This is a genomic window from Emticicia fontis (assembly GCF_054779675.1).
The window spans coordinates 69,637-127,307 of sequence record NZ_BAAGXU010000017.1 but is presented as its reverse complement, the minus strand read 5'-3'; the positions used below and the strand labels follow the sequence as shown (position 1 = coordinate 127,307).

The window sequence follows — 57,671 nt, the reverse complement described above, 5'->3', positions numbered from 1 at the left end:
CCGGTGCATAACGCATTCCACCTGTATGCGGATTATCGTCCTGTAAAGTCGTCATCGACCTCACAATAGCCCCCACTGCTCCATATTTAGCAGCTTCAGAAGCACCATTGCCACGCTGCCCTACTGCACCGCCGTAAGCCTCAAAAGTATCTATTTTTTTGGGGTCCATCGGGCGATTAAATAATACTATCTTTCCCTTTACATTTGCCTCTCCCAATGCTTTAAGTTCTTCAAATGTTTTTACCTCTATTATTTCGGCTTTTATACCAGTTACAGGTGTTGCCACTGAACCACCTAAAGCTACAATTGGTACTTTAGTTTTTACTTTCCCGTTTTCAATATACGCTTCTTCTTTAGCGCCACGTACCCAATGAGGTACCATTACATCTTGAAGAAACACTTTCTGAAACCCATAATCTTCCATCACTTTTTTTGTATACTGCACAGCTTTTGCTGCTCCTGCCGAACCACTCAGACGTGGGCCAATAGTTTTACAGAGATATGTCAACGTTTTATAACATTCTCCGTTAGCCAGAATTTCGTCATAGATTTTTCTGATTTGAAGAGAGTCACTGTTTTGCGCAAAACCAGAAGATGCACAAAAAAGCAGGAAAAACAGAATTTTCTTCATAGTGTTTGTTTAGAAGTGTTTAGATATGTCGTTTTTTTCAAAAATACATTTTTTGAGCAAAAAATCCAACGGAATACTTCTAACAAAACAGATAGAATTCAGAAATTAAGATTAAAAGTTAGGAGAGTGTTTAAAACTCCCACACAGTAGGGTTTTTATGGCGGCGCAGATGCTTACGTACTTCCATCCAGAAAGCTAGTACTAAATACAGGATAATCGGAGAGCCAAAGGTAAAGAAGGAAGCATAGATAAAATAAAGCCTAACACTACTTGCCGAGAAGTTAAGCTTCTCTCCCAAGCTAGCGCACACGCCAAAAAGTTGGTTTTCTACGAGGTATCTCAGGCGATTCATTTTGTTTTTATCTAAAGATATAATCTTACAAAGATATAGCGAATCTACTAATATTCTTTTAATTAGCAATAAAACAACAAAAAAATAATACAGTCATCTGCTTTTTTGTACAAATAAATATAAGTTTTGTCCAAATATATTTCCTACAAAACTTGTTTTATCATTTAAATTATGTACATTGCAATTCAATTCTTCATTATTCTCTTAATTTTTTTTATTTCAATGCAAACAGGTGTAGTTAAATTCTTCAACGAGACTAAAGGCTTTGGTTTTATCGTTGATGATGCTTCAGGGCAAGAAATCTTCGTTCACGTGACAGGTCTCGGCGGCAGAAAGATTCGTGAAAACGATCATGTTGAATACGAAGTTGTCGAAGGTCGCAAGGGTTTGAATGCAGTCAACGTGAAAAAAATATAATTTTTTTTCTGAGTACGATTGTTTCAGTTCCACAACCTCACTATTCTACCCGATAGTGAGGTTTTTTATTTTAAGGAAACGTAGTTTCCCTCAATTCGACAGGGGTTTTTACGCATTTTACTGGGCGGTCTATACGTTATATAAATACTTAATGATATATTTCGGATGTATTTTGAACTGTTGACAAAATATCTTCTATCGATCATTACTTAATCTAAAAACACCTCACGAACATGGCACTACAATGGCCTTTCCTACGCGAAAGAGTAAGCAAAATCGGAGATCTTTTCTCATTAAAAGATGTAAAAGATTTTACTGGTAAATTTAAAAATGAAATTGGTTTAGCTAAAGGACAAGATGCACTTGCTTCAAAATTCTTAGTCAATGGAGAAGTAAGAACAGGCGAGTTTTTTGGCATCGACAAAATCAATCAACTAATCAGTCTGGCCCAACAACAAAGTAAAACCGTATCCGGTATCAGAGTCTATCACGGTATGGCTCATGAGACTTTTGACGAAAAAACCGGAGAGTCAAGAATTGCAACCAGCCCGTTTGATGACAAAAATGAGTCTCCACTAAGACCAAGATTATTTCTGGTTGCGGTAGATGAAAACGGTAAAGATATAGAAATTGACCTGACTGGCCTTAAAGATGTACCGGATGGGAATGGTTTGGGGAATGGTTCGCCACAACCACCTTTCGGAAACGGATAAATAAAAACAAGGAACTGGAAAACGAATGAATGGATTAATGCTTTTTTCCACGGTTTCAGAAGTAAGTATTCTTATTCCTTTGACGATAATTTTTCTCAGAAAAAAATATTTAAGCACAGAACTAAGAATACTTACTGCCTACGTGGTTTTAACACTCATCAGAAACTTTTTTGGCGTAACCTCTGATATCCTTTATTTTACAGGGGGTAACAATTTTCACACGCTGTTTTATTATAACTGGCATTCAATTATAGGATTTTATATTATCGCATTTTTGTATTTTCGTCTGACGCATCATACATACTGGCGCGTATTCATTATTATAGCTTGTTGTGTTTTTACCTTCTTTTCTATTTTAGAAATCCCTTCAGGCTCCATTACTCAAATTAACACCTCTTTTTTCAACAACTATACCTATACCGCTTCAAGTCTGATAGTTCTTATCATTGTATTGGCCTATTTTTATCAGCTTTTGCAAGATTTGAAAGTTGAAAATATTACGAAATTTCCCTACTTTTGGGTGAGCGTAGGTCTACTGTTCTTTTTGGGTGGGAATTTATTTGTAAACTTGTTTCTTATAAAAGCGGCCAAAAGCACTACTCAAGTATCTTGGGGTATTATTAACTCTGCGCTTAGTATTTTATTCCATTTTACCATCTCTCTGGCATTCTGGTATAGTAACTCTTTGAATAATACTCAGCAAGATGAGTGACCTACAATTAATCTTCTTAGGTTCATCCGGTCTTTTGGTACTAATTATCTTTAGTATTCTCTTCGTAGTGTATTATAAACAAAAACAAGCTGAGCAAAAAGTGGCTATACAGGAACTAAAGGCTGAAATGCAACGACAGTTACTGGAATCATCACTAGAAGTGCAGGAAGTAGAGCGGCGTAGAATAGCCAAAGACCTGCACGACGAAGTGGGTGCCATGCTGTCGATGACCAAAATGAGTTATAATCAGTTATTGAAAAAACTCAATACTTCGGCTGAGCTGACAGAACAGGGAAAAACTACCAAAGAATTTCTCGAAGAATCAATCAATCAGGTAAGAAGAATTTCAAGAGAACTGGTGCCTAGTACCTTAGAAGATTTCGGGCTTATTTCTGCCATTGATGAATTTATCCAGAAGATTCATATAGCTTCCGGCGTTTTGTTCATTTTTAATCATGAGGGAATTGAAGAAAGCCAACGTTTCGACAAAAAAATTGAACTGACTATCTATAGAATAGCACAGGAATTAGTCAATAATGCCTTAAAACATGCTGAAGCACAGGAAATCACCTTGAAACTTTTGGTACAGCCCAGCAAAATTGTCTTTATTTTTACGGATAATGGAAAAGGATTTGACTTGATAGCAGTAAAGAAAGATCCAAAATCAGGCTTGGGCTTAAGGAATATCGAAAGTCGCCTGAGTGTGGTGAATGGTACGTTTAACATTAAAGCGAGTATAGGACAAGGGACGAATACAAAAATAGAAATCCCATTGCTCAAAAATTACCAATGATATGTCAAATATAAGAATTGCAGTCGTAGACGATCATAGCTTGTTTAGAAAAGGTATGATTTCAATTCTGGAACAGATTTCGGATTTTGAAGTAGTAATGGAAGCTACGAATGGCTTAGAGTTTTTGCATAAATTACCTGGCGTTCCGGTTGATGTAGTATTGATGGATTTGCAGATGCCTCAATTAGATGGCACTAAAACTACTGAAAGAATACGACAGGATTTTCCGAATGTGAAAGTGATTATTTTATCGATGCATGATGAAGATAAATACATTTTGCATCTGATGGAAATTGGCGCTAATGGGTATTTATTGAAAGATAATGACCCCGAAGAGGTAGAAAAAGCCATAAGAAAAGTAATAGAAACTGATATTTATTTCAGTGATTTTGTGAGTAAAGTAATGCTCAGAAAAATGACCCGTAAAGATCAGCAAGACAATAAAATATTTAACTATAAGACTGATATATCAGACCGCGAGAAAGAGGTGCTGAAACATATATGCGAAGGATTGACCACGGCAGAAATTGGCGATAAGCTATCACTAAGCCCTCGCACAGTTGAAGGCCATCGATTGAGAATGATAGAGAAATTAGGCTTGAAAAATACCGCAGGGCTGGTGGCCTTTGCTATTAAAAATAACCTGGTCTGATTATTTATCTTCTAATACCGCTGTAAATTCGATTTCAACCAGATAGTCCTTTTCAATAAGGGCGCTTACTTCAACCATTGTAGCACATGGTTTAATCGTGCGAAAACACTCACCGTGTGCTCTGCCTATGGCTTCCCACTGTGAAATATCAGTAGTGAAAATACGTGTACGAATGACATCTTTCAGACCTGCTCCTAGCTGCTCTAATACCTTTTCTGCTTTCAGGATAATGAACTTAGTCTGGATATAGATGTCATTCTTGCCAACTAATTCTCCACTATTATCGGTAGCCACAGTACCGGTTACTTCAATTAAATTTCCGATTTTTACGGCTCTCGAATACCCAACAATATCCTCCCATTTGGCTCCTGTAGAAATATTTATACGACTCATAGATTAAAAAGGCTTTTTTTGAAACAAAGTTAAAATAAAAAAGGCCTTTTCCAATATTATGTATTAGTTATCAATTACAAGGATTAACAGATACCTTCGCATGAAAGGAAGCGCCATTTTCTACTTTAAAACCAGGTTTCAAGAGGATGAATTTTCCTGTCTCATAAGTAATCGAAGATTCAGAAATCGTATTATTAGCCTCAATCAATAGCTTTGATTTTTTGGTTGTCGTTTCATCCAAATCATCGTTGACACTACTTAATACAATTGAATGCGCGCAAGGATTAGCGTGTTTATCATAGGCAAACTGACGAATCTCGTCGATTGTACCTGCCAGAAAACTGAAATTTAATGTAGTAGAATTATCTGGATTGGTACAAAGTTCGCCACAAGGAAAACTATAGGTACTAAACGAAAATGTGCCAAATGAGTATTTTTCTTCATCAAGGCAATTTGCTCGTTCGAAAGGGCATTCATTTTTAAACTGTTTCTCGCCATACAAAAAACTAAAACGAGGGTCGTCGGTATAAATGCCCATCCCAAAATTAAACTGGTTTGTCATAGCCACCCAGTTTTCTGTACTCTTAGCCCAGAAATTTTCAAGATTAGGTTCACCAGGAGGTAAATTTGTTCTATAAAATACAGGCTGATTAGTGTAAGGTTGCGTTTCGTTATAGGTTTGCCATCTTTCAGCAAAGGGGAAATTGAGATTGATGAACACATTCAAAGAAATACCAGTATTAGAGTTACTTACAAAATAGGGTATATTTCTGGTTTGTTTTACTGAAAAATGTACTGAAATCCCTTCCATACTTACCCAATACTCATTATAAGCCCCTGTATCTATTTTCTTGTAAATGCCAGAACTATCCTTTACAAAACCCCACTCCCACAATTTTGCTTTCAAGTACAAAACGCCTGTACTTTCATCGAACTTTATCTCTTCGGGCAAACCTCCCAGATTGTCAGTATTGGTAATATAATCGTTATAAAAACTCCCCTGAACCAAGCCGTTCCATTCTCGTGTGGCTCCACCTGCATAAGGGAATAATTCCGTAAGATATTTAGCATTACTGTATGGCTTCCAGGTAGAGGGCTGGTCTGGATATATACGGGTTTCGAAGCCAGCTTGTCTACCCGCATCGTGGTTATTAATCATGTTTACACCATTGGGTAATCGGGCAAAATAGCTGATTGCTCCACCCATTCGCTTATCAAAGCCAATCTTTATGATTTGATTATCTAAAAAGTAGCGTAGACTATCTTCTGAAAAAGTGGTTTGTGCGAATACCTTGCCGAATATTAAAGACAAAAAAATCAACGGAAAACATTTTTTAAACATTTTCTTTGGGGTTTTAAATCTAAAAAGGGTTATTATTAGGCCAAACAGCGTAGGTCGAAGTCCCTAAAAAGTGCTAGTTATGCGGTTGGTAATTCAGAGTTACTATTAAATTATGCGTTTACTCAATAGAATTGTTTATAAATTAATCTTACTGAATAATTTTCTGCGTCTGCGTGATACTGAAAACCGAACACCGTTTTTCAGCAAGATACTCATCTCGTTATAACCTGAGTTAAACCATTCGATTGCTGAAAAATTAATAATATGACTTCTACTAACGCGATAAAAATTATAGTCTTTCAGCTTTTGTTCAAATATCTGCAAGGTTCTCGAACTCAACGTTTTTCTATTATTACTTAGATAAAGCATCGTATAATTTCCTTGTGATTCGAGATAAAGAATATCATTTGGACTTATGTCCTTTTTACTGATTCTGATTGTTTCCATGATCTACATTATTTTGTATATGAAAAAATTACTCCCCTCAAGGCCATATCTGTTCCTTGCCAATTAGATACTGTTTCTAGTTTCAAGTAATAGTAATACTTGCTATTATCAATAATTATGTCTTTATCGAAGTTTATACTGGTTTCCTGAATAGACCCGGCACCCACTGCACTGCTTATAATTGCTTGCACTGTTCCTACGGCATCTGTTTGTTTTTCGACACTATAAAAAGTCAGCTTCATCGTTCCACCTGAATTCTGTTTATAATTCATCAGCATTTTTACCATTTTGACCCCATCAGGTAACTCTACCGGAGCAAAGGCATGGGCATCGCCACTTTTAGTACCATTAGCAAATGAAATTAAAGCTCTCTCTACATTTCTAAAGAAAGCAGTAGAAGGAGTAGTACTTGATAAAACAGGGTGAAACCCTAAAGCGGATACATTATAATAAAGAGTCTTGATTTCACTTGCTGCACATTCTATCAGATTACCGCTTGCATCAGTACATACATGGCGGTCGCCAGCGCCTGCAAGACCAGTAGACCTTAAATTTGAAGCTTGCACTGTTCCGGTGGCAGACATACTGCCACCTAATTTTAATCTAAAAGCTGTAGAGATAGTAGGTGTTACATTAATATTGATTACCCCATTTTTCTGAATCACCATTGCATTGCTTTGGTTTACGGCACTTTGACCATTACCAACATATAACAAAGGATCTGTACTTACCCAGCTTGTTGCACTGGCACTTGTAATAGGCGAATTATAATACCCTAAAGCAACAGAATAATAAGCATTGGCTAATGTACCCGTGCCAATTGCCGTACTATTATTACCAGAGGCCCGGGTGTTTTCTCCAATAGCAATTGCCCGAACAGACCCGTCGGCAAAAGCACCAACCCCAAAGGCCATACCTCCGCTCCCGGAAGCATGAGCGTTTTCTCCGATAGCAATCGTGTTTGAAGTTCCATCTGCAATCGCTCCTATGCCAAAAGCCATATTTCTGGCTCCAGTAGCATAAGCACCTTCTCCGATAGCAATTGTATTAGAAGTACCGTCTGAAATGGCACCTGTACCAATAGCGACGTTTCCGGTTCCGGTGGCAGAAGAGTTATAACCTGTTGCAAAAGAATGAAGCCCTATATTATTGGCATCCCAGGCATTGCCATCAACCGAACCACACCGAAAGGCACTTCTTGAGGGAATCCACATCATCCTTGTACCTCCACCAGATACCGGTGCGGTAGCAGGATTAGTTATATCTGTAGCTCCTATAGGTACCAGACTACTATAGCTTGACCAGAATCCTCCTGTATTAGTATTTCTTATCTCATTCCCTCCTGCCCCTGCTATTGTCCATAAACTCACCGGCGTCTGCCAGGTTGCTCTGCCTAAAGCATCTGAAGTGAGTACTTTACCAAAGCCCTCGCCCAAGTTCATCAATCTGATTGGTACTTTGGTTTGAAAGCTATCTGTTCTTGCTTCAACAAACTGTGCTTTTGCCTGAAAAGCCGCCACTACGAAAAGAAGTAAAAGTATTTTTTTCATGGTCTCATCTGTTATTTGATCGCTACAAAGCTAAACCATAAAAAAGCACAATGCACCTACTAAAGTTAGTAGGTGCATTGCTCGTAAATCTTCTTATTTTTTATAATACAATTGCTTTTTACCAGTTTTTAAATCAGTTAATAGCAGAGCTCCTTTTTCTATATAATACTTCGAATTTGCTACATCTGTCATTTTTCCATTCACCGTGAGACGCCAGTAAAAAATATTTCCTTTTGTATACCATCTTGCGCCCATTGCCTTGGCTTCGGCAATCATTTTGTTACCTCCACCAGTTGACTTGCCTGAGCTATTTGGTCCGCTTACATACGAGCTCGAGCCTCCATCGTCTATCGTGCCATCAGCGTTAAGTATGATTGCACTACTTGTGCCTCCATAAAAGCCTCCATTACTTGAATAGTTTTCCTGCATTTCCCATTTACCTACCAGATTAGGGTCACGATAAAGATTATCTGAATTTGGTGTAGTTACTACACCTGTATTCGTATTTTGTTTGATGAATGTTCCATTTAAAATTACTTGTCCATTATAACTTACCTCTTGTCTGATTTGGGCATTCGTTATTTGCATAGAAAAATTAAATATAGTTCCATCCTTATAAGTCAATGTACCACTTGCATTTGTGGCATTGATATTCCCTTTTAATAGGTAACTATCTTTATTTCCATTAGACAAAACGATTAATTGTCCTTCAATGCTATTATTGGCGGATACTTTTAAGTGCATTTCAGCGGGAAGACTTCCGTTGACATTTTGTATATTGCCATACCAGTCTCCAATGAATGATTGAGCCATAGTGAATTGACTTACATATAGTAAGATAAAAATTAGTTTTTTCATGGGTATAATGCGGAAAATACTTTAAGAAATTATACAATCTGTCGTTTCACAGCTTTTGAAATGGCTTCAGTTGCAGAATTGACATGAAGCTTTCTGTAGATATTTTTGAGATGAAAATTAACAGTTGAAATGCTTATTTTGCATTCGTCGGCAATAAGTTTATAACTCATACCTTTTACCAGGCAGTCTAATACTTTTTGTTCATTCACAGATAATTCTTTATACTCCTCCTTCACAAAAGTCTGGTTTTGTTGTTGAAACATCGTCCATACTTTTCGTGCTATTACAGGTGGCATGGGTGAACCTCCCTGCGATACTTCAATAATGGCTTCTATATAACGTTCAGGGCTTGAATCTTTTAGGATATATCCACTTGCTCCGGCACAAATAGACGCAAAAATCCGGGCATTGTCTTCAAAGACCGTTTGCATCAGAATCTGTACATCCGGGAATTCTGCTTTGATTTGTTGCACGGCTTCAATGCCCGTAATGCCGGGCATCTGAATATCCATCAATATGACATCCGGTTTATCCCTGCGAATGATTTTAACAGCCTCGTTCGCATTTGGATAAGCACCCGTCAAAATTAATTCTTCCGCTACTCTGATGGTCTCAGCCAATAATTCCCTGATTTCTTTAATATCTTCAAAAATAGTTACACGTATCATAAGTAGTCGAAAGAGTTTCCGTAAAATTCATGATAATCCTTGTGCTGAACAACTACTAAAATTAGTAGGATACATGCTGCATAAAGCTTATTGAAAGATAAAAGTTAATTCAATTTTCGTACCTTTTCCAATTTCTGAGCTAATCTCTACCTTTCCGCCGAGCGTTTCTGCTCTTTTCTGAAAGTTTATCAATCCATTTCCCTGATGGAATTCATTGAGATCAAAACCTTTCCCGTTATCACCAATAATCAGCTTACCTTGTTTTTCAAAAGTTGATGAAACCAAATCAATGCTAATTTTCACTTCGGTTGCTTCGGAGTGCTTGGCTATATTATTAATAGCTTCTTTGAAGAAAAGGTATAAATTCCGTCTATGCTGAGTTGATAAAGATTGCTTAGGTATATTTTCGTCAATAGCCAGATTTAGTTCTATTTGCTTGGCTGAAAGCATTTCCCTCGCAAATTGCACCATACGGTCAAGCCATTCGGCAGAATCATCATTTTGCGGATTTATGTCATATACGGCTTCTCGTACCTGTCTCATCATTTCTCTGGAACGTGTACTTATTTTACTAAAAATCTCTGAGGTTTCCGGCCTTGATTTCTGAAACTTCATACGATTCAATTCTGAAAACATCGTAAGACTACTTAATGAGGCCGCCAGGTCGTCGTGTAGATTAGTAGATATCTCATTTCTGAGCATTTGTTGCCTTTGTTGTTCTTTCTGGCTGCGGCGCAGTTTATCTCCAAAGGCTACTGAAAACAAAACGATTTCAAGCATGGAACCTACCATAAGGTAATACTCCTGATTCATAGCAGGGATAACATTCAGGTTTTTTAAAGCTACAATAATAGCTGCTATTGAAATACTTACCATGGCCAGCGCATAAAGCCAGATGATGCGGATATTAAGGGAAACATAATTATACACTATATAAGCCTGAATAAGCAATAAAATAAAAGTTAGCCCTATACTGATGAAATTAGAATACCATTCATAATGAAAAAGCAGAGTAAAACTAAATAACAAAATGGCGTAAGAAAACCACTGTATGGGTTTAGTTAAACGTGGAAGATTGGCTCTTAAATTTAAGAATTCAATGGTGAAATAAATCATAAAGAAAGAAGATATATTCAGAAATATCAAATGCCCCCTATCATTTAACCATGAATTTGACCAGATATATTGATAAAAAAAGCCATAGAGCACCGCTTGTAAACCTCCAAAACATAATACATAGAAGATATAATAGACCAGTGATTGATCTCGGATAACGAGCCATAAAAAGAAATTATATAATACTATCAGAAAGATAAAACCAAAGTAAATACCCCAGACTATCTTACGATTTGACATTGCCTGGAAAAGGTCTGACTCCTGCCAGAAATAGATAGGAAACTTTAAATCTTCTGTACTTTTGCATTTCAAGAAAATAACATATTCCTGATTTTCAATCATATCGATTTTAAAGATAGGATTGGCATCCTTAATGGTATTCAAATGGTATGGAAAATGGTCACCTAATTTTATAGAATTAATGATGCGGTTATTTTCTACCACAAATAAATCTATTTCATTAATCCGGCTATTGGCTATTTCCATCAACCATTGTCTATCTGCCAGATTCATGACACGCATCATCAACCATACAGTTTTATTTGAATAACCGAAGTTGGGGATATCATTTACGGTGAGTTTAAACCGACTCATAAATGTATTATCTTCTAATACAGGTCTTGTATAGCGATTATCTTCATCGACATATGCCATGCAACGATTGCCCACAAAAAGCTGATTTTCTTCTTTGTTTAAGGTAAAGTTGGGTGTGAGTATACTTTTGGTAATATTGTCAGGATAAAATCGATTAACTCCATTGACTCCCCCAAAAAACATTTCCCCGTCTGATGCCTGAAAAGAACTATATCCATTAAATTCATAAGCCTGCAAGCCATCATTCAGATTAAAGGCGGTAAATCGTTGCTGATAAATATCAAAACGGGCAATTCCTCTATTGGTACTTAACCAGAGGTTCTTGTTCTTATCTATTTCAATTGCATAAATAAAATTATTTGGCAGGCCATCTTCTGTTGTAAACGTTTCTGTTTTTCTGTCTTTTACCGAGTACCTTATTAAGCCTTTACTTGTACCAATCCACCAACTTGATTGGTCTTTTGATAATTGCGCACAAATCGGGATACCATCCTGAATAATTTTAGAAGTAGTATAACTGCTGAAATCATCTTTTGTTTCCAATTCCCAGAGCCCCTCGTTATATACTCCAATAAAGTACCTACCCACTCCTACCTTCTTAATCAAAGAAATTCGTTTAGCAGGCAAAAGTACTTTTTTCAGAAATTGCTGATTCTGTTTACTGATGAAATAAATCCCTCCCTCTGTGCCTAAAATCATGTTCTCCTTATCTTCTTCTATACACCTGATAAAGTTTGACAACACCACATCCTTTCCATTAGGATTATTCAATTTCTGAATTTTAGAACCTTTCTTCAACGCTAAGCCCTGTGAAGTACCAATCCATAATCTGTCTGAAGAATCTTTTTTAAGGTATCTGATTGTATTTGAAGGCAATGGATTTTGCGTATTACTATTATAAAAACTCTTGATTACACTTAAATCCTTATCATTCAATATCCAAAGCCCACTTTGTTGTGTACCCATAATTAATTGCTGCTTTGCTTCATCTTTTATAATGAACCTGACAGAATAGTTGAGCAATTGCTTAGGAAAATCTTTAGGAAAGGGTATCCGGAAACTACTTAGATTATTGGGAAGAATCTGTATCCGGTCAATACCATAAGGATCGGTATTGGCCCAGATAATGCCATCGTAATCTACATATACCTGACTTATCTCATTGATATATAAATTATTCTTATCTAAAAAACCTTCATTCTTTATTTGAGAAAAACTCTGATTTGCTATTGAATATCTCAATAATCCATTCTTTTCGGTACCCAGCCATAAATTCCCTTTACCATCAGTATCTAAATCAAACACTACATTAATTGGTCTTTCTTTCTCAAACTCCTGAATTTGTTTTATATCATTATGTGTATAATCAAACCGAACTAATCCTTCGGCAGTAGCAATCCAAAGAATATTATTCACAGGAAGAATCTTGATGATTTCAAGGGGTTTACCTGCTTTGTTGTTGGGGTGATTAGAGAAGTAATATTCAATCTTATCCTTTTTATCAGCATTGGTGTCTAATCTGATAATGGCATCAGAACTATGAATCCATAGTTTACCTTGTGTATCAAACTGAGTAGAATTAACTGTTCGGAAATAGCTGGTTTTGAATGATTGATTTGGCAATACAAGCTGTTTATGGCCGGTTTTAACATTCAGCTTGACTAATCCCTCTAAAGCAGACCAATACCAAACCATACCATTCATGGCTTTAATCGGGAAGACTTCACTTTTAGCTATCCTGCCTTGTTGGTCTCTAATTACATACTTACTGAAATTACTAGAAGTATAACTATAGCGATTCAGTGCACTTTCGGTACCTATCCATAAATCACCATTTTCATCCTCAATAATTTTCTTGATTTCAATGCCATCAATACTATTTTTTTTCTTTTCTGATGGTCTGAAAACCGTAAAAGATTCCCCATCCCATTTATTCAACCCATCTTGTGTACCAAACCACATAGTGCCTCTTGAATCCTTCAGCATAGCAAACACAGAGCCTTGCGAGAGACCTCTCTCAGTACCATAATGATCGATTTTATAGTTCAGCTTCTGCGCATAAACGTGATTAAGCAGAAAAATTCCTGATAAAAAAAAACACTTGAGCAATAAAGTTTTTTGGGTTGGCATAAAAGGTGGCTAATTTTCGGGATTCTGATTCATTAGCAAAAAAGATACTTGAAATTACATAAAACCATCTTCTATACCAAATAAAAAAGAACCCCCTGCCCCTAAAGGGGTGCTAAAACCAGAAAAACAAAAAGGCCAATACTCGCATGTATTAGCCTTTTTGTCTTAGCACCCCTTTAGGAGCGGGGGCTATTTAGCACCGTTTTCATTGGCCATTTTCTGTACCTGCTGGCGCTCGTAGAAATTAATATAATCTTCTAATTTATCAACCGGAATACGTCGGGCTATAATCTTCTTATCTTTATCGAGAATATAATTGGTAGGTGTAGAATATACGTCAAAATTATTTCTGAAATAGTACCTGCCCTTAGCATCCCATAGATTCAGCAATTCTCCGGTTTTATAAGTATTCACAAAATTGCTTATTTTCTTTTTATCATATACGATACTTACATTGTAGATAGTCACCTTACCTTTATTGGCATGATAAAACTCCATTAGTTTAGGGGCTGACTCTTTGCAATGTCCACATTCAGGATCATAAAAATGCACGATGGTATATTTGGTTTTGCTTTGCATCGGGGAATATTCTTTGCCTAGCGAGTCAGTAACAATTAACTCAGGAAATACAAGACCTGTCTGCAAAGGTTTCAAAATGTCTACTCTTTCTTTGAATTTAGCTCTTTGGGTAGAATCTAACCAAGGCGCATTTTTGAGATAATAGTTTTCGGCTAAATGTACAAATACGCCATCTAAACCAACAATCTCATTATTCTCATACTTATTCGTGATTTGCCACAATACAAATCGGTAAACCTCCTGATTAGGTTTTGCCAATTTCAATACTTTATCAGCATCTCTATTGATAGAGTCGGTTACCTGATATACCAGGTCTTTGAAATAACGCTCTACACGGCTATGCAAGAAAGGTGAACGCAACAGGCGGTCGTCAGTGAAATCAATATTATCAAAGAAATGCCCTTTATAATAATTAAACAAGTAAGTAGAATCTGGACGGCCATTAGCTTTTTTAGGTAATACTTTTGGCAATTCAGGCTCCATATTACCTTTGATAACTTTCGATGCAAATGTCCCTTCGTTGGTCTTCGTGAATTCTTTCATGTAAGTCTCCACATCTGCCTGAATTTTCTCCATTTGCTTACGGGTTGCTTCTTGCGAAGCAGGATCAGTTTTACCTTTAGAAGCATTAGAAATACCTTCAGCCTCTTTGCTTTTATCTTGTAAAAACTTACGATAAGCAAAAAGCAAATCGTTTTCTTTTGAACCTTTAAACTTTACGTGTCCTACAAAATCTGTTGTATCACTCTCTATCTCCATGAATTGTTCTTTGCCATCAACGGCAAAATCATAATACTTTGATGGTGATAACACAATCAGATAGATACCTCCTTTGAGAGGGTCTTTACCCTGAAAATTCAATAAGCCATTTTCTACTTTAGCCGAATCAACTTTGATATATTGGTTATAACCAAAAAAATGGGCTAAATGGCAAGTTTTCCCTTCTTGTATACCTTTCATACGAACCTTGATTGAGTGTCCGGGTTGTTGGGCAAAAGCTCCACTGATTGCCAGGAAAAGTGACAGTACGAGTAAGGGTATTCGGTAATGTTTCAAAAGCATATTTTTATTTTTTAGTCTATGTCTATCTGATTAACAAAGATAAGTGCTTAATTTATGAGTTTTTGTTAAAAACTTGTTAATATCTGAAATATAACTCCATTTCTAACGAAAAGCCATGTATCATATTGCTTCAAAGTTACTGACTTTCTTTATTATGCCAGTAGGTATTATTTGTATTTTATTGATTTATGCTATCTACACAAAAAATCGTACCAAATCTAGAAAAACTATCGTTGCCGCGCTGATTTTTTTCTATCTCACCTCAGCACCTTTTGTTATTAATGAAATCTGCCTGTTTTGGGAGGTCCCTCCTACTGCCATATCAACCGTCAAGCCACATGATATTGGCATTGTTCTGACTGGTAGCATCATCAATACTACCCTAAAACCTGCCGAAAATATATTTCTGAGTGGATCAAGCGATAGAATCGGACAAGCAATTCAGCTTTATAAATTTGGCAAAATAAAGAAAATAATCATCAGCGGTGGCGAGGTACCCGTTTTGTATAAAACTACCACACGAGAGATAGACCAGATTGCCAGATATTTAATTATCAGCGGTGTACCAAAAGATGATATTTATCTGGAAGATTCCTCTACCAATACACATGAAAATGCGGTGAATACAGCCCGACTCTTAAAAAAACAATTCCCGAATCAAAGTTATATACTTATCACTTCCGGCTTTCATCTGAAAAGAGCATTAGCGTGTTTTGAAAAAGTTGGAGTTAAGGTTACTCCCTTTGGTTCTAATTATTTATCATTTGAACGCCAATGGACGATTTTTTATTTCTTGCCAGGCGGTGGTGCAATAGGAGCGCTACAATTGGTACTTAAAGAGATAGTCGGTTATATGAGTTACCTGATATTTGGCTGGATATAAAAATAGAGGCATTGTTCGTGCCTCTATTTTTATACTATTTGTTATGACTAGTTAAATCAATTGCGATTGTATTTAGTAAAAATTGCTTCATAACGTTTAGCTGCTTCAGTTTGTCCGTTGCGGTTACAAACATTGGCTAAAATCTGCAAATTACGCATACTTACTTCAATAAACTGCTGCACATTATCAGGCATCCATTCTGCACTTACTCTTTGTGATTTCTCTGTAAAGTATTTCAGGTTCTCGTCTGCACGTTTAGCCATGATATCTGCTATCTGCATCGCCTTTTTGCTATCACCTACTTCAAAATAATACATTACATAGTTCGTACACAATTGATCGTAAGGAATAGTGTTATCAGGTAAAACCTTATTCGCATAGTCTAATACCTCTTTCGCTTTTGCTTTTTTATCTTCCCTAACCAATTGATCAGTCAAACGCAAGAAAGCTAAACGAGCCGTTACAACAGGAACTTTCAGATAAGTTTCAGAGTCATAATATACATTCGGATTGTTCATTTCACGCCATGACATTTTCTTCAACATATTGTCATACATCACGTCGGTATTCACAAAACCATCATCTCCGGCAGCTATTCTGAAAGGCATCAGGCGATACGCATATCCTTCTAACTGCATATAATCTCTCAGATTCAGATAATTATCGTTAGCCAAAGTTCCGGCAAAATAGATTGGTCGCTTCCAGTTGTTTTGGGCAATCATTTCCAATTGCATCAAATCGTTTTTCAATAAATCACGTTTACCGATATTCCAAACCATCTGGCCAGATAAATATGGCTCATATTGTTTACCAACGAAGCCCAGTTTCTTTATGTCCTCTACATTGTAAGTAAGGAATAAACTATCTGATGGTAATGAGTTGATGCTTTCGCCTGTAGTTAAAGGAATCTGAATAGCCGGGTCATTTTTCTTTACCAACTCTAAGAATTCTTTCAGGTTAATCGGTTGTTGCAAACGCTCTACGAAAGGAATCTGGTCGTTTACACCACTTAACAACTGATCAGTTGAGAATGAGATTGGCAATGGATCAGACTCATACGTTTTACGTTTCATTTGCTCGCAATACCAGTCTGTACCTAATAAACTCAGGTTACAAACACGTACGTCTGTGCGGAAGCCCTCTACCTCTTGTACATACCAAAGAGGGAAAGTATCATTATCACCTCCGGTGAACAGGATAGCATCTTTCGCACAAGAATTCAATAAGTTCTTAGCAAAATCGACCTGATGGTAACGGTTAGAACGGTCATGACCTCTCCATGCTTGCGGAAGCATGATTAAAGGTACAGCTAATCCAATTACGGTTGCTGAAATAGCTCTTGTCTGTGTGCTTTTAATAAATTTAAGTGCATAATCAAACAAGCCTAATACCCCTAAACCTACCCAGATAGCCCAGATGTAGAATGAACCAACATAGATATAATCACGCTCACGAGGTTCAACCGGTGGTGCATTCAGGAATACAACCAGGGCAACACCAGTGAAAACGAACAATAATAAGAGTACCAGCGCATCGCGTTCACGACGGAAATAATGGTATAATAAACCTAAGATACCTAAGATTACAGGTAAACCATAGAAGTTGGTTCTACCACGATTTTCTTTTACTGCCGGAGGTAAACTATTCTTTGTTTCAGTAATATTCGTTGGGCCTGCGCCTTCTATATCACTCGAACGACCCCAGAAATTCCAGGTGAAATAACGCCAGTACATATATCCCAACTGACGTTTGAACATATACATGATATTAGTAACCAGTGTAGGCTTCTGATCTGGAGACAATCCCATTTCCTGACGGTAGATGGCCTGATGGTTGGCATCAGTACTCCACATACGAGGTAATAAACTCTCACTGTTTGGTGCCCAGACATAATTAGGTTTATGATCGTATGGTACATATTTATCTTTACCTACTTTGTAAATAGGGTCACCATTGTCGATTGACTCTAATTTACCTGTAAATACCGGACCATATAATAATGGACGGCTACCATATTGTTCACGTTTCAGATAAGAAACGTAGTTTAAAACATTACTAGGATTGTTTTCGTTGATTGGAGGATTGTAGTTTGAACGAATCAAAGCAATGGTATAGCTTGAATAACCAATCAGAATAAAAGCAAACGCAACTAAAGCTGTGTTCGCAATCACCATACCTTTTTTGTTGGTATAGAATATAGAATAAGCCATTGCACCAATTAATAACACCACAAAGAACAAACTACCTGAACTGAATGGCATTCCCAAATTATTCACAAATAGTTTTTCAAAACCAAATGCCAATGATGGGATACCTGTAATAACACCCACGTTGATAATAGCCAGCACAACCATTCCTATCAAAAAGGCAATGATACCACCTCTCCATGATACTTTTTTGGTCTTTTTATAATAATAAATCAAGGCTAAAGCAGGAATCGTAACGAGGTTCAATAAGTGAACTCCAATAGAAAGACCTACTAAATAAGCAATAAATATCAACCAGCGATTCGCGTCTGATTCATCTTCTATCAATTCCCAACGGAAAGCCGCCCACACTACAATTGCTGTAAAGAATGATGACATACCATATACCTCTGCCTCAACTGCCGAAAACCAGAAAGAATCAGAGAAAGCATATACCAACGATCCCACAGCACTAGCACCTAAAACCAGGATAGTTTCTGTTGAGTTAAGTTCTTCTCCTTTTTTACCAAATACCTTACGTGCTAATAAAGAGATTGTCCAGAACATAAACAGAATGGTGAATGCACTCGAAATGACCGACACCATGTTTATCATCAATGCTACTTTGGTTACATCGCTTCCGGCTAATAAAGATGCCATACGGCCAATTAATAAGAAGAAAGGTGCACCTGCAGGGTGAGGTACTTGTAGTTTGTAGGCACAGGCGATAAATTCGCCACAATCCCAGAAACTTGCAGTGGGTTCAACAGTTAGTGTGTAAGAAATCAATGAAACGGCAAATATTGCCCAGCCAACGATATTATTGAGCCTTTTAAAATTGTTCATTTGATAGTGAGTAAATGTATAAATGCTTAGTTCAGGGGGTGAATTCTATTCCCAAATCAGAACGATGGCTCAAAAATAGAGAATTTAGGGGAGAGTTTAGAAAAAATCGAACTTAAATTATGTTAAAAGCAAGAAATGGGGGAAACAAAAAACCCTGCTTCAATCAAGCAGGGTTCATTTATCTTAGTTCTCAATGAAAGAAATCTTTCATTCTATCAAAGAAGCCTTTATCGTTTTTGGTAGCTCTTGGCTGGAAGTTTGGCGCTTCCCTGAGCCTTTCTAAAATTACCTTTTCGTCATTTGTTACACTGGTTGGCGTATAAATATTTACATGAACCAACTGGTCACCTTTGATATAGCTGTTTACTTCTTGTAAACCTTTGCCTTTCAGGCGCAATACTTCTCCCGGTTGTGTACCAGGTTTGATATTGATTTTTACTTTACCGCCAATGGTTGGTATTTCAGTATCTTTTCCTAAAACTGCATCAGCAAAGTTCAGTTTCAAATCATAGATGATATTGTTGCCATCACGTTTCAATTCCGGATGTTCTTCTTCTTCAATTACTATCAGCAAATCGCCAGCTACACCGCCACGGGTTGGCACGTTTCCTTTGCCTGTCATTGATAACTGCATGCCTTCTCCTACACCTGCCGGAATTTTGATAGATAGTAAGTCTTCATTCAATACACGGCCTTCTCCAAAACAGGTTTCACAACGCTCTACAATTACTTTACCTTCTCCCTGACAAGTATGACAAGTGCTAGTGGACACCATCTGGCCAAGCATTGTACTCACAGTCTTACGAATTTGACCAGAACCACTACAGGTCTGACAAGTTTTCAGTGAATTACCATTTTTCGAACCATTGCCACCGCAGGTATTACAAGAAACATAGCGTTTTACTTTTATCTTTTTCTCAACACCATTCGCTATTTCTTCCAGATCCAGTTTTAGTTTGATACGTAGGTCTGAGCCTTTGCGTACAGGTTGACCACCCGCACCACGTCTGCCACCACCGCCAAAGAAACTGCCAAAGGGGCTATCGTCACCAAATACACTGCTGAAAATATCTTCCATATTTACTCCGGCACCAGCACCACCAAATCCGCTGGCACCACCCACGCCCTGATGCCCGAACTGGTCGTAGCGTTGGCGTTTTTCGGCATCTGATAATACTCCGTAGGCTTCAGCTATTTCTTTAAACTTCTCTTCGGCTGCCTTATCTCCCGGATTCTTATCAGGGTGATATTGAATAGCCAGCTTCCGATAGGCTTTTTTCAGCTCATCTTCCGTAGCAGTTTTGCTTACCCCTAATACTTCGTAATAATCTTTTTTTTGTGCCATAATGATTGTGATATAAATGCGATGAGTAAATGGGCAAATTGCATTCACCATTTACTCATCTTCTATACTATTATATTATATTGCTCTCTGTTTTCTTAGCTACCTACTACCACTTTGGCGTAACGGATCACCTTATCGTTCAGAAAATACCCTTTTTCTACCTCATCAATCACTTTTCCTTTCTTGTCGTCTCCCGCAGCAAATTGCGTGATACACTCGTGTAGTTCTACATCAAAATCCTGGTCTTTAGATTCCATCGGTTTCAAGCCTTTAGAAGCCAAGGTTTTTTGTAGTTTATTAAATATCAAAGAGATACCTTCTTTCAGAGGTTCTACTTCTGTTACCGTTTCAAAAGATTTGTTGGCACGCTCAAAATCATCAATTACCGGAATTAACTCTTTGATTAAACCTTCAGAAGCATTCTGTATTGTTTCGATTTTTTCTTTAGCTGTGCGGCGACGGAAATTTTCAAATTCAGCATATAAACGTAGGTATTTATCTTTTGCCTCTGCCACTTGTGCTTCCAGTTGAGCTACTTTATCTTCTGTCTCAGCTGTTTCTGCGCCTTCGTTTACTGTTTCTTCTGCCAAATTTTCTGTTTGCTCGTCTTTTATTTCTTGACCTTCTTTATTCTCTGCCATTTTTCAAACAATTTTGTTTTTGCAAAATGCATCAATTTTTTTGCCAATACGAAATTTACTGACAAGATGGCAGAATTATATCTCATATAAGCCCCCACTTTCAGACAGTTTTTTCATAACTTGCCAAAAAATTCAGCACTATTCTTCCTATGCAGACTGTTATTATTCATGCCACTATTCATACCGGCACACAAGTACTTGAAAACCAAACTATTGTTATTGAAAACGGGCTTATAAAAGCGCTGGAGTCTGTAGATAATTTTGGTTATGAAAGTGCCCGTACCATAGATCTGGCAGGCAAACACATAGCTCCGGGTTTTATTGATACGCATATCAATGGTGGAGAAAAACAGTATTTTACGCAATACCCGACCGAAGAGACAATACAGGATATTTACGAATCAAGTCTGGCTTTAGGCACTACCCATGTTTTACCCTGCCTGATTACTTCGCCATTAGAAAATATACTGAAAGGCATAGAAGCTACCAAAAGTTTTATGCAGAAAAACCCTGATTCTGGGGTATTAGGGATGCACCTGGAAGGACCTTTTCTGAATCTGGCTAAACGCGGCGCGCATCTGGCTGCTTATGTCAGGAAACCTACCAATGCTGAATTAGAAGAGATTATAAAATACGGCAAAGATGTGATAAAAATCATGACGATTGCCGCCGAGAACTTCACCGACGAACAACTAGATTTATTACTGGATAGTGGCATCAAACTTTCTCTGGGTCACTCAAATGCTACTTATAAACAGGCGCACTATGCCTATCAGAAGGGTATTAGTCTATGTACACACCTCTACAACGCCATGACTCAAATGGGACACCGTGAACCCGGAGTTGTGGGTGCTACATTTGATAATCCGGATGTTTATGCGCCAATCATTCTGGATGGTTTTCATTGTGATTTTGCAGCAGCGCGAATCGCCTATAAAATCAAGAAAGATAAATTATTTCTGATTTCTGATGCACTTTTTGTAGGCGATAAAGTAACGCATTTTCAATGGGAAGAATTTGATGCCTATCTGAAAGATGGACAATACCGTAATTCAGAGGGTAATCTGGCCGGAGCAGCTATCTCAATGGCTGATGGGGTTAGAAATGCTGTGCAAAAAGTAGGCATCAGCACTGAAGAGGCCATCAAAATGGGTACTATCCGAGCTGCAAAAGCTGTAGGTATGGAACAAAGCATCGGACAGATTGCACCCGGTTTTCCGGCAAAATTTGTAATTTTCGATGAATCTCTGAATCATTTTGAACCTTTACTAGTAAAGTAATCACCTGATAATCAATCATTAAAAACCGTTTAACATTGATGAATACAAAAAATAGTAAATAATGCTTGCAAAATTATACCGAATGGTATAATTTTGCATCAACAATTTGATTCGGACATGAGCAAAGCAGCAAGGACAAAAGAATTCATCATCGAAAAAACAGCGTCTATTTTCAACGTAAAAGGATATGCTGGTACTTCATTGAATGATATTACTGATGCTACCGGCTTAACCAAGGGTAGTATTTATGGCAATTTCCTGAATAAAGATGAAGTAGCTTTGGCTGCTTTTGACTATAATATGAAATGTGTAGGAGAGATTATCAGTGAGGAAATCAGAAAACAGGAAACTATTCAGGATAAATTACTAGTATATGCCAATGTTTATGAAAATTTCTTAAAGTATCCCTTTCCGGTAGGTGGTTGCCCCATTCTGAACACGGCTATTGAGGCTGACGATACTCATCCAGCCTTAAAAGAAAAGGCAGCTAATGCCATCACTAACTGGAAAAATAGTATTATGGCATTGATACAAAAAGGAATCGACACGAAGGAGTTCAGACCTGATGTAAATGCTGAACATACAGCTCTGACGATGATTGCGATGTTGGAAGGAGGGCTCATGATTACCAAACTAACAGGCAAATTGAATTATAGAAAAGCCGTGATACAATCGGTTGAAAAAATTATAAAAGACCTTGTTTAGCGTACGTTTAGTGTACGCTTATTTTTTTAGCACATAAAATACCGAACGGTATAAAATAATAAGATTATGACTACACCAAACAGAGAAAGAACTTTCCAATGGGAGAATCCTTTAGAGGGTGCTTCAAAAGCCTTGAAAATGTCAGGTCTTGAATATTTACAGGCAATGGGTGACGGTAAAATCCCTTTCCCTCCCCTACTCCATACCCTTGATTTCAAACCGACACATCTTGAAAAAGGAAAGGTTATCTTCTCTTTTCAGCCGCAAGAATTTCATTATAATCCAATAGGTAGTGTACATGGCGGTGTTATTTCAGCCATTCTTGACTCGGCTATGGGATGCACGCTGCATTCTATACTTGAAGCGGGCACCGGCTATACAACCTTAGAACTAAAAGTAAATTTTCTGAAAGCCATTACAACCAGAATAGAAGAACTTCATGCCGTAGGAAAAATCATTCACGCAGGTGGACGAACAGCCTTGGTAGAAGCGCAATTAATTGACAAAGACAATACGGTTTATGCACACGGTGTAAGCACTTGTCTGATTTTGAAATATTAAACCAAAGAAAAAAATGAAAACAACACAGAATACCATCCTTGTAACAGGAGGAAGCGCCGGAATCGGCTTTGAAATAGCCAGACTTTTTAGCCAACAAGGCAATCATGTAATTATTGTAGGCCGTGATGGTGATCGTTTGGCCAAAGCAGCGGCTAAACTACAAAACGTGACGCCTTTAGTAGGCGATGTCAGTAAAGAAGAAGATGTGGAAGTATTGGTAAAAATATTGTATAAAGATTTCCCGAATCTGAATGTAATAGTTAATAATGCCGGAAGTGCCTTTTTAAATAATTTATTAGAAACAGACCAGGCGTTTGAAAAAGCACAGACCGAGATGCTTACCAATTATCTGTCTATCATCAGACTAAACGAAAAGCTTTTGCCATTGCTGACCAAACAGGAAGAAGCTGCTATTGTCAACGTGTCTTCAATTGTCGCTTTTGCGCCAAACCATGTCTTATCTACTTATGGAGCAAGTAAGGCTGCTTTACACTCATATACACAATCGTTGAGGCTGTACTTAACTAAAACACCTGTCAAAGTATTTGAACTAATGCCTCCATTAGTCAATACAGATTTCTCACAAGTGATTGGTGGGGCAAATGGTATTTCTCCGGCAGTAGTAGCAGAAGATTTACTGAATGCTTTTGAAACTGATACTTATGAAATTCACGTAGGCCGAACAGCTGAGTTTTATAAACTATTTCATAGTGCCCCTGAACAAGCACTTCTGGCGATGAATCCTGCTTTTCAGGCTTAATACTTTAAACACAAATCAGAAACCGCCTTTATCTTAATCATCGATAGTGAATCGCAGTTTTTGGTTCCAGATAATCAGTTTTTTATCAATCAGGCATGGGTAAATTTTACTCATGCTTTTGTTTTTTATTTTTGTCTACAACAAGTGTCTGATTCACACTTCTACCATTAAAAATGAGACATTAAAGTTCTCATTTGCTTGAAAACTCAATCAGATAGCCTTATCTTTACCCCACTATCATTCAATCATATTATACTTATTAAGACTACCGATGGAAACAAACGCTATTTCTAGAAGAAATTTATTAAAAAACTCGCTGGTTGTAGGTGCTGGATTAGGCTTGGGTCTACCAGAAGCTATGGCTGGTTCAGAGAAAAAAGCTGCACATAATTTTAAATTCAGCCTGAATACCAGTACTATCAGAGAGCAGAATCTTGGACTGATGGGAGAAATTGAAACTGCCGCAAAAGCAGGATACGATGCGATTGAAGTATGGGTAAGCACTGTAGAAAAATACAAGGAACAAGGCGGTAAGCTGAAAGATGTAAAGAAAAAAGCCGCTGACCTGGGTATAACGATTGAAGATGCCATAGGTTTTTCAAAATGGATAGTAGATGATGCTACTGAGCGCGAAAAGGCTTTGGAGCAAAATAAAAGAGAAATGGCTATGCTGGCCGAAATCGGCTGTAAGCGTATTGCAGCCCCTCCTTTTGGCGCTACTACCGGAAATGTGCTTAGCTTACAGGCAATAGCAGAAAGATATGGTAAACTTCTGGAGGTAAGTGATAATTTTGGTGTAATTCCTCAATTAGAGATGTGGGGATTCTCTACCAATCTTCACTTAGTTGGAGAAGTTTTGTTTGCCGCCTCTGAAAGTGGCCACCCTAAAGCCTGCGTATTAACGGATGTATATCATTTACATAAAGGAGGCTCTAATATTAATAGTCTAAGAACTGCCAGTGGTTCTTCTATTCAGATGTTCCATATGAACGATTATCCGGGAGTACCTCCAAGAGAAACCATTAATGATGGAGACCGTATCCTACCGGGTGATGGTGTTGCCCCAATTACCCAGATATTAAAAGAATTGCATAATAAAAATACCCCTATTATATTGTCATTAGAGATTTTCAATAAAGAATACTGGAAGATGGATGCTTTGGTGGCTGCTAAAATGGGTATAGAAAAAATGAAAGCATCAGTAGCTAAAGCTATTGCTTAATATGAAAGATTCGCAGGCACTTTTACAATTCAGTCAGAATATATTACAACAGGCAGGCTTAGATGAAGAGAAAGCTTTTCATACAGCCGATATACTGCTTGAAGGAGAATTATTAGGGCATCGCACGCATGGTCTTCAACTTCTTCCGGCTTATGTGACTGAATTAGAAAAAGATACCATGACCAAAATCGGGGAAGCAAAACTGCTCAACGATATGGGAGCAGTTCTGGCTTTAGATGGCCATTATCTGCCTGGCCCCTGGCTGGTTAATAAAGCGATTGAAGAAGCCTGTAAAAGAGCAACTCAATACGGCACTGCCATTGTCACGATACAAAAATCACATCATATTGCTTGTCTGGCTGCTTACTTAGAGAAGGTAGCCAGACAAGGTTTCATGATTTTGTTGGCTTGCTCTGACCCAAGAAATAAAACAGTAGCCCCTTTCGGCGGCCTCACGCCTGTTTATAGTCCAGATCCTTTGGCAGTGGGAATTCCGACAGAATCTGACCCGATTATGATTGACGTGAGTATGTCGGCTACTTCCAATGGTTTAGTAGCGCGTTCTCACCGAAATCAGGAAAAATTGCCGCATGACTGGATTTTAGATAATAAAGGAAATTCAAGCAATGACCCTGCTGCTTTTTTTGCTACCCCTCCGGGCTCAATATTACCTTTGGGTGGATTAGATAGTGGATATAAAGGTTTTAGCCTGGGTATCATGATTGAAGCACTCACCAGTGCTTTAGGCGGCCATGGCAGGTCTGAGATGCCTACTCTTTGGGGGGCATCAGTTTATCTGCAAATCATCAGCCCCCAAGGACTCTCAGGGGAAGAGGCGTTTAAAAGAGAAACTGAATATTTCAAAAATCAATGTCTTAATTCAGAACCTATCGACCCTGATAAACCTGTAAGAATGCCAGGAGCAAGAGGATTAGAATTGAAAAAACAACAAAGGGAAAAAGGTGTAGACTTACTTACTGAAACGGCAAAGGCATTGCAAGAATTAGGCAATAAATATGGAGTTAATTTTGGGTAATCACTCCATATGCTGGGAAATTTTTCCCCAAAAAAATTACTCAAATCCCACTTTTATTTTCATCAAAGCAATTTGTGGAGATAATACCCCACTATCGTCTGATCTTTTAAAGGATTACTTTTTTCTATCGTATATACATGATATATAACTCTACAAACTGATATTAAGACATGAATAATTTATTGAGAGGACTATTGGCTGGTTACGGCGCAAAAAAATTAGGTGGTGGTTGCTTCGGCACCATAATTGTCTTTATTATTTTATGGGTCATTTTAGGACAATGCAGCTAAAATAATTCTTACGGTATTTCATTGAAGGTTCAGGTAACTGAGCCTTTTTTCGTTTATATCATTCATTGATTACTTAAATGAAATGGGCTTTACTATACTTCCTCTTTTCACTATTCTTTAATGACCGGACCAATCATCAAACCAATAAGTAAACCATGATATAAAATCAGTTTTATATGGCATCCATGCTGCCAATAAGATAGACATATGAGTGAAAAAAGACGAAATATTAAGGTTTCAAATTATGGAAAGGGGAAATAAAAATTTTATATAAAAAAAAAACGCATTTTTTTGACGGCAGAAAGAAAAGTTATATTTTGCAGCTATTTAACCATAAACCATACCTAGTAACTAAAATAATGGCAATAACATTAACTAAAGGTCAAAAAATTGATATAGGGCTTTCTAAAATCAGTGTTGGCCTTGGATGGAATCCAAATGAAGGCACCGGTCATGACTTTGATCTGGATGCTTCAGCTTTCATGATTGACTCAAACAGATTGATCCCCCGTGAAGAATTTTTTGTTTTCTACGGCAATGTAGACTCACCTGATGCCGCATTACATCATACTGGCGACGACCCTACTGGCGGTAATAGCGAACACGGAGACGATGAGACAATACAGGTAGATCTTTCTAAAATTGATAGCTCTATTAATGAGATTTTATTCGTTGTGACCATCCATGAGGGGGTAGCCAGAAAACAAAACTTCGGACAGGTTCGTAATTCTTATATCCGTATTGTGGATGATTCAACCGGTAATGAAATAGCGAAATATGAGCTTGATGAAGATTTTTCAATCGAAACAGGAATTGAATTTGGCAGATTATACAAACGTGATTCAAAATGGAAATTTGAAGCTTCCGGAATCGGGTATAAACAAGATCTTGCTTTTTTCCTTTCAAAATATTTTAAAGGACAAATTATATCTTAAAATACAAAACGAATAATTACTTTTGTAAAGAACGTTGAATCCTGAATGACTATAGCTAAAGATTAAACTGCTCTTTATGATTTGCTTGATTAATCAATATTATGTTGCTGACTAAAAATTGCATAATATTCTTCTCGTTCATGGCCATTAGAATCTCAATAACAAACCAATATTCAATAGTTATTGTAGAACAGAATTTTATCTTATATCCCCTCTTTTGATATAACCTAAAAACACTTTAATAAGCTGAATAGCTTAGTTGATATAGTTTGTAAAATGTACTTATATAAACATTACTCATTTGACTTGTGGCTGACTCTTATTAAATCAAACCCTGATTTTAAAGAGCAAAGGGCTTTGTTTTTTCATAAGTACTTCAATTCAAAAAAGAAAACACTTGATGAAATCAAAAAGATAATCAGACAGGTTGATTTGACTTGTAACTATATCAATGAAAAAACAGGTAAAAACATTGATTCCAGTGAAATGTACCTGATGGTTATTTATCAAATGAATGACTATGAACCAGTCTTTCATGATTTAAATATCGAATGGCTGCAAAAGGAGATGGAAGTTCTATTTTTTCAGTACATGCCTTTGGTTTATAGTAAAGATACATCTGAGGTGCTGGATAAAATAAAACAAAACCAGAAAAGCACAATAAGCATATTGAGTAATACTGCTTTTATCGAGGGCAAAACTTTGCGTAAAATTCTACCAGAACTCAATTTATCGCAATATTTTGATTTCCAGTTATACTCTGATGAGGAAGGTTTATCAAAGCCCAATAAAGCTTTTTTTGAGTTAATGATTCAAACGACACAAGAAAAACGTCAGGAGCGTTCGATTCAATTGCATGAAATTTTGCATATAGGCGATAACCCAATAGCTGATATTAATGGTGGGCTGGCCGCAGGCATTCAGGTTTTTCAGATTAATTCAAATAATTATACGATCAACAATCTATTTCATTAAATGACCCACACTTTCTCTTTACATAAAGTAACCAGCGAGCTGGATTTTGGCTTTTCGGCTGATGATTACAGTCGTTTTAAATTTGGAGACAGTTATATCGCCGGAAAGTTTGGCAGGGATTTAGCCAATGGATTGATTGACCAAATATTTCAATATAATAGTCCGGATAAGCAAATGGTTGTTATTTCAAGCCCTTATGCTTTTATTCCAACTGCTACTTTTGCGATGAAAAACCAGTTTGTTTTTACCTTAAACAGATGGTTAGCTGAAAACAATAAAAAAATTGTACAAGAAGCTAAAGTACAGCGGACTATTACTTATAAAGAAGACTATGGCGAACTGAACGCTCAACAGAGATTCGATTTAATAAAGAACGACAGATTTCATATTGATAAAGATTTTTTAAGAGGAAAGGTGCTCTTATTCCTCGATGACATCAGAATTACCGGAAGTCATGAAATGATGATAACCCGTATGCTGAAAGAGTATGAATTAATTAATGAAGTACATCTGCTTTATTTTGCCGAATTGGTAAACAAAGATATACACCCGAATATTGAGAATTACCTGAATTACTATGCGGTGAAATCAATCTTTGATTTGAATGAAATTATTAAAGGCGATTCGTTTGCCATCAATACCCGAATTGTAAAATACATACTTAATTCTGAGCCGATGGCATTCAATCTTTTTATTCAGGATCAAACAGAGAGTTTCATCAATCTTCTTTATGATATGGCTATCGGAAACGAATATCATACAATTGAAGCATACCAACAGAATTTGAATTATTTAAAAACGTTATTGCATAAGTATCATAAAATATCTTAGACTATGGCTATCAACCTACAGAAAGGACAAAGACAAAGTATTAATGTTCCTAAATTCACGATTGGACTTGGTTGGGACACCAACAATTCCACCACAGGGTCAAGCTTTGACCTAGATGCTTCTGTATTTATACTGGGAGAAAACAAAAAACTACTCGGCGACGAATATCTGGTGTTCTTTAATAATTTAAGCTCTCCGCAAGATGAGGTGAAACACTCGGGAGATAACCTGACTGGTGACGGTGATGGTGATGATGAGCAAATAGAAGTAGATCTTTCCAAAATCCATCCTCAGGCAACAGAAATCTGCATTGTAGTTACCATTTATGATGCTGAAGCCAGAAGACAAAACTTCGGACAGGTAAGAAATTCGATTGTAAGAATTGTAGACAGTAATGGTGTTGAAATATTAAAATATGAGTTGGAAGAAGACTTCTCTGTTGAAACAGCGGTAGAATTCGGCCGTATCTACAAACGTAACGATGAATGGAAATTCGAGGCTGTTGGAATGGGTATGAAAGGTGGATTAGAAGATTTTTTAAACAGATATAGCTGAAAAGTATAAAAAACGATTATTTAATCATTATAACTAATAAACCGCTTTTGTATTATGGCAATCAATTTATCAAAAGGTCAGAGAATTGACCTTCGAAAAGAAAATGGTACAACCCTTACTAATTTTTGCGTAGGCGTAAACTGGGGTGGTATTGAAACTAAAGCTTTTTTTGGCTTATCTAAAAATGTACAAAGCGTCGACTTAGATTTGAGCTGTATTTTGGTTGATGCTCAGAATAATCTTTGCGATCACCTTTATTCTCCTTTATATAGAGTAGATGTTCTTCAACAATTTGGCCTGCCAAAGGGTAAATTAGCCTCAGTGGATGGGGCTCTAAGACATACCGGTGACGATTTAAAAGGAGATACCGGTGGAGACGATGGTCTTGACAATGAAATCATCACCGTCGATTTATCTAAAATAGGAAGCAATGTTGCACAAATCTTTTTCTTTTTGAATAATGCAGGAAAAGAAGATTTCTCGCAAATTCCTTATTCCAAAATCCGTATGTATGAAGGTACACCTACCCACGTGAAAGAAGTTTTTGCTTCTTATAACGTAAGTGCTGAAAGCCAATATGTTGGTAAAAGGTCTATAATCATGGGTAAACTATACAAAAAAGGAAGTGAATGGAAATTCAACGCGATAGGTGATCCTACTGATGATGTTTTCCTGGGGCAAACCATTCATAGAATTGTAAAAAACTATTTATAAAGTAGTGCTGCTCTATTATTACCTAAACTTAAAACATTATACCTTATATGTCTACTCAAATCAAAAATGTAGAGAATCTTTCTGTTGCTGATGTTAGAAATCTAGTTAACCAAGGTGGAAAATTTGTAATTTTCCCCTATACTATCTCAATTGTTGTGATGACTTTTCAGAGAAGCTCCGACATTTATTTTATAAGACCTGACGAAAGTTCATTTAAACATTCTGCAGGCTACCTTCTTATGAATTTTTTCTTAGGCTGGTGGGGTATTCCATGGGGCCCTATCTATACCATTGGTGCTTTATTTACGCAATTAAGCGGCGGCAAAGATGTAACACAAGAAGTAATGACTCATTTGATTCAGAACGACCCCAATGCCGCTACCAATACTTACAATGTACCGAACCCCAACGCCTCAACTCCATCTGGTGCACCTGCCTATAATATCCCAGGTGCCGGAAGTGCTTCAGGCTCAACTGGTGGTTCGTCTAATTCACCATATAATATTCAATAAATATGAGAAGATTACCTGTTTACTTATTATTAGATGTGTCTGGTTCTATGACTGGAGAACCTATTGAGGCAGTGAAAAACGGAGTACAGATCATGATAAGTACGCTTCGTCAGAACCCGCAGGCTATTGAAACGGCCTTTATCAGTATTATCACTTTTGATAGTTCGGCTCGACAAATTATACCGTTGACAGATCTGGCCTCTTTTCAGATGGTTGATATCAGAGCAACCGGAACCACTTCTTTAGGCGAAGCACTAAAGCTTGTGAGTTCTTGCATAGAAAAGGAAGTAGCGAAAACAACCACCGAAACCAAAGGCGACTGGAAACCATTAGTTTTTATTATGACCGACGGTATTCCTACCGATAACTGGCAGAACGGACTTAATGAGTTTCGTAAACAAAAGGTTGCTTTTACCGTAGCTTGTGCAGCCGGAAGCGGGGCAGATACTTCTGTACTGAAACAAATTACTGAAAATGTGGTAAGTCTGGATAATGCCGATGGCCAAAGCATTGGTAAATTCTTCCAATGGGTAACGGCTTCAATCGGTGTTTCTTCTACTAAGGTCGAAGACTCAGGCAAAGAAGTTACAGGCATGAAAGAACTGCCACCACCGCCAGCAGAATTGAACATTGTTATTTAGTGAAAAGCCCATTTTAAATTAATGAGAAGATTACCTGTTTATTTTTTATTAGATACTTCTGGTTCAATGTATGGTGAGCCTATTCAGGCACTTAATAATGCCTTGATAGGTATGCTCAATAGTCTGAGGTCTGACCCACAGGCCTTAGATTCACTCTGGCTGTCTATGATTACTTTCGATCGGGAAGTGAAAGAAATTATGCCTCTTACAGAACTGGTTTCGTTTAAACTTCCCGAAATTGTGTGCCCGCAGAGTGGCCCTACCCATACAGGAAAAGCCCTAGAATTATTGTATGATAAGGTGAAAACTGATGTAATCAAAAGTACGCCTTCTCAGAAAGGAGACTGGAAGCCCCTACTCTTTTTATTTACAGATGGGAAACCTAACGACCTTATGCTGTATAAGGAGATGATTCCGAAAATAAAATCTTTAAACTTCGGAGCCATTGTTTGTTGTGCAGCCGGGCCAATGGCTGATGATAGCCTGTTAAAAGAACTGACTCCTGATGTAGTGCACCTTGACAATGCCGATAGCACCACCTTAAAGCAATTCTTTAAGTGGGTTTCTGAAACCATTGAACAAGGAAATAGAACACAGGGAACAGGCGAAAGTGTTTCGTTACCACCACCACCTAGTGAGATAAATCTAGTGATTTAATCGTAGTGGAATAGATAAATATTTTGCTCTTATCAATCTGAAATCCGCTTGATTATGTTCATAAAAGTATTGTTGAGTATATTTATTATAAGCTTATTTCTATACTCAAGATTATTGCCTTATAAAGACCGGTTAGACAGTAGTTATAAAGCTGTATTTGTTTTTTTTGAGAATATTTTCTCTCCCATACTGAAAGGTTTGGGATCATTCATGAAGCCAGTTCAGGTAGGACAAGGCATATCGCTTGATATGACACAACTTGTTTTACTGATCATACTTCTGGTATTAAATGTTATTTTCAGATAAGAACGAAAAAAATCTTCATCTATCTGATAAAAGTGAATGTTTTTGGGGATGTGCTAAATTCGTGCATAGGCACGATGTATGACTTAATATCTATTTAATACTATGCGAAGGTCTCATGTATATTTTTTAGTGGATACTTCTAAGTATATGATTGGAGAACCCATCAGAAAGATAGAAGAGATAATACGCATATGCCTTGAAATGGATCGTCAGAATTCCTGGGCGATTGAATCAAGGCTTTATTCAATTATTACTTTTGGTAATTCTGAGATTAAAGAAGTTTTAGCTAAAACTGAGCACGTTGACCTTCCCGGTACTTCGTTTCAATTTGCTTGCTCAAAGGAAAGGCGATTTATAGAAAGTATTGATTTCCTGATGAAAAAGCATGAAGAGGATTTTATAAAGCCTAATAATAGTTCGAAAGGTGATTATGCTTCAAGTCTCTTGCTATTTACAGGAGGCTTACCGGAAAGTAAGTGGTCAGACGAGCAACTCAAATTTCTAAAAACAGCATTTCAGGCACCATTAGGGATTAATAGTATGGTAAATGGCACTTATCTTATACTATTTAATAATGAATATGTAAAAAAATGGTATTCCGTTTATTTTACCGAAAGTCAGTCTAAATTTGATAATCAAATTTTAGATATAGAAAATCAATCTCAGATTAGGGAAGCTTATCAATTTCTTTCAGATAGATTTTTTATGGGTTAGTGCCTTGCAAATCCACCAACGTATGAGTGACTAATAATTATTATTTCAATTCTCAATTAAATTAATCTATGAGACGACTACCCATATATTTTCTGATTGATATTTCTGAGTCAATGGTAGGAGAGCAAATTCAGCAGGTAGAAGAAGGAATAGCAACGATAATTAAAACCCTTAAAACAGACCCTTATGCGATTGAAACAGTATGGGTCTCAATTATAGTCTTTGCCGGACAAGCGAAAACGCTTGTTCCCTTGCAGGAGATTGTCAGTTTTTATCCGCCTAAATTTCCTATCAGTAGTGGCACCTCACTTGGCAATGGTTTAGGGCATTTAATGTATGAGCTCCGCACTAATCTGGTAAGAACTACCTATGAGCGCAAAGGCGACTGGAAACCTATTGTGTTTTTGTTTACCGATGGTGCCCCTACTGATGATACCAAGGTGGCATTTAGCGAATGGAAGCAAAACTGGGCAAAAACAGCAAATATGATTGCGATTTCGTTTGGAGACGAAGAAAATACAAGCACATTAGGTGAGCTTACAGAAAATGTTCTTCTATTTAATAATGCCAACGAACAATCGTATAAGCAGTTTTTCAAATGGATATCAGATTCTATTAAAACAAGTAGTGAGAGTGTTGAAAAAAATACAACCGGATTCGAATTAGCCAAATTCGATGAGGATGTCATTTCGAAAATAGACTTGAAGAAATCTCCGCCACCGCAACGATATGTAGATAATAACTTTGTTGTACTTTCGGCTAAGTGTCAGAATACCAAACGCCCTTACCTGATAAAATACAAGAAATTTATCAGTAATTCCGGATACGGCGGGCTCAATTATCAGACCATGGCTTACCGTCTGGTGGGTGGGTTTCAGGTAGATAATACTTATTATGAATTATCGGACGGAAACGAGAATACCTTCAAAATAAATACAAGTGAGTTGGTGGGTGCGCCTACCTGCCCTTGCTGTGGCAATCAGCACGCTTTTGCTGTATGTGTTTGTGGAAAAATTCATTGTGTTGGCGATGAACAAGTGAGCACTTGTCCTTGGTGTGGAACACAAGGTACTTATGGATATGGTTCAGGAGGTATGGACATTAACCGGGCTCAAGGATAATCACTACCATGTCAGAACTAAAAGGATTTATACAAGCGCTGTTGACGAAAAAAGGCATTTCTATTCCTTCTAATAAATCTGCTTTTTTGCAGAATTTTATAGAAGAAGAGGGAAATATTTCTCTTTTTAACCAAATAAAAGGAATACAAGATATGATATTCGACAGATGGGAATTAAAAAATAAGATTGACGATATCACCAATCAGTCAATTAACATTCCAAACGGAACCGTTGGGAAAGACTATACGGCAAAGATTGAGCTAGAAAAGTGGAATTGGAAAGATATTGCTCATCTGGAATTTGAGGGGCTTGAAGACATTGGCTTATCATATAACGCACAAAACGAGTACATCACTGGTACACCTGTGCAAAGTGGTGATTTAAAGATAAAAATGAAATTCAGAATAAAAGGCGAACCCGACGATTCTGTTCTTCATGAAAGGAGTATTGCTTTGGTTATTAATCCTGACCCGAAATCATTATGGAAAAATATTGCAAGTGATAAGGAACTAGCTTATTGGAAACAGGATGATGTGGCAGAAACAAGTGCCTTAGGCGATAGACATATTGTAGTGGCTTCAAAAAGAGGGCGTTCACACGCCAATGTTGGTTCATTCAGAGACGATGATTTTACGTATAAATATTTCCCTGAAAACGGTTGGAGTATTGTAGCAGTAGCTGACGGTGCGGGTTCTTCTAAACTCTCAAGACAGGGCTCAAAATTAGCTTGTCAGAAAACAGCCGAGTTTTTTGAGTCTCATTTCTCAAAAAGTCTTATCGAAGAAATAGACCAGTTTTTTAGTTCAGAAGCAACTAAAGAGTCTATAGAACTACCTTCTGAATTAAGAGTAAAAATCATCAAAGAGCTTTATCAGATAGCGCGTTTTGTACATGAAGGGATTACTGATTTTGCTAATAAATCAGAAAATCCGCTAAAAGAATTTCATTCAACGCTTATCTTTTGTTTATTTAAAAAAATACCATCCGGCTACCTGATTTTAAGCTTTGGCGTTGGTGATTGCCCGATTGTATTGATTGATAAAGAAATTTCTGGCATTACGATGCTAAATTGGCTCGATGTTGGCGAATATGGTGGCGGCACAAGGTTTGTAACTATGCCCGAAATTTTTTCGTCAGATAAAATAAGCACAAGATTTAACGCTAAAATCGTTCCGGATTTTTCTTATCTCTTTTTAATGACTGATGGCATTTATGACCCTAAATTTGTGGTTGAAGCCAATCTTGAAAAAATTGAGAAATGGAAAGAGTTTTTAGCAGATTTAGACGGGAATAACGAAGAAAATATAAAAGTAGAACTCAAGGCTGATAACCCGGAAATCGCTGAGCAGTTATCTAAATGGTTAGATTTCTGGAGCGCGGGTAATCATGATGACAGAACTTTAGCTATAATATTTTAAAGGAAAAATATGAGCAACATTATTACAGTAAAGTCAATTATAAATGGGAATTCTTACCAATATATTGATGGCGAGCCTAAAAGAGGTGGCGTAAAAGATGTGTATTTCAGCCCTGACCGGAAATATGTTGTTGCTATTTTTAGAGATAAGCAAGACTTTAACCAACGAGAAAGACTCATTAAGATTACAGATAAGTATTATAAGCAGATTAAAGAAAAAGATGCTGGCGATTATTATCTGGAAGAAATATACCGTTGGCCTACCGATGTTATTGAAATCAATGGGAAGCTTGGTTTGATTGTACCTATTTATAATTCAAAATTCTTCTTTAAAAAAGGATATTCGACCAGTGAATTAATAAAAGGAGAAGAGAAAAACGGAAAGTGGTTTGCCGGTGCCAAGTTCAGAAACACCAAATTCCCTTTAAGTCTTGATTCTTCCGAGTTGGGTAACTGGATGAGCTATTTTCAGGTGGGAGTGAATCTTTCGCGCGGAGTAAAAAAAATGCACTCCATGGGATTATCTCATTCTGACCTCTCGTACAATAACGTGCTGGTAGATCCGATTTCAAAATCAGCTTGTATGATTGACCTTGACGGCTTAGTGGTACCTGGTCTTTTTCCGGCAGAAGTAATCGGGACAGCTGATTTTATTGCACCAGAAGTTCTGGCCACAAAGCATCTGGATAAAAACGACCCGAATAGAAAACTCCCTAGAAGAGAAACAGATTTACATGCGCTTGCTTGTCTTATTTATATGTATCTGCTTCACAGGCATCCATTAAAAGGCGGCAAAGTACATGATTTAGATACTGAGAAGGATGATTTATTATCAATGGGAGAAAAAGCTTTGTTTATTGAGCACCCGACAGATAAATCTAACAGACCTAAATTAGACCAGATATCCAAATGGGATCAGTATTGGGCAGATATTAATAAATTGCCTTATACGATTACCGGGCCATACCTGAAAACACTTTTTGAAAAGGCATTTATTGATGGGCTTCACTCTCCTATGCACAGACCTACGGCTGACGAGTGGGAACAAGCGCTATTGAAAACTGTTGACCTGATGCAGCCATGTAGTAATAACAGCTGCGAACAAAAATGGTATGTTTTTGATAATACCAATAAGCCCAAATGTCCTTTCTGTGGAACGCCTCATCAAGGTACTTTACCAGTTTTAGACTTATATTATCAGTTTAAACCAACGGTCTGGAAACCTGAAAATCATCGTTTGATGGTCTACCATAATCAATACTTATTTCAATGGCACGTCAACCGGAATATTATCCGGAATGAAAAAATAACTGATAGACAAAAAATACCTGTGGGTTACTTTACTTTCCATAATGGTAAATGGGTATTGGTGAATCAGAAACTGGACTCTTTGAAGGACCTAACTGAGAATAAAGAAGTACCTATTAATAGTATGGTTGAATTGACCGATGGTAAAAAACTTCTCCTATCGAACGAAGAAGGCGGTAGAGTAGTAGTGATTACGATGGCTAATCAATAATTGCATCAGAAAAATAAAAAATGGTTTTCAATGTATTATATAGTAAGAAATAGTCAGCAGTTTGGGCCTTACTCGGTAGATGCCTTAAAGACCTACGTTGAAGACGGAAAGATTTTACTGGCCGACGAAGTACTCTTATCCAATGCAACTGCAAAAGCTACAGTCAGAGATATTTTTAATCAGAATAAAGTAACGGTTAATATCAGCAATGCAGGGAGTATTTCGGAACAGGTGAAACAAATCGGTAAAGATTTGCTTGCGCCCGGTTTAGATTTTATTAAAAAAGATTTATTAAAAGACCAGAAGGTTCTTTATCTGGCTTTTATTGGTTTAGCTCCGGCTTTTTTAATCAGATTTACCTTAGCTTCCTATATTACCTTCTATGCCATTGCGTTATATTTTTCCATTATATGGGGCGTGTTTTTCTTTTTCATGTTCAAGACAAAACAGGTAGACGGCAAAAAGACTGTAATCCTATTCTTTGCTACTCAGGTTGCGGCGTTTGTTCTGACAAATGTGCAGTCTTTTCCTCCTATGAGTTATCTTTATGATTTAACAAAGTCGGATAGTTTTTTTTCACAACTAATAGGTTTTATCTTTGGCGTTGGATTTACTGAGGAGGCCATTAAAGCGCTGCCTTTATTCTATTTTGTCAGAACCGCCAGGCAGCCCCTGATTCCGCAGACCTTAGTTTACTATGGTTTAATTTCCGGTATCGGATTTGGCGTATTAGAAGGCGTTATTTATCAGACCACTTCTAATACCGAACTTGAATATAACCATGCTTTTTTTATGAATATTGCCAGGCTTACTTCTTTGCCTTTTTTACATGCCATCTGGGCAGGTATAGCTGGCTATTTTATTGCATTTGCCAATTTATTCCCAAAATTCAGAAAGGCGCTCTATCTATTTGCGATTTCGGTTCCTGCTATCCTTCACGGAGTTTATGATACTCTTGGCTGGGGTATATTAGGTTTAAGCAGTACGCTATTTTCGGTATTATTGCTCATGTTTTATCTTAAAAAAAGTAATGATTATCAAAATAAACTAATAACAATAAAATAAAAAAATGACTGATTTTTTACAGACCATAGGTCAATTATGGCAACAAATTATTGACAACCCTGTACCCTCCCTGGCTATAATCGGAAACTTAATTATTATAGAAAGCTTATTATCGGTTGACAATGCTGCGGTATTAGCAACCATGGTGATGGATTTACCCGAAAAACAACGAGATAAAGCACTTAAATATGGTATTATCGGTGCCTATGTTTTCAGAGGTCTTGCGCTATTGTTCGCTTCGTTCTTAATAAAATTCTGGTTCTTAAAACCACTAGGCGGTCTATACTTACTATATCTGGTTTATTCATGGTGGAAAGGCAAACAAACGGAGTCAGAAGGAGATGATTTTGTTGACAAAAATGAGAACTGGCTTTATAAAATTACAGTTGGCACTTTCGGAAATTTCTGGGCTACAGTAGCCCTAGTAGAGTTGATGGATATGGCTTTCTCGATAGATAACGTATTTGCAGCAGTTGCCTTCTCGAAAAATATTCTTATCATCTGGTTTGGTGTTTTTATTGGTATTCTGGCTATGCGTTTTGTAGCACAGGGTTTTGTCAGATTGATGGAAAAATATCCTTTTCTGGAAACCTGTGCCTTTATTGTGATTGCTATTCTTGGTTTAAAACTTATTCTTTCAATCTATACGCATTTTGATCCATGTAGTGCATTCTCTACATTTATGGAAGGAGAAACTGGTTGTCTTGAGCATCAAGGGCTTCCAATTCCAGAAGGACATACAATGGTTTGGGGAGACATTATCACTTCAGTCTTAACCATTTCTATTTTCTTTATTCCGATTCTGGTATCACGCTTTATGCCTGCAAAAAAAGATTGATATATCATAAAATTACTGACAACTATTGCGATAATAGTTGTCAGTAATTTTGTTTTCTGCTGCTCAATTCTCTCAATTATCTTCTTGAGTACACAGTCATTTATTAATAAAAGTCAATTGTTCTACTTACTGTTGCTGGATGTTTATTAAAAAAGTACTAAATGCAATCTGTATACAAACCATTTCTTCGTTAAATCCGTTATTCTATTTAGGTACCTATCGTTTTATCCTTTGAACGACAAATTTCTGTCTATTGAGGTTATATCATCAGGACAGATTTTAAACATACGCTTAAACTAAAGAAAATTAGGAGCATACACATTATGGGATTCGACAAAAACTTATTAAAAATTAAGACTCTGGGCGAACTGAAAGCCAGTAGCTATCGCCCGAAATCCATTAAACAAGAACTTCGGGATAATCTCATCGAAAAGCTCAAAAATAAAGAAGTGGTTTTCCCGGGTATCTGGGGTTATGAAGATACCGTTATTCCTGATGTAGAGAAAGCCATTTTATCTATGCACCACATCAATCTGTTAGGGCTTCGTGGGCAGGCCAAAACACGTATTGCGCGCCTGATGGTGAATTTACTGGATGAATACGTAGCTGTAGTAGATGGCTCAGAATTGAACGACGATCCATTGGAACCCCTTTCTCGTTATGCCAAAGATTTGATTGCAGAAAAAGGTGACGACACGCCTGTGAGTTGGTTATCCCGTGCTGAACGGTATAATGAAAAACTGGCCACACCTGATGTATCTATCGCTGATTTAATTGGTGATGTTGACCCTATTAAAGCTGCTACACTTAAGCTTCCGTATTCTGACGAACGTGTAATTCACTTCGGGATGATTCCACGCTCACACCGTTGTATTTTTGTAATTAACGAGTTGCCCGATTTACAGGCACGTATTCAGGTTTCTTTATTCAATATTCTGCAAGAAGGCGATATTCAGATTCGTGGATTTAAATTGAGAATCCCATTGGATATTCAGTTTGTATTTACGGCCAACCCTGAAGATTATACCAATCGTGGTAGTATTGTTACGCCGCTTAAAGACCGTATTGATAGCCAGATTGTGACTCACTATCCGAAATCTATTGAGACAGGTCGCAGAATTACCCAACAGGAAGCGATTATCAAACCTGAGCAAAAGAAAATTGCCGTTAACGATATATTAAAGGATTTGATTGAGCAGATTGCCGTAGAAGCCCGTCAAAGTGAATACGTAGATGCCAAAAGTGGAGTTTCGGCTCGTATGACGATTTCAGCCTATGAAAACCTTTTAAGTTCAGCAGAAAGACGCTCATTAATTAATGGCGAGAAGAATGTAAATGCACGTGTTTCAGATATTTATGGGGCTATCGCAGCTATCAATGGCAAGATTGAATTGGTATATGAAGGTGAGGTAGAAGGCCCGGTTTATGTAGCACAAAGCCTTATTGGAAAAGCAATGCGTACTGAATTCCTGAAATATTTCCCTAATCCGGAAACGTTGAAGAAGAAGAAATCAGGCAAAAATCCATTTCAACAGGTATCGACCTGGTTTGGTGAGGGGAATGTAATTGATTTCTTAAACGACCTTAATGACCGTGAATACAAAGCCAGATTAAAAACCATTGATGGCTTAGACGACTTAGTAGAAAACTTCCATCCGAGATTAAATGAAAACGATAAGTTATTCATGATGGAGTTCGCTTTACACGGACTAGCCGAATATTCTTTAATCAGCAAACAATCACTCGATACAGGTTTACAATTCAAAGACTTGCTTGATAGTATGTTTGATCCGAATAAAATGAAATTTGATGATGAGGATGAAGATGATTTCAAGAGATTTTAATCTATAAAAAATAGGCTCATTTCCATGAGCCTATTTTTTATTACCTATTTTCTTATACATTACCCCAACTTAGCCAAGGCTTCTTCCAAAGCTTTAATTTTGGCTTCAGCATCAGCTAATTTCTGACGCTCTGTCTGTACAATTTCAGGCTTGGCGTTTTGAACAAAACGCTCATTGCTCAATTTTGCTTCCGTTGATTTTTTGAAACCTAACGCATATTCCAAATCTTTGGTAAGATTGGCTTTTTCGGTTTCTATATCAATATTAGAGCCTAAATCAATGGTAAATTCATCACCTTTAATCACAAAACTGATCCCTTCGGCTTTGTCGTCTACGTATTGTATGTCTGAAATATTAGCCAGTTTCTGAATTAAACCTGCCAATGCTTCATAACGCGCCTTATTAGCAGTTTTAATGGCTAATGGCAAAGCTTCTTTCGGTGAAATCTGTTTAGCATTACGGGTATTGCGAACATTTGATATGATTTCAGATAGAATCTCAAAATCAGCTAAAATCTCTTCATCAATCGCTCCTACCGTTGGGAATGGTGCGATACAGATAGAATCGTTAGCTTCTCTTGTTTTAATATTCTGCCAGATTTCTTCAGTAATAAATGGCATCCAAGGATGAGCCAATCTCATTAACGCATCAAATATTTCAAGTGTAGCATCATAGGTTTGCTTATCTATCGGCAAGCTTTTACCATCTACATAAGCAGGCTTAATCATTTCGAGGTATTGCGAACAGAAATCGTCCCAGATAAGGTTATAAGTACTCATCAGGGCATCTGACATTCTGAATTTGCTGTAATGGTCAAACGTTTCGGCTAATACTTTATTGAATTTCGATTGAAACCATTGAACAGCCTTAGCAGAAGCCGGATTCTGGGTTGCAGTTTCTGAAACCTCCCAACCTTCTACGAGTCTGAATGCATTCCAGATTTTATTATTAAAGTTTCTGCCCTGCTCGATTAGCTTTTCATCATACAATAAATCGTTTCCGGCAGGTGAACTGAATAACATACCGGTACGTACACTATCAGCACCATATTGTGCAATCAAATCCAGTGGGTCTGGTGAATTACCCAAAGACTTTGACATCTTGCGGCCTTGTTTATCTCTTACGATACCAGTCAGATAAACGTTTTTGAATGGATAAGTACCTTGGTATTCGTAACCGGCAATAATCATACGCGCTACCCAGAAGAATAAGATTTCTGGTGCAGTTACCAAGTCATTTGTCGGATAATAATACTTAATATCTTCATTATCCGGGTTTTTGAAGGCATCAAAAACCGACATTGGCCATAGCCATGAGCTAAACCAGGTATCTAATACGTCTTCGTCTTGCGTCAAATCATGTTCGCTTAGGGCAAAGAGTTGGTATTTATTGCGGGCTATTTTCAACGCTTCTTTCTTATTAGGCGCTACGATACACGTACCATCTGGCATATAAAAAGCCGGAATACGGTGCCCCCACCAAAGTTGGCGGCTGATACACCAATCTCTCACGTTTTCCATCCAATACTTGTAGGTATTCTTGAATTTCGGCGGAATAAACTGGATGGTATCGTCCATTACGTTTTTCAATGCAGGTTCTGATAAATCTTTCATTTTCATAAACCACTGCAAAGAAACTTTTGGCTCAATTACTGAACCTGTGCGCTCTGAAGTACCAACAGTCGATTTATAATCTTCAACCTTTACCAGATTGCCAGACTCTTCAAGCATTTTGATGATTTTCTTACGAGCCACAAAACGGTCTTCTCCTACCAGAATCTGAGCTTTTTCATTCAGTTTACCATCATCTGTCAGAATATCAATCACAGCTAAGCCATGTTTTTGCCCTAAAGCGTAGTCGTTCTGGTCGTGAGCAGGGGTTACTTTTAAGGCACCTGTACCAAAATCTACTGTTACGTATTCGTCAGCAATGATTTTTACCTCACGGTTAATGAGTGGGATTCTTACAGTTTTCCCAATTAAATCCTGATAGCGCTCATCGGTAGGGTTTACGCAAATAGCTGAATCGGCCATAATGGTTTCAGGGCGAACAGTTGCAATCGTTACGCTTCCTTCATCACCATCATAACGGATATATACCAGTTTTTGCTGAATATCTTTCATGATAACCTCTTCATCCGAAACCGTAGTTTTGGCTTGAGGGTCCCAGTTTACCATTCTGTATCCACGGTAAATCTCGCCTTTATTGTATAAATCAACAAAAACCTCAATTACGGCATCGTATAGATTAGGTTCCATCGTAAAACGTGTACGGTCCCAATCGCAGGATGCACCTAATTTACGTAATTGTTGCAAGATGATTCCGCCATATTTCTCAGTCCATTCCCAACAATACTTGAGGAATTCTTCGCGGCTTAAATCACTTTTATTAATGCCTTGTTCTTTTAGCATAGCAACTACCTTGGCCTCCGTAGCGATTGAAGCATGGTCTGTACCCGGCACCCACAAAGCCTCTTTCCCCTCCATTCTAGCCTTACGTGTCAATACGTCCTGAATGGTATTGTTGAGCATATGTCCCATGTGTAAGACGCCTGTGACGTTAGGCGGTGGAATCACGATGCAATAAGGTTCTTTGTCAGGATTCGGTGTCGACTTAAAGTACTTGTTATCAGTCCAATACTGATACCACTTGTCTTCGATTTCTTTCGGATTGTAGGTTTTGCTTATCATACTTATCTGGTGTTCGTTACGAACGAACTTAGTTTGTGTATCTGATGATAGCCTTACAACTATCACTATTTCCTTTCTATATTGCTAAAAGGAGTGCAAAATTACGATTTTTTTACCGAATTTATGCTTTGCACGTATATAAAAAACCTGCAAATCTGTTGCCAGATATGCAGGTTACGTTAGGGTTGAATATTTAAAACTTACTGATTAATTGGCATCAACAATTCTGCCTGAGCCCGAAATACGATGGCTGATTCTCGGATCGCCTTTAAACCAAACTGTTCCACTACCCGAAATATACACATCCAGGTTATAATAGGCGGTAGTTTCGCAACGGCCTGAGCCATTGATTTCAACATCTGAATTATCTGCACGTAAGCCGAAAGACTCGATTTTGCCGCTTCCGGTCATAGTATAAATGGCATTTTTGGTATCTCCTTCCATGAAAATCAGGCCTGAGCCGCTTAATATGGCGTTTACGTCATTTTTCATATCAAGGGCAACGTCAATCAAACCACTGCCTGATAATCTTAAATCAATGCTTTTACCATAGATTTTATTATCACTAATCACACGGCCGCTGCTGGCTACATCAATTCCATAAATATCAGGGGTCTGAACCCAGATTTTGATTTTCTTATTGGTATAAATACTTCCGTTAGCATCAAGTATCAAGGTATTGCCACTCATACGGGTAACGATACGCGGAATGATATTGCCTTCTGCTTCTATCTGAATATCCCGGGCCGGGCCTTGTGTTAAAATCACTTCTGCACCGAAATCGAGTTCAATGCGGTTGAAATATCCGGCACGGCGGTATTCGGTTTCTATGATACCATTACCTGTTTCTTCATAATATACATTACAAGAAGATAACCCTACCACTCCCAACAGGATTATGCCAATAAAGATTAGTGTACGTTTCATTTTTTTACGATTTTAGCTTTTTCTAAGTTTTTTTTGTCTTTAACTATTAGATGCTATATGTTTGTATAAAGTTGTCTGGCAAAGTGTTAATGACTTGTTAAAGACAATTCGGTGATGTTTTTCCCTTATCTAAGCAATATAAAAAAATGAAAACACTTTGGGGTGTAGACCTGGGCGGTACCAAAATAGAAGGCGTTGTAATGAATGCCGATACAAACGAAGTATTATTACGAAAAAGAATTCCTACCGAAGCCGTTAAAGGTTATGAACATATTATCAGTCAGGTTGCCAGACTAATAGATATGATTAAAGAAGAAACTGGTTTTACCCCTGCTGCCATAGGTTTCAGCACACCCGGTGCACTAGACCCTAGCACGCAGACGATGAAAAACTGTAATACCGTTTGTATGAATGGCCAGCGGATGAAAGAGGATTTAGAAAGAGCGCTCGGCCTGCCGATTGAAATTGCGAACGACGCTAACTGTTTTGCTTTGGCCGAAGCGACTATGGGTATTGTAAAAGATTTAGTGCCAGATGCGAAAGTAGTATTTGGTATTATATTAGGTACGGGTGTTGGTGGAGGTGTAGTGATTAACGGGCAGGTATTGAATGGGAGACATGGCATTGGTGGGGAATGGGGACATAATGTATTGGAAGACGATGGCTATGAATGCTATTGTGGCAAAAGAGGCTGTAACGAAACTGTTTTTTCAGGGCCATCGCTACAACGTTATTATGAGAAACTCAGTGGTAAGGCGTTGACAATGAAAGAGATTTACCAGAATTTCAAAGAAGGCAATGATCCACATGCTACTGCTACAGTTAAATATTTAACCAAATCATTCGGCAAGGCTATTTCTTATATCACCAATGTAATTGACCCTGATGCGATTGTAATTGGTGGTGGTGTAGGTAATATTGATGAAGTATACACCGAAGGGCCAGAAGAGTTGAAGAACTTTATTTTCAACAGTCGTGTGGTGGAAACACCTTTCTTAAAACCTAAACTGGGCGATAGCGCAGGTGTTTTTGGCGCAGCAGAATTGGTAAGAGGGTATTAATATATTTTACAATTAGCCGGGAGAGTTATCGTGCAGGTAGCTTTCCCGGTTTTATTATGATTTTAAAGATTTCCCAATCTGGCTTATCATTTCATCGTAGGCGTCTTCGTTTCCAACGCCTTTCGGATTTAAGCCGTATTGATTGTCTCCACGGTCACCATCCTGAAAAAGCATCCAGAAGAAATAAAAAGGTATTAACTGATACCAGCCGTTTCTATCTAAATCATGGCAACGTTTTACTCCTTGTGCAATTGTAAGCCAGGCAACCGGAAAATAGCCTAAAAGAAACCAAAGCGAATTTGATGCGCCAATAAAGGCGAATATTATCAATATAGAAAATACATTTATCATTACTGTCAAGCCAAACTCAGCTCTTCTGATTCTACCTTGAAACGAAAATGCGGCTTTAAACATACTCTAAACAATTAAATCATTTGTTTTCTTTTAATCTGAATATACTTGTTGATGGTCTCGATACTCAATAAATGGGGCTGGGTAAGTAAACCTTGAATACCTGCTTTGAGTAATTCTTTTAATATCAGCTGATTCTGACTCAGAAAATGCTTCCCTATGGTATTTGAATAAATGTCACGCAAATGAGTCGCAGGTTGATTCACAAATTCTACAATCTCCGAATTTTCGAAGAAAACCACTAATACCAGATGATATTGGGCAATGGCTTTCAGGTATTTCAGATTCCTTTTCAGACTATTGATTGAGTCGAAATTAGTAAAGATAATTAATAAGCTCCGCTGCCTTATTTTAAAACGGACAAACTTATATAATCTTTCAAAATCCGATTCCAGAAAATCAGTCGTCAGGTTATATAACATATCGTTTATGGTGCCAAATTGTTTGTATTCACTCCTCGCAGGTAGGTAAGTACAGTTTTTTGAGGAAAAAGTCACCAATCCTGCTTTATCTTTTACATCCAGTATCGATCTGGTTAAGGCAATAGAGCCATTAATGGCATAGTCTAAAAGCGTTTGTTGGTTGAATGGCATTTTCATACTTCTGCCCATGTCTAATACCATATAGATATCCTGGCTTCTTTCTGCCTGGTATTGGTTTAGCATCAAACGCCCCTGCTTGGCACTTGCTTTCCAGTTGATATGCCTGTAATTATCGCCATTGACATAATCTTTTATCTGCTCAAACTCAAGACTCTGGCCAATTTTACGAATATTGGTTGTACTGGTTTCTGAAAAACTATTGACCAATGCATTGAGAGGTAGTTTTTTAAACTGCTCGAATGAAGGATAACAATTGACTGAAACCATTTCTTCAAACGTCATTTTACGGGCTACCAATCCAAGTGAATTGGTACTACATAAGATATTTGTGTGCTGCCAGGTATAAATCCCTCTTAGCGTAGGTCTTACCTCATAAATGAATGTCTGTGTGGTTGCTTTTTCTAGTTTTACTACTATTTTCCAGATTCGCAACTGTAATAAATCCGGGAGATCTTCATAGATTGTTAAAGCCAGATTCATTGCAGAGTTATTCTTAATCTGCAATTCAATTGGGTTCTGGTCGCCATTGCTTAATCTGTTGGGGAGAATCCGTCGGCTATTAATCAATTGCGATTTACTATATAGCAGAATCGTTTCAACTATTATGGCTAAGATGAGCAAAAACAGCAATAACTGACCTATAACAAAGCTAAGATTCAGCACTAACCCTATACAAAACAGGGCAATGCAGATACCTAAAACGATAAATGTTCTGGGCGTTAGATAAAAAGATTTAAAGAAATTCATCAGCGTGGAATCTCTACTTTTGAGAATAAATTATCAAGTACTTCATCTTCATTTACGCCCTCCATTTCGGCTTCCGGAGTCAGGATAATCCGGTGACGCAAAGTAGGTTTTGCCATGCTTTTTACATCTTCGGGAGTCACGAAATCTCTACCCGATAAAGCCGCTTTCGCTTTAGAAGCAAGCATCAAAGCTATTGAAGCACGAGGAGACGCTCCCAGTTCAAGCAATTTATAATTCCGGGTTGCCTGAATCAAATGCGTAATATATTTCAGAATATTATCGTCTATAATCACTTGCCTCACAATCTGACGAAGCTCTTTTAATAGTCTACCACTTAATACAGGCTGAAGGTTGTCTACCACATCGTTATAGGTTTCATAATTGAAACGTTTCAACATCAACACTTCATGGTCTGGTGATGGATAACCGATGTTTACTTTAAAAAGGAAACGGTCTAGTTGTGCTTCGGGTAAACGATAGGTTCCCTCCTGCTCTATCGGGTTTTGAGTTGCTAATACGATAAATGGGGTATCCATGAGATAGGTATTGCCGTCAATCGTTATCTGGCGTTCTTCCATTAGCTCAAATAAAGCCGCTTGTGTTTTGGCTGGGGCTCTGTTTATCTCGTCAATCAGCACAATATTACCGAAAACTGGCCCGCGTTTATATTCAAAATCCAAGGTTTTAGGATTGAAAACCGAAGTACCCAATACATCAGAGGGCATTAAGTCTGGCGTAAACTGGATTCTTTTAAAAGAAATGTCCAGTACTTTACCCAATAGCTTGCTCATCATGGTTTTGGCTACCCCCGGCACTCCCTCTATTAATATATGTCCATCACTAAGAATCCCTATGAGTACCAGATCTATTACCTCCTCCTGTCCAAAAACAATCTGGCCTAACTCTTGTTTAATGTCATTTACAGCTTTAGTAACCAATTCGAGGTCTATTCTATTTTTAAATATTTCTTCTTCGTTTTCCATCGGAATGTTTATGCTTGATAAAATGCGTTTATTTTCTGATAAATACTCATTAAGTCCTTCTTTGAAATTTCGTCCTGCGATTTAATCCTATTGATTTCGTCAAAAATCTCATGAATACTTTGTAAGCTTCTGCCCGTTTTAAGGCTGATTTTTTCTAATTCTGACTCCTGAAAATCTTTGATCTGTATATGGTGATTATGTGCGAGATACTCAAAAAACTGAGCGATAAGCTTATCAGCAATAGATTTATGATTTTGCTGCTGCCAATAAAGCCCACTTACGACCTTAATATATGTCTCGCTATTATTTTTGGGGGTATTATAAATTGGAATAGGCTTCTGGATTCTTTTATAATAAATCAACAGGAATAATAAGGCTCCTGCCAGAAAAGTATAAAAGGCCCACACCAATGGTGGATTCTTGAAAATTACCCTTAGTACTTCGCTCCGGCCTATGCCAGACGAATAATCCGGGTAATCTCCAACTCTATTAACTGTCCGGTAATAATCATCCCATATAATATTGTTATCTGCCAGATTTATTTTATCGGCTATTTTATTAAAAAGCGTATAGTTATTTTTATAAAGCAAGAAGTAATTACTTACCAGTATCGGATTATTACAAAGAAAAATCCGACCATATCCACAGGTTAACTCAAGCATCTGAACATATTTTTTATCATCTACAATAAGCGTATCAATATGGGTTATTAAATCATTATGAGCTAGAAATATAGAATCTAATATAGCCGTATTGGGCTTATGGCCTAATAGATTATATTGAGTCGTAAGACTGTCTTCTCGCCAGGTAATACTCCAGCGGCCTTCTGCTAAAGGGGGCGGATAGATGGAATGAAGGTCGCCACTTGTCGGTGAATTATACAGAGAATCAATGAATTCAGTAGTAAGTCCGAAAGCCGAGATAAACACTTTATTTCCTTTTCCGGCAAATTTCTTCAGTTGATGAATGTCTTCTGAGCTTGGATAAAAATTAGGAGAAACAATCACATAAGTATTATTGGCTGTTGCTAAGGCATTATAACTACCTAATTCAAAACGAACTGTATTTTCCCTGAATCCTCCACCCGCGTTTCGTTTCAGTTCATCATAAAAAAATTTACAATCGTAGGGTTTATACGAACTGGGACTAACAGTAAAATTTGTATCAAACTTTTTCTTAGAAGAAAAAAAAACCAGACCGAAAAAGAGAAAAATCACTATTCCTATCAATACAAGGCCCACTATTAGTAAATTTCTTCTCATGCTTTTTTAGTCAGAAAATCTTTAAAGTTTTTTTCAATTTTCAGGAATGATGGTTCAGAGATTGCAAATTGCCCAAACCATAAATATTCATAATAGTGCGTGCATTGAATAAAAAGATTCAGTTTTTCTTTCGAAAGCGTATTTTTCTTACTTAGCTCTTTCGTATAATCCTGGTTAGTTTTATCAATGTTAAATTCTATCAGTTGAGATTCATTCAATAGTTTCATCACCCATAGATAATAGTACCTTATAGCCAGGCGATAGTTTTTATCCTGAATACATTTTTCTATCTGACTACTTAAATCAGCAGTATTGACATTCTTTATTACCAATTCTTCTTCTGACATACCTTCAGTAGTAACCTGAACTTTGGAATTAGTTTTAAATTTATATCCTTTCAGGTTTTTCAGGATAAGATAAGCAGCCCCAACAATAGCTAAACCAATGATTATCCAGACTGAAACCTGAATAATATCATCGATAATCTCGCCAATATTACTTGGTTCTCTTCTTTCTTCTTCCTCTTCCGGTATTGGTTTGGGTATAGGTTTTTTCTCAATTTTAAACTTATCTACATACCATAGTTTTTCTTCGCTTTTCTTCAATGAATCAACATGCGCCTTTGATAAATTGCCCTTGTCGGCAAAAGCCATTGTGCATGCAAAAAGAAAAATACAGCCAAGAATAGAGATTTTATTTATGAACAATGTCTTCCAGATATTTTTCATAAGGATAATTTTCAGTCAGCTTTTTAGAATAAATAAAAAAATACCAGATAACCACCAGCCAACTGCCTATAAAGATCAATGCCAAAAACAACATAACAAGCATATTATTGTTCTGAAACCCCTGCCTACCGAGATAAGTCACATAGCTTTCTATCAAAGCAGCTATGGTAGTAAAGGGGATAGTTCCGATATAAATTTTCACACTTTCTGACAATCCTTTTCTGAATGCCTGCTTTCTTGTTAATGTACCCGGAAACAGGAAACTTAAGCCTAAAATAAAACCTGCCATACATTCGAGTACTAAACCCATCAGCTCAAAAGTGCCGTGCAGCATAATCACAAAAACAGCATCAGTACCTAAGTTATTCTGAATAAAAAGTGAGAGAAATGCACCTACCATTACGCCATTCGAGAAAGTAAAATAAAAACTGCCAAGTCCTAAAATTATACCAGAAATAAATAGAACAAGGCCAACGCGAAGGTTATTTGAGAAAATGGAAAGGAACATTACCAGAGGTGTTTCAGAACTATATACACCAAACGGTTCACCTTTTCTAATATTTTCCTCAGTCATACTTACGTAACTCCGTCCGAGAATTCCTTCAATAAAATCAGTATCAATAAAAGAACAGATATAGCCCAGAATGCAGAAAGTACAAAAAATGGCAGTAGCTACCCAAAGAACTTTGATATTGTGCCCAATGATGGCCGGAAAGTCTTTTACCCAGAAATGATAAAACGGATTTTTATCTTGTTTTTGCTGGAGGAATATTTTCTTGTAAACCCTTGCAGAAAGCGAGTTTACGTAATCATTAATTTTACTATGCGGGTAATGCGTCTGAGCATAAGATAAATCATTCATTAAATCAATGAAATCAGACGAAATCTCATCCGGATCTGTTTTTGAGTCATTTTCAATTTCATCCCATCGCTTCAGATTTTTATCAATAAAGGTACTTTCTCGCATAATTTTAGTTAAAACCTCAATGAAGCAAATTAGAAAATATATCTGAGAAAGTTATATTTTTAGAAATAAAAAAAATAATTTTATCGGGTAACCGATTGCCCGAAAATGAAAACATTTTTTGTTCCGACATACCTGAATATTGACCTGAAATTTGAATTATCTCAAGTTGGTGTTCGCTTTGGTGCCTTTTTAATAGACTGGATAATCAAGATGGTTTACCTGCTAATTATTTCGTCTGTTAGCCGTATTAATGTATTAGGGGGTTCGGTACTGATTTCGTTTTTAGTTTATCTACCATTTATCTTCTATTCATTTCTGTTTGAATGGCTGAACGATGGGCAATCTTTAGGGAAACTTCTGGTAAAAATAAGAGTAGTAAGTGCCGACGGCAGTTATCCTTCTATCTATCAATGTGCTGCCCGGTGGTTGTTTCTGGGAGTAGATATGTGGCTGATCTGGTTATTTGTGTTTATTCACCCGGCTTTTTATTTCTTTGCTCTTTTTAGCCCATTAATCGGAGGCTTGCTAATTATCTTTACTGAAAAGCATCAACGCTTTGGTGATATGGCAGCTAATACAGTTGTAATCAGCACCACACATAGAGAGATTTATATAGAAGATACCATCTATGCCTATGCTACTAACAGCAAGGATTATCAGCCGAAATATCCTGAAATTATGCGCTTAACGGATAAAGAAGTCAATCAGATACAATTTCTTCTGGAAAGGGGTGTTAAAACTTTTAATCAGGAAGTTATTCATAAATTGGCTGCGCATTTAAAGAATATACTAAAAATAGAGAGCACCGATGATGATTATGAGTTTTTGAAACAATTGTTGAATGACTATAATCATTATGCCATTAATGAAATAAGGTAAATACTGATTGAATCATCATAATAGCTGCCGCAATAGCTTTCAATTTGTATATAAGCAAAACTTAACATTCAATTACATTATTTATGAGAATGTACTTCTTTTAAATCAGGCCATTTGAAATCTGGAAGATCAATTTCCTGCTTACTTTTTTCTTTAGATTTAGGCGTAAATAGCTTGACCAGTTTTTGAACCTGCTGACTGGCAAAAATTCCAGCTATAGTGTTTAATACTGACACACCAAATGAGGTCTTTGGATACACAATCCAGGGTATACCGGGCGGTAGTTTCTGTATCTCTTCTACATATGGACGCATTCTTTTTTCGTAAGCAGCAAACGCATCTTCATGATTTTCGTATCTAGCTAATTCACCGGCTAATAGGTAGGCACCTACTATGGCAAGAGTAGTTCCTTTTCCAGTTAAAGGAGTAGGACAGTAGGCGGCATCGCCAATCATTGCTACCCTTCTATCTGACCATTCTTGCGTCTTAATTTGACCAATTTTGTCTAAGAAGACATCATCAGAACTATCTAAGGCCTTGCTTATCCGGTCGGCCTCCCAACCTGCGCCCCCCAGCCTGGTTCTGAGCAGGTCTTTCTGTTTCTCGGACGACAATTTCTCATAACCTTTTTCGTCGTCTAGAAATGCGATGGAAGCTCGCATGGTTCCATGATTGTCTGGACGTAACATGAGAACCCGGCTGTCAACGGCATTATACCAGCGCCACCATTTATTGTCGTTTTTATGACGGGGAATGGTCAAGTAGGCCATATACAGGCCCAGGTATTTGAATATAGGCTTTTTACCAAATACTAATTCACGGGTACTTGAGTGGGTACCTTCGGCAATGATAACGAGCTCAAAGCTTTCTTTTTTTCCACTTTTAAAGGCTACATTTACACTATCGTTGTGTTGCTCAAGTGCTTCGATTGGATCTCCGAATTGATACTTTACATCTTTTTTGGTGCTATCATAAAGAATCTGAACCAAGTCTCCCCGTATAATCTCTAGCTCTTGAGTCCAGGTGAGTTCCTTATCTTTTGGAAACGAGGCTTTGGGTTGATTATTCTCCCCAACGAACTGTAGTCCTACCTCCCCTGTGTTCGCGGCTCTAATGGCTGCTTCAATGCCCATCTTCTGAACTATTTTCTGAGCGGGTCCACTAATATCGATATTTTGTCCTCCTAGACGAAGAGCATCTGAACGTTCAACAACTGTCACTGAAAAGCCAGCTTTTGCCAGCCAGAAGGCTAATGTAGGGCCTGCAATACTAGCTCCTGAGATTAATACTTTCTTCGATTTCCTCATTATGTAATGTTCTGAAACAGGTTGACTATAATTTGGTTTACAGACATTAAACGATTTGAAGAGCATTTAGTTTTTTTAGTTTTAATGCCAATAAAAAATCCTCTCAGTGGTCTGAGAGGATTTTTTCTATACACTTAGTTGTGCCCGATGGAAAGTTTTGTTCAGAATTCCCCGATAGATACTTCCAAATTTTTCATAACACCATTTCCGCAATTCGCGTACTTCTCGGAAAGACAATAGTTTTAAGGATTTTTTTAATTCTTTTTCAAACAAACTACTTTCAAAACTTACTTTTTCCAGGATCACTTTTACGTACTCTAACATTTTCATAAATCATTAATGGTTAGAATGGTTATAGCGACTAGTAGGTGTAAATTTACTAAATATTTTTTTATTCCAATCAATAAAAACTTTAATTTTTTATTAAAAAAATAATTCAACAAAATCCAGCAATATTCACACTTCTCTTATTCTAACGCCCCAACCACATCGCTTATTTCTTTATCAATATTAAAAAAAGATGAAATCTTTAGCAACACTGCTTCCATGATTGCATCAGGGCAGGAAGCGCCGCAGGTGAGTAGAATCGTTGTTGTTTCCTGTTCGGGAATAAAGGTAGTTGTAATCTCTTGTTTGTTGTGCAAATCATAATGTTGGATTAAATTTTTGTCTAAAATTTTGTCTTGCGACTGTATAAAATAAGTTGGTAATTTTTCTTCACATAGTTCTACCAGATGCGAGGTGTTCGAACTATTGTACCCTCCTACAACTACGGCAAAGTCTGCTTTGTTTTTGAGCAAAGCATAAGTTGCCTCCTGGTTATCGTTAGTAGCATAGCAAAGCGTGTCACGGGTATTGGCAAAATGTCTTTCAACTTCTTGTGGTTGCAATTGATAATAAGCAATCATGGCTTGTTTCAGATAGTCTGCAATAGCCTGAGTATCAGATGCTAACATAGTAGTCTGATTCACCACCCCGATACGTGCCAGATCTTTATCGGGGTCAAAGCCTTGCGAATATTGTCCGGCAAAATCCTGATAGAATTGTTCTTTAGGTAATGATTTGTTAATATATCTGGCTAAAATTTGAGCCTCTTTTATATCATTGACAACCACTGTCGGGGCATTCTCTTTGCTATGTGAGAAAGTAGCACGGGTTTCTTCATGCTTGGGCTTGCCGTGTACTACAATGCTATATCCTCTCTCTCCTATTTGTGAGGCTCTGTTCCAGACTTTCTCCACAAATGGGCAGGTTGTATCATACTTATAAGGGTCAATCTGTAAAGACTCTAATTGTTTCTGAATTTCCAGCGTAGTACCAAAGGCAGGTACTATTACAGCATCGTCAGGATTCAGCTCATTCCAGTCAATCAGTTGATTGCCTTTGGTATCCATCAGGAATTTCACACCTTGCGATTGCAAATCTGCATTCACATCCGGATTATGAATCATTTCGCTCAATAAAAAGATGCGTTTATCCGGGTTTTCATTGATGGTTTTATAGGCAATCTCAACGGCATTTTCTACCCCATAACAAAAACCAAAATGGCGGGCAATCAAGAATCTAACCGGACCCAGGTCTAATACGGTCGGGGTAAAATCTTTCTTTAGTTTATCTTTGGTCCGACGTATCTCTTTTATTTTGCCGATGACATTACTCTTATAAATTTCCGGAATGACAAATGATTTCATAAAGAATATAAGTGTTTTAATAATCAATATGATTGAACAAAGATTCGCCTTTTTTGTTAATCATATAGTGTGCCAGATATATACGTGTTCTACTTTCTGGTTCCACAAATTTACAATATCTATGAGATAAACTAAGGAATTATCCGTATTTTCGCACCAAATAGCTTAGCTATATAAAAGAACATATTTTAATGCGATTGAGTTTTATCTTTTTTCTGGGAGTAATTTGTTTTAGTTCTTCGGCACAAAGTACGTTTACTCCGCTGAATAACGATTATTCGCATTTTATTGAACGCTACGAGATAAAAAGCGGAAAACTCTCCAACAAATTTTATAGCAATGTTAAACCTATTGGTCGTAAAGACTTAGTAGGATTGACCGTTGATTTAGAAAAAGACTCTTCTGCCAGACTTTCTACCGTTGACCGTTTCAATCTGGCATATTTACAGAATGATAGCTGGGAATGGCTTGCTGAGAATTATCCTGATGGATTGGATGAAAGTAAGGCAAAGCAGAACACCACAAAGAAGCCTTTCCTGAAATATTTCCTTCGAAAAAAATCAGATTTTTATTATTTCCAGAACGAAGACTTTGATATACATATCAGCCCGATTTTCCAGTTTGCCTCTGGAAGTGATAATCTGGCAAATAGTAATTTATTTACTAATACCCGTGGCATTGAGATCAGAGGTAACCTTAATAAGAAATTAGGATTTTATACCATGTTCACCGAAAACCAGATTGCCTATCCGCAATATGTAAGAGATTATTCGAGGTTGTATAATGGTTTCCCTTATGAAGGATTTACCAAGGTTGTTGATAGTGATTCAACCAAAATGACAACCGACTTCTTTTCGGCAAGAGGATATATCACCTTTAAGGCGCTAAAGAATCTTACCTTACAATTCGGGCATGACAAAAACTTCATTGGTTCAGGCATCAGGTCTTTGATTTTATCTGATTTTTCAGCGCCTTATCTGCATCTGAAAGCCATTACACAGGTCGGTCGGTTCCAATATATCAATATATTTGCGCAAGCTGTTAATAAGCAGGTTCCTGTGGCGAAAGATGGCACTGAGCAGATTCCGCCAAAATACTTCACTTTTCATCATCTGAGTGCCAATATTACTAAAAACCTGAATATAGGTCTATTTGAAACTATTGTATTCGGGCAACGCAAAATTGGGTTTGATGTCAACTATCTGAATCCTATTATTTTCTATCGTTATGTTGAAGGTCACCTGGGTAGTGTAGATAACTCCATTGTCGGGGCTGATTTTAAATATAATTTCTTACGCCATTTTTCACTTTATGGGCAATTGGTATTAGATGAGTTTAATTTCAAGCATTTTCAAAGAAAAGGCTGGTGGGCAACCAAATATGCCACACAGATTGGACTGCGTTACATAGATGCCTTAGGAATAAAGAATCTGGATTTACAAACAGAATATAATCAGGCGCGGCCATATACTTACAGCCATAATTCTACTTATAGCAATTTTGTGCATTATAATCTACCTCTGGCACACCCATTAGGTTCAAACTTCCGTGAGTTTTTATTTATTGCACGTTACCAACCTTTAAAAAGGTTAACACTTAATTATAACTTCATGATGGCACAACATGGAGAAGATTATAATTTTATTAACTGGGGAGGTAATATTCAGCGTAATTACAATCTACTACGCCCTTACGATTATAATAATTTTATCGGACAAGGTCGCGAAGCCAATATTCAGCATATTGAGATTGGAGCTTCGTATATGTTAGGGCATAATCTATTTATTGATGCCAGTTTCCAGAACAGAAAAGTAAATTATCCTGAAACGGCTGAAACTACCACAAGCAATATCTTCTCTGTGGGCGCCAGATGGAATATAGGCAAAAGACAGCTATTGTTTTAGAGCGTATTAAAATCTATTATTCTGACCGCGCGGCGGCCGCCGAAAAGATAAGATTTTTCAGGTAGACAAGATGTGTTTTGCAGACGTAGTAGGCAACTACGTCG

53 protein-coding genes (1 of these 53 running past the window's edge) are annotated in these 57,671 nt (G+C 37.3%); 29 read left to right on the top strand and 24 right to left on the bottom strand.

Annotated elements, in window-relative coordinates; all coding sequences use genetic code 11:
* Positions 1–631: the beginning of a zinc-binding metallopeptidase family protein gene (locus tag ACYVFA_RS10130; RefSeq protein WP_460471711.1), read on the bottom strand. Its footprint begins 731 nt before the window's first position; the window shows 631 of its 1,362 coding nt (coding positions 1–631); it begins with the start codon at positions 629–631; the stop codon falls past the left edge of the window.
* 130 nt (positions 632–761) lie between these two features.
* A complete protein-coding gene (locus ACYVFA_RS10125) occupies positions 762–983 on the bottom strand; it encodes a PspC domain-containing protein (RefSeq protein ID WP_460471710.1) in 222 nt (73 codons plus the stop codon).
* A gap of 222 nt (positions 984–1,205) precedes the next feature.
* Here ACYVFA_RS10125 and ACYVFA_RS10120 point away from each other — a divergent pair, with 222 nt between their 5' ends.
* The 4 genes from ACYVFA_RS10120 (at position 1,206) to ACYVFA_RS10105 (ending at position 4,270) form a co-directional block, all read left to right on the top strand.
* Positions 1,206–1,400 carry a cold-shock protein gene (locus ACYVFA_RS10120; RefSeq protein WP_130019762.1) on the top strand — a complete coding sequence of 65 codons (195 nt, stop codon included), beginning with the start codon at positions 1,206–1,208 and terminating at the stop codon, positions 1,398–1,400.
* 233 nt (positions 1,401–1,633) lie between these two features.
* Positions 1,634–2,113: a hypothetical protein gene (locus tag ACYVFA_RS10115; RefSeq protein ID WP_460471709.1), complete on the top strand. Its 480-nt coding sequence runs from the start codon at positions 1,634–1,636 to the stop codon at positions 2,111–2,113.
* A gap of 704 nt (positions 2,114–2,817) precedes the next feature.
* Positions 2,818–3,618: a sensor histidine kinase gene (locus ACYVFA_RS10110; RefSeq protein ID WP_460471708.1), complete on the top strand. Its 801-nt coding sequence runs from the start codon at positions 2,818–2,820 to the stop codon at positions 3,616–3,618.
* A gap of 1 nt (position 3,619) precedes the next feature.
* Positions 3,620–4,270 (top strand): response regulator, encoded by a 651-nt coding sequence (locus tag ACYVFA_RS10105; RefSeq protein ID WP_460471707.1) that lies wholly within the window; start codon positions 3,620–3,622, stop codon positions 4,268–4,270.
* Here the strand turns inward: ACYVFA_RS10105 and ACYVFA_RS10100 are convergent, their stop codons facing one another.
* The 8 genes from ACYVFA_RS10100 to ACYVFA_RS10065 form a co-directional block, all read right to left on the bottom strand.
* The gene (locus ACYVFA_RS10100) at positions 4,271–4,663 is read right to left on the bottom strand and encodes a RidA family protein (RefSeq protein WP_460471706.1); all 393 of its coding nucleotides are present in this window, start codon (positions 4,661–4,663) and stop codon (positions 4,271–4,273) included.
* Positions 4,664–4,733: 70 nt separating this feature from the next.
* Positions 4,734–6,005: a 3-coathanger stack domain-containing protein gene (locus ACYVFA_RS10095; RefSeq protein ID WP_460471705.1), complete on the bottom strand. Its 1,272-nt coding sequence runs from the start codon at positions 6,003–6,005 to the stop codon at positions 4,734–4,736.
* A 135-nt stretch (positions 6,006–6,140) separates the two neighbouring features.
* A complete protein-coding gene (locus ACYVFA_RS10090) occupies positions 6,141–6,452 on the bottom strand; it encodes a LytR/AlgR family response regulator transcription factor (RefSeq protein WP_460471704.1) in 312 nt (103 codons plus the stop codon).
* An 8-nt stretch (positions 6,453–6,460) separates the two neighbouring features.
* Positions 6,461–8,002: a hypothetical protein gene (locus ACYVFA_RS10085; protein ID WP_460471703.1), complete on the bottom strand. Its 1,542-nt coding sequence runs from the start codon at positions 8,000–8,002 to the stop codon at positions 6,461–6,463.
* A 93-nt stretch (positions 8,003–8,095) separates the two neighbouring features.
* On the bottom strand, positions 8,096–8,860 hold the full coding sequence (locus ACYVFA_RS10080; RefSeq protein ID WP_460471702.1) for a hypothetical protein: 765 nt from the start codon (positions 8,858–8,860) through the stop codon (positions 8,096–8,098).
* A 29-nt stretch (positions 8,861–8,889) separates the two neighbouring features.
* Positions 8,890–9,528, bottom strand: coding sequence for a response regulator (locus tag ACYVFA_RS10075; protein ID WP_460471701.1), 639 nt, complete (start codon positions 9,526–9,528; stop codon positions 8,890–8,892).
* Between the two features lie 87 nt (positions 9,529–9,615).
* Positions 9,616–13,368: a sensor histidine kinase gene (locus ACYVFA_RS10070; RefSeq protein ID WP_460471700.1), complete on the bottom strand. Its 3,753-nt coding sequence runs from the start codon at positions 13,366–13,368 to the stop codon at positions 9,616–9,618.
* Between the two features lie 189 nt (positions 13,369–13,557).
* Positions 13,558–15,009: a thioredoxin-like domain-containing protein gene (locus ACYVFA_RS10065; protein ID WP_460471699.1), complete on the bottom strand. Its 1,452-nt coding sequence runs from the start codon at positions 15,007–15,009 to the stop codon at positions 13,558–13,560.
* A gap of 115 nt (positions 15,010–15,124) precedes the next feature.
* Between ACYVFA_RS10065 and ACYVFA_RS10060 the strand changes: the two genes are divergently transcribed.
* Positions 15,125–15,892 carry a YdcF family protein gene (locus tag ACYVFA_RS10060; RefSeq protein ID WP_460471698.1) on the top strand — a complete coding sequence of 256 codons (768 nt, stop codon included), beginning with the start codon at positions 15,125–15,127 and terminating at the stop codon, positions 15,890–15,892.
* 56 nt (positions 15,893–15,948) lie between these two features.
* Here the strand turns inward: ACYVFA_RS10060 and ACYVFA_RS10055 are convergent, their stop codons facing one another.
* From ACYVFA_RS10055 to ACYVFA_RS10045, 3 genes are all read right to left on the bottom strand, one after another.
* Positions 15,949–18,924, bottom strand: a complete 2,976-nt coding sequence (locus ACYVFA_RS10055; protein WP_460471697.1) for a glycosyltransferase family 117 protein — start codon at positions 18,922–18,924, stop codon at positions 15,949–15,951.
* 190 nt (positions 18,925–19,114) lie between these two features.
* Positions 19,115–20,269: a molecular chaperone DnaJ gene (dnaJ, locus tag ACYVFA_RS10050; RefSeq protein WP_460471696.1), complete on the bottom strand. Its 1,155-nt coding sequence runs from the start codon at positions 20,267–20,269 to the stop codon at positions 19,115–19,117.
* Positions 20,270–20,364: 95 nt separating this feature from the next.
* On the bottom strand, positions 20,365–20,910 hold the full coding sequence (locus tag ACYVFA_RS10045; protein ID WP_460471695.1) for a nucleotide exchange factor GrpE: 546 nt from the start codon (positions 20,908–20,910) through the stop codon (positions 20,365–20,367).
* A gap of 149 nt (positions 20,911–21,059) precedes the next feature.
* On the opposite strand from ACYVFA_RS10045, the gene nagA reads away from it, so the two are divergent.
* The 21 genes from nagA to ACYVFA_RS09940 all read left to right on the top strand — a co-directional run bounded on the left by nagA (position 21,060) and on the right by ACYVFA_RS09940 (position 41,408).
* Entirely contained in the window at positions 21,060–22,190 is a 1,131-nt protein-coding gene (gene nagA, locus ACYVFA_RS10040) for an N-acetylglucosamine-6-phosphate deacetylase (RefSeq protein ID WP_460471694.1), read from the top strand.
* Positions 22,191–22,307: 117 nt separating this feature from the next.
* A complete protein-coding gene (locus tag ACYVFA_RS10035; protein ID WP_460471693.1) occupies positions 22,308–22,895 on the top strand; it encodes a TetR/AcrR family transcriptional regulator in 588 nt (195 codons plus the stop codon).
* Between the two features lie 66 nt (positions 22,896–22,961).
* The gene (locus tag ACYVFA_RS10030) at positions 22,962–23,456 is read left to right on the top strand and encodes a PaaI family thioesterase (protein ID WP_460471692.1); all 495 of its coding nucleotides are present in this window, start codon (positions 22,962–22,964) and stop codon (positions 23,454–23,456) included.
* Between the two features lie 13 nt (positions 23,457–23,469).
* Positions 23,470–24,216 (top strand): SDR family oxidoreductase, encoded by a 747-nt coding sequence (locus tag ACYVFA_RS10025; protein ID WP_460471691.1) that lies wholly within the window; start codon positions 23,470–23,472, stop codon positions 24,214–24,216.
* A 271-nt stretch (positions 24,217–24,487) separates the two neighbouring features.
* Positions 24,488–25,438, top strand: a complete 951-nt coding sequence (locus ACYVFA_RS10020) for a sugar phosphate isomerase/epimerase family protein (RefSeq protein ID WP_460471690.1) — start codon at positions 24,488–24,490, stop codon at positions 25,436–25,438.
* Between the two features lies 1 nt (position 25,439).
* A complete protein-coding gene (locus ACYVFA_RS10015) occupies positions 25,440–26,474 on the top strand; it encodes an Ldh family oxidoreductase (RefSeq protein ID WP_460471689.1) in 1,035 nt (344 codons plus the stop codon).
* A 649-nt stretch (positions 26,475–27,123) separates the two neighbouring features.
* Complete coding sequence (locus ACYVFA_RS10010; protein WP_460471688.1) at positions 27,124–27,699, top strand: TerD family protein; 576 nt, start codon at positions 27,124–27,126, stop codon at positions 27,697–27,699.
* Between the two features lie 276 nt (positions 27,700–27,975).
* Positions 27,976–28,674: an HAD family hydrolase gene (locus ACYVFA_RS10005; RefSeq protein WP_460471687.1), complete on the top strand. Its 699-nt coding sequence runs from the start codon at positions 27,976–27,978 to the stop codon at positions 28,672–28,674.
* Positions 28,675–29,505 (top strand): phosphoribosyltransferase family protein, encoded by an 831-nt coding sequence (locus tag ACYVFA_RS10000; protein ID WP_460471686.1) that lies wholly within the window; start codon positions 28,675–28,677, stop codon positions 29,503–29,505.
* A 3-nt stretch (positions 29,506–29,508) separates the two neighbouring features.
* Positions 29,509–30,060, top strand: a complete 552-nt coding sequence (locus tag ACYVFA_RS09995; RefSeq protein ID WP_460471685.1) for a TerD family protein — start codon at positions 29,509–29,511, stop codon at positions 30,058–30,060.
* 54 nt (positions 30,061–30,114) lie between these two features.
* A complete protein-coding gene (locus ACYVFA_RS09990; protein WP_460471684.1) occupies positions 30,115–30,774 on the top strand; it encodes a TerD family protein in 660 nt (219 codons plus the stop codon).
* Between the two features lie 47 nt (positions 30,775–30,821).
* Positions 30,822–31,286 (top strand): hypothetical protein, encoded by a 465-nt coding sequence (locus ACYVFA_RS09985; RefSeq protein ID WP_460471683.1) that lies wholly within the window; start codon positions 30,822–30,824, stop codon positions 31,284–31,286.
* A 2-nt stretch (positions 31,287–31,288) separates the two neighbouring features.
* Complete coding sequence (locus tag ACYVFA_RS09980) at positions 31,289–31,927, top strand: vWA domain-containing protein (protein ID WP_460471682.1); 639 nt, start codon at positions 31,289–31,291, stop codon at positions 31,925–31,927.
* Between the two features lie 21 nt (positions 31,928–31,948).
* Positions 31,949–32,584 carry a vWA domain-containing protein gene (locus tag ACYVFA_RS09975; protein ID WP_460471681.1) on the top strand — a complete coding sequence of 212 codons (636 nt, stop codon included), beginning with the start codon at positions 31,949–31,951 and terminating at the stop codon, positions 32,582–32,584.
* 408 nt (positions 32,585–32,992) lie between these two features.
* Entirely contained in the window at positions 32,993–33,604 is a 612-nt protein-coding gene (locus ACYVFA_RS09970; RefSeq protein ID WP_460471680.1) for a vWA domain-containing protein, read from the top strand.
* A gap of 68 nt (positions 33,605–33,672) precedes the next feature.
* A complete protein-coding gene (locus tag ACYVFA_RS09965) occupies positions 33,673–34,725 on the top strand; it encodes a TerY-C metal binding domain-containing protein (protein WP_460471679.1) in 1,053 nt (350 codons plus the stop codon).
* Between the two features lie 8 nt (positions 34,726–34,733).
* Entirely contained in the window at positions 34,734–36,143 is a 1,410-nt protein-coding gene (locus ACYVFA_RS09960) for a PP2C family serine/threonine-protein phosphatase (RefSeq protein WP_460471678.1), read from the top strand.
* 9 nt (positions 36,144–36,152) lie between these two features.
* The gene (locus ACYVFA_RS09955) at positions 36,153–37,661 is read left to right on the top strand and encodes a helix-hairpin-helix domain-containing protein (RefSeq protein ID WP_460471677.1); all 1,509 of its coding nucleotides are present in this window, start codon (positions 36,153–36,155) and stop codon (positions 37,659–37,661) included.
* Positions 37,662–37,691: 30 nt separating this feature from the next.
* Positions 37,692–38,726 (top strand): PrsW family glutamic-type intramembrane protease, encoded by a 1,035-nt coding sequence (locus tag ACYVFA_RS09950; RefSeq protein ID WP_460471676.1) that lies wholly within the window; start codon positions 37,692–37,694, stop codon positions 38,724–38,726.
* 4 nt (positions 38,727–38,730) lie between these two features.
* Positions 38,731–39,564: a TerC family protein gene (locus ACYVFA_RS09945; RefSeq protein ID WP_460471675.1), complete on the top strand. Its 834-nt coding sequence runs from the start codon at positions 38,731–38,733 to the stop codon at positions 39,562–39,564.
* Between the two features lie 323 nt (positions 39,565–39,887).
* Positions 39,888–41,408: a P-loop NTPase family protein gene (locus tag ACYVFA_RS09940; RefSeq protein ID WP_460471674.1), complete on the top strand. Its 1,521-nt coding sequence runs from the start codon at positions 39,888–39,890 to the stop codon at positions 41,406–41,408.
* Between the two features lie 59 nt (positions 41,409–41,467).
* On the opposite strand, the gene ACYVFA_RS09935 is transcribed toward ACYVFA_RS09940, so the two are convergent.
* Positions 41,468–44,098, bottom strand: coding sequence for a valine--tRNA ligase (locus tag ACYVFA_RS09935; protein WP_460471673.1), 2,631 nt, complete (start codon positions 44,096–44,098; stop codon positions 41,468–41,470).
* 207 nt (positions 44,099–44,305) lie between these two features.
* Positions 44,306–45,025, bottom strand: coding sequence for a head GIN domain-containing protein (locus ACYVFA_RS09930; RefSeq protein WP_460471672.1), 720 nt, complete (start codon positions 45,023–45,025; stop codon positions 44,306–44,308).
* A gap of 146 nt (positions 45,026–45,171) precedes the next feature.
* Between ACYVFA_RS09930 and ACYVFA_RS09925 the strand changes: the two genes are divergently transcribed.
* Positions 45,172–46,086: an ROK family protein gene (locus ACYVFA_RS09925; RefSeq protein ID WP_460471671.1), complete on the top strand. Its 915-nt coding sequence runs from the start codon at positions 45,172–45,174 to the stop codon at positions 46,084–46,086.
* Between the two features lie 54 nt (positions 46,087–46,140).
* On the opposite strand, the gene ACYVFA_RS09920 is transcribed toward ACYVFA_RS09925, so the two are convergent.
* The 6 genes from ACYVFA_RS09920 to ACYVFA_RS09895 are packed head-to-tail and all read right to left on the bottom strand — an operon-like array spanning position 46,141 to position 51,786.
* Positions 46,141–46,500: a DUF805 domain-containing protein gene (locus ACYVFA_RS09920; protein ID WP_460471670.1), complete on the bottom strand. Its 360-nt coding sequence runs from the start codon at positions 46,498–46,500 to the stop codon at positions 46,141–46,143.
* Between the two features lie 11 nt (positions 46,501–46,511).
* Positions 46,512–47,846 (bottom strand): DUF58 domain-containing protein, encoded by a 1,335-nt coding sequence (locus ACYVFA_RS09915; protein WP_460471669.1) that lies wholly within the window; start codon positions 47,844–47,846, stop codon positions 46,512–46,514.
* Complete coding sequence (locus ACYVFA_RS09910) at positions 47,846–48,829, bottom strand: AAA family ATPase (RefSeq protein ID WP_460471668.1); 984 nt, start codon at positions 48,827–48,829, stop codon at positions 47,846–47,848. The genes ACYVFA_RS09915 and ACYVFA_RS09910 overlap by 1 nt, the downstream gene beginning before the upstream one ends.
* An 8-nt stretch (positions 48,830–48,837) precedes the next feature.
* The gene (locus ACYVFA_RS09905) at positions 48,838–50,091 is read right to left on the bottom strand and encodes a DUF4350 domain-containing protein (RefSeq protein ID WP_460471667.1); all 1,254 of its coding nucleotides are present in this window, start codon (positions 50,089–50,091) and stop codon (positions 48,838–48,840) included.
* Entirely contained in the window at positions 50,088–50,819 is a 732-nt protein-coding gene (locus tag ACYVFA_RS09900; protein WP_460471666.1) for a hypothetical protein, read from the bottom strand. Before ACYVFA_RS09900 ends, ACYVFA_RS09905 begins: the two co-directional genes overlap by 4 nt.
* The gene (locus ACYVFA_RS09895; RefSeq protein ID WP_460471665.1) at positions 50,785–51,786 is read right to left on the bottom strand and encodes a stage II sporulation protein M; all 1,002 of its coding nucleotides are present in this window, start codon (positions 51,784–51,786) and stop codon (positions 50,785–50,787) included. Before ACYVFA_RS09895 ends, ACYVFA_RS09900 begins: the two co-directional genes overlap by 35 nt.
* A 105-nt stretch (positions 51,787–51,891) precedes the next feature.
* Between ACYVFA_RS09895 and ACYVFA_RS09890 the strand changes: the two genes are divergently transcribed.
* Entirely contained in the window at positions 51,892–52,665 is a 774-nt protein-coding gene (locus ACYVFA_RS09890) for an RDD family protein (protein WP_460471664.1), read from the top strand.
* 77 nt (positions 52,666–52,742) lie between these two features.
* Here ACYVFA_RS09890 and ACYVFA_RS09885 read toward each other — a convergent pair whose 3' ends face one another.
* From ACYVFA_RS09885 to ACYVFA_RS09875, 3 genes are all read right to left on the bottom strand, one after another.
* Positions 52,743–53,972, bottom strand: a complete 1,230-nt coding sequence (locus ACYVFA_RS09885) for a Rossmann-fold NAD(P)-binding domain-containing protein (protein ID WP_460471663.1) — start codon at positions 53,970–53,972, stop codon at positions 52,743–52,745.
* Positions 53,973–54,098: 126 nt separating this feature from the next.
* Complete coding sequence (locus ACYVFA_RS09880; RefSeq protein WP_460471662.1) at positions 54,099–54,302, bottom strand: hypothetical protein; 204 nt, start codon at positions 54,300–54,302, stop codon at positions 54,099–54,101.
* Positions 54,303–54,439: 137 nt separating this feature from the next.
* Entirely contained in the window at positions 54,440–55,663 is a 1,224-nt protein-coding gene (locus ACYVFA_RS09875) for a 4-hydroxy-3-methylbut-2-enyl diphosphate reductase (RefSeq protein WP_460471661.1), read from the bottom strand.
* Positions 55,664–55,854: 191 nt separating this feature from the next.
* Between ACYVFA_RS09875 and ACYVFA_RS09870 the strand changes: the two genes are divergently transcribed.
* Positions 55,855–57,567 (top strand): capsule assembly Wzi family protein, encoded by a 1,713-nt coding sequence (locus tag ACYVFA_RS09870; protein ID WP_460471660.1) that lies wholly within the window; start codon positions 55,855–55,857, stop codon positions 57,565–57,567.
* The last annotated feature ends 104 nt before the right edge of the window (positions 57,568–57,671 follow it).

Coding starts and splice junctions, on each gene's coding strand:
- ACYVFA_RS10125 (WP_460471710.1), bottom strand. CDS start 983: ATGAATCGCCTGAGATACCTCGTAGAAAACCAACTTTTTGGCGTGTGC.
- ACYVFA_RS10120 (WP_130019762.1), top strand. CDS start 1,206: ATGCAAACAGGTGTAGTTAAATTCTTCAACGAGACTAAAGGCTTTGGT.
- ACYVFA_RS10115 (WP_460471709.1), top strand. CDS start 1,634: ATGGCACTACAATGGCCTTTCCTACGCGAAAGAGTAAGCAAAATCGGA.
- ACYVFA_RS10110 (WP_460471708.1), top strand. CDS start 2,818: ATGAGTGACCTACAATTAATCTTCTTAGGTTCATCCGGTCTTTTGGTA.
- ACYVFA_RS10105 (WP_460471707.1), top strand. CDS start 3,620: ATGTCAAATATAAGAATTGCAGTCGTAGACGATCATAGCTTGTTTAGA.
- ACYVFA_RS10100 (WP_460471706.1), bottom strand. CDS start 4,663: ATGAGTCGTATAAATATTTCTACAGGAGCCAAATGGGAGGATATTGTT.
- ACYVFA_RS10095 (WP_460471705.1), bottom strand. CDS start 6,005: ATGTTTAAAAAATGTTTTCCGTTGATTTTTTTGTCTTTAATATTCGGC.
- ACYVFA_RS10090 (WP_460471704.1), bottom strand. CDS start 6,452: ATGGAAACAATCAGAATCAGTAAAAAGGACATAAGTCCAAATGATATT.
- ACYVFA_RS10085 (WP_460471703.1), bottom strand. CDS start 8,002: ATGAAAAAAATACTTTTACTTCTTTTCGTAGTGGCGGCTTTTCAGGCA.
- ACYVFA_RS10080 (WP_460471702.1), bottom strand. CDS start 8,860: ATGAAAAAACTAATTTTTATCTTACTATATGTAAGTCAATTCACTATG.
- ACYVFA_RS10075 (WP_460471701.1), bottom strand. CDS start 9,528: ATGATACGTGTAACTATTTTTGAAGATATTAAAGAAATCAGGGAATTA.
- ACYVFA_RS10070 (WP_460471700.1), bottom strand. CDS start 13,368: ATGCCAACCCAAAAAACTTTATTGCTCAAGTGTTTTTTTTTATCAGGA.
- ACYVFA_RS10065 (WP_460471699.1), bottom strand. CDS start 15,009: ATGCTTTTGAAACATTACCGAATACCCTTACTCGTACTGTCACTTTTC.
- ACYVFA_RS10060 (WP_460471698.1), top strand. CDS start 15,125: ATGTATCATATTGCTTCAAAGTTACTGACTTTCTTTATTATGCCAGTA.
- ACYVFA_RS10055 (WP_460471697.1), bottom strand. CDS start 18,924: ATGAACAATTTTAAAAGGCTCAATAATATCGTTGGCTGGGCAATATTT.
- dnaJ (WP_460471696.1), bottom strand. CDS start 20,269: ATGGCACAAAAAAAAGATTATTACGAAGTATTAGGGGTAAGCAAAACT.
- ACYVFA_RS10045 (WP_460471695.1), bottom strand. CDS start 20,910: ATGGCAGAGAATAAAGAAGGTCAAGAAATAAAAGACGAGCAAACAGAA.
- nagA (WP_460471694.1), top strand. CDS start 21,060: ATGCAGACTGTTATTATTCATGCCACTATTCATACCGGCACACAAGTA.
- ACYVFA_RS10035 (WP_460471693.1), top strand. CDS start 22,308: ATGAGCAAAGCAGCAAGGACAAAAGAATTCATCATCGAAAAAACAGCG.
- ACYVFA_RS10030 (WP_460471692.1), top strand. CDS start 22,962: ATGACTACACCAAACAGAGAAAGAACTTTCCAATGGGAGAATCCTTTA.
- ACYVFA_RS10025 (WP_460471691.1), top strand. CDS start 23,470: ATGAAAACAACACAGAATACCATCCTTGTAACAGGAGGAAGCGCCGGA.
- ACYVFA_RS10020 (WP_460471690.1), top strand. CDS start 24,488: ATGGAAACAAACGCTATTTCTAGAAGAAATTTATTAAAAAACTCGCTG.
- ACYVFA_RS10015 (WP_460471689.1), top strand. CDS start 25,440: ATGAAAGATTCGCAGGCACTTTTACAATTCAGTCAGAATATATTACAA.
- ACYVFA_RS10010 (WP_460471688.1), top strand. CDS start 27,124: ATGGCAATAACATTAACTAAAGGTCAAAAAATTGATATAGGGCTTTCT.
- ACYVFA_RS10005 (WP_460471687.1), top strand. CDS start 27,976: ATGTACTTATATAAACATTACTCATTTGACTTGTGGCTGACTCTTATT.
- ACYVFA_RS10000 (WP_460471686.1), top strand. CDS start 28,675: ATGACCCACACTTTCTCTTTACATAAAGTAACCAGCGAGCTGGATTTT.
- ACYVFA_RS09995 (WP_460471685.1), top strand. CDS start 29,509: ATGGCTATCAACCTACAGAAAGGACAAAGACAAAGTATTAATGTTCCT.
- ACYVFA_RS09990 (WP_460471684.1), top strand. CDS start 30,115: ATGGCAATCAATTTATCAAAAGGTCAGAGAATTGACCTTCGAAAAGAA.
- ACYVFA_RS09985 (WP_460471683.1), top strand. CDS start 30,822: ATGTCTACTCAAATCAAAAATGTAGAGAATCTTTCTGTTGCTGATGTT.
- ACYVFA_RS09980 (WP_460471682.1), top strand. CDS start 31,289: ATGAGAAGATTACCTGTTTACTTATTATTAGATGTGTCTGGTTCTATG.
- ACYVFA_RS09975 (WP_460471681.1), top strand. CDS start 31,949: ATGAGAAGATTACCTGTTTATTTTTTATTAGATACTTCTGGTTCAATG.
- ACYVFA_RS09970 (WP_460471680.1), top strand. CDS start 32,993: ATGCGAAGGTCTCATGTATATTTTTTAGTGGATACTTCTAAGTATATG.
- ACYVFA_RS09965 (WP_460471679.1), top strand. CDS start 33,673: ATGAGACGACTACCCATATATTTTCTGATTGATATTTCTGAGTCAATG.
- ACYVFA_RS09960 (WP_460471678.1), top strand. CDS start 34,734: ATGTCAGAACTAAAAGGATTTATACAAGCGCTGTTGACGAAAAAAGGC.
- ACYVFA_RS09955 (WP_460471677.1), top strand. CDS start 36,153: ATGAGCAACATTATTACAGTAAAGTCAATTATAAATGGGAATTCTTAC.
- ACYVFA_RS09950 (WP_460471676.1), top strand. CDS start 37,692: ATGTATTATATAGTAAGAAATAGTCAGCAGTTTGGGCCTTACTCGGTA.
- ACYVFA_RS09945 (WP_460471675.1), top strand. CDS start 38,731: ATGACTGATTTTTTACAGACCATAGGTCAATTATGGCAACAAATTATT.
- ACYVFA_RS09940 (WP_460471674.1), top strand. CDS start 39,888: ATGGGATTCGACAAAAACTTATTAAAAATTAAGACTCTGGGCGAACTG.
- ACYVFA_RS09935 (WP_460471673.1), bottom strand. CDS start 44,098: ATGATAAGCAAAACCTACAATCCGAAAGAAATCGAAGACAAGTGGTAT.
- ACYVFA_RS09930 (WP_460471672.1), bottom strand. CDS start 45,025: ATGAAACGTACACTAATCTTTATTGGCATAATCCTGTTGGGAGTGGTA.
- ACYVFA_RS09925 (WP_460471671.1), top strand. CDS start 45,172: ATGAAAACACTTTGGGGTGTAGACCTGGGCGGTACCAAAATAGAAGGC.
- ACYVFA_RS09920 (WP_460471670.1), bottom strand. CDS start 46,500: ATGTTTAAAGCCGCATTTTCGTTTCAAGGTAGAATCAGAAGAGCTGAG.
- ACYVFA_RS09915 (WP_460471669.1), bottom strand. CDS start 47,846: ATGAATTTCTTTAAATCTTTTTATCTAACGCCCAGAACATTTATCGTT.
- ACYVFA_RS09910 (WP_460471668.1), bottom strand. CDS start 48,829: ATGGAAAACGAAGAAGAAATATTTAAAAATAGAATAGACCTCGAATTG.
- ACYVFA_RS09905 (WP_460471667.1), bottom strand. CDS start 50,091: ATGAGAAGAAATTTACTAATAGTGGGCCTTGTATTGATAGGAATAGTG.
- ACYVFA_RS09900 (WP_460471666.1), bottom strand. CDS start 50,819: ATGAAAAATATCTGGAAGACATTGTTCATAAATAAAATCTCTATTCTT.
- ACYVFA_RS09895 (WP_460471665.1), bottom strand. CDS start 51,786: ATGCGAGAAAGTACCTTTATTGATAAAAATCTGAAGCGATGGGATGAA.
- ACYVFA_RS09890 (WP_460471664.1), top strand. CDS start 51,892: ATGAAAACATTTTTTGTTCCGACATACCTGAATATTGACCTGAAATTT.
- ACYVFA_RS09885 (WP_460471663.1), bottom strand. CDS start 53,972: ATGAGGAAATCGAAGAAAGTATTAATCTCAGGAGCTAGTATTGCAGGC.
- ACYVFA_RS09880 (WP_460471662.1), bottom strand. CDS start 54,302: ATGAAAATGTTAGAGTACGTAAAAGTGATCCTGGAAAAAGTAAGTTTT.
- ACYVFA_RS09875 (WP_460471661.1), bottom strand. CDS start 55,663: ATGAAATCATTTGTCATTCCGGAAATTTATAAGAGTAATGTCATCGGC.
- ACYVFA_RS09870 (WP_460471660.1), top strand. CDS start 55,855: ATGCGATTGAGTTTTATCTTTTTTCTGGGAGTAATTTGTTTTAGTTCT.